Here is a 57,671-nt window from a genome sequence, read left to right on the forward strand (position 1 = left end):
AACCCTCTCCCCAAAGGGGAGAGGGCTTATCCAGGCAAGCTCGACGGATTGCGACATGACATCCTCTCCATTCGACTTCCGCGGTTATCGCGTCGTGGTAGCAGGCGGCAGCAAGGGCATCGGTCGCAGCATGGCGCTGGCTTTTGCGTCATCGGGTGCCGCGGTGTCGGTATGTGCTCGCGGGCAAGCGGCGCTGGCTGAAACTGTAGAAGCCATCGCGGCGCATGGCGTTCCGGCGCATGGGCAATCCTGCGATCTGGGCGATGCGTCAGCCATCGATACGTATATCACCCACGCTGCGCAATCGTTGGGCGGCATCGACGTGTTGATCAACAACGCCACCGGCTACGGCCCCGGCGATAGCGATGAAGCGTGGCTGGCCGATTTCAATGTCGACCTGATGGCGGCCGTGCGTGCGTCGCGAGCGGCATTGCCCTATCTGTCCGCGTCGCAACACGCCAGCATTCTGCACACCAGTTCCATCGCCGGCCTGCATCCGCGTCCCAGCACACCCGCCTATGGCGCAATGAAAGCGGCGCTTTGCCATTACACATCGTCCCAGGCTTTGCTGCTTGCCGCGCAACGCATTCGCGTCAATGCCATCGCACCGGGTTCCATCGAGTTCGAGGGCGGCATGTGGGATCGCTGCAAACGTGAAGATCCGGCGCGCTACGCGACCGTGTTGGCGAAAATTCCCTTCGGCCGTTATGGCGCGCCCGAAGAAGTGGCGCACGCGGCACTGTTTCTGGCCTCTCCCTGGGCCAGTTGGATCACCGGGCAGACGCTTTGCGTCGACGGTGGCCAGCAATTGAACGGATGACTCGCATGGCCAACCTGCACAGCACTGAACGCTTCAGCGACCGCGTCGCCGACTATGTCCGCTATCGCCCGACCTACCCTGTCGCCTTGCTCGACTGGCTGCGCGACGCGCAAGGCGTAACATCCGATTGGCGCGTCGCCGATATCGGCGCAGGCACGGGCATTTCCAGCAAGATGTTCCTCGATGCCGGCCACTCGTTGGTAGCGGTCGAACCGAACGCGGCCATGCGGCAAGCTGCGGTGGAGTGGCTGCACGGCTATCCGCTGTTCCGCGCGGTGGATGGACGCGCCGATGCGACCACGCTCGACGACCGGAGTGTCGATCTCATTTCCGTGGCGCAGGCCTTTCACTGGTTCGATCCCGCCACCACGCACCGGGAATTTCACCGCATTCTGCGTCAGGGTGGATTGGCTGCGATCTACTGGAATTCGCGCCGCCTGGTCGGAACGACGTTTCTGGCGGGATACGAAGCCATCCTGCAGAAGTACGGCACCGACTACACCAGCGTCGCCGAACGTTATGCCGACGAGCCGCGCATGCGCGAATGGTTCGGTGCGGGCTGGAAAGGCACGGCCGAATTCGAGCATAGCCAGTTGCTCGATTTCGAGTCGCTGCGCGGACGGTTGATGTCGTCATCCTATGCCCCTCAACCCGGCCATCCCCAACACACCCCGATGATCGACGCCTTGCGCGAGCTGTTCGACGCATGCGAAGTGGATGGTCGGATAAGCTTCGACTACGACACACGCGTTTATATAGGCGAGGTGCCCTGAGCATGTACGACTGGATTCGTCCGCTGCTATTCAAACTGGACGCCGAGACCGCCCACGGCCTGACCCTCTATGGGCTGGATGTCGCCCATCGCAGCGAGCTGTCCCGCTTTGTCGCCACGCCGCCGCAAAATGTACCGACCGAGGCCTTCGGACTGAATTTTCCCAATCCAGTCGGTCTGGCGGCGGGCCTGGACAAGAACGCAGCGCATCTCGACGCACTGGGAACGCTCGGTTTCGGCTTTATCGAAGTCGGCACCGTCACGCCGCGCCCGCAGATCGGCAACGACCGCCCTCGCCTGTTCCGCCTGCCACGGCACGAAGCCATCATCAATCGCATGGGCTTCAACAACGAAGGCGTCGATGCGCTGGTGCGCAACGTGCTGAAGTCCAACTACCGCGGCGTGCTCGGCATCAACATCGGCAAGAACAAGGACACGCCGAACGAAAAGGCGGTCGACGATTACCTGTTCTGCCTGGAGCGTGTGTACACGCACGCCAGCTACATCACCGTCAATATTTCTTCGCCGAATACCAAGGGCTTGCGCGACCTGCAGGAAGAAGCCACGCTCAAGCGATTCATCGAAACGCTGCGCGAAGCGCAGGAGCGGCTCGGCTCGCAGCAGGGCTCGCGCAAACCGATGTTGTTGAAGATCGCGCCCGATCTCAGCGAGATGGAGCTGGACAGCATTGCCGAAGTATTGCTGGCCGCAGAAGTGGACGGCGTCATCTGCACCAACACCACGATCGATCACACAGCCGTGTCGGATGATCCGCTCGGCAACGAAACAGGCGGCTTATCCGGCAGGCCTTTGCTGGCCAGGTCGACTCAAGTCGTGCGAGGCATGCATCGGAGGCTTCGCGACCGCGTCGCCATTGTCGGCGTGGGCGGCATTCTCGAAGGCGGCGACGCTGTCGAGAAGCTCGAAGCTGGTGCTTCGCTGGTGCAGGTGTATTCCGGCCTTATTTACCGCGGCCCGGCGCTGGTCGCCGAATGCGTGAACGAAATCCGCCGCCGACAGGAACAACGCGATGGTCGTTGAACGCACCGACATGGGCGGCTATACGCTGATCGAAAACGCGCCCCTGGTCGCACGCAATACCATGCGTGTCGCAGCGCGCGCAAAGCTGCTTGCCGAAATACGCGACGCCACGAAGTTGCCGGAGCTGCTGGATTTTCCGGCCATTCGCAACGGTCGCCTCTTTGTCCTTGGCGAAGGCAGCAACATCTTGCTGACCGGTGACGTCGACGGCACGGTACTCGCGATGGAAACGCGCGGTGTGCACGTGGAGCAAGACGGCGATGTCGCACGCATTGCGGTGGCCGCCGGCGAGCGCTGGGACGATTTCGTGCGCTGGACGCTCGGCCAGGGCTTCGCCGGCCTGGAAAACCTGATCCTGATTCCCGGCACGGTCGGTGCCGCACCGATTCAGAACATCGGCGCGTACGGCACCGAAGTGGCCGAGTTCATCGAAAGCGTCGAAGCGTGGGATCTGGTTGAACGCAAGGTCGTCACGCTCGACCACGGCGCGTGCGCATTTGCGTATCGCGATTCGTTGTTCAAGCGCAACCCGAATCGCTTTATCGTTACGGCCGTTCGTTTTGCGTTGCCGCGCAGCCATGCGCTGCGACTGGATTACGCCGGTATCCGCGAGGAACTGGAACGGATGGGCGTGGAAAAACCGGCCCCGTTCCATGTCGCCGAGGCGGTGGTCCATCTGCGCACCCGCAAGCTGCCCGATCCCGCCGTGATCGGCAACGCGGGCAGCTTCTTCAAGAATCCGATCGTTGCTGCCGCCCAGGGCGAAGCGTTGAAGCGCGAACATGCGGAACTCGTCGCATGGCCCGGTGCAAACGCGCGCTGGAAGCTTTCCGCTGCGTGGCTCATCGAGGCTGCAGGCTTCAAGGGCATGCGCGAAGGCGACGCGGGCATTTCCAATCGGCATGCCCTGGTGCTCGTCAACCATGGCAAGGCTAGCGGCCAGGAATTGTGGGCATTCGCACAGCGCGTGATCGAAGGCGTGCAAGCACGGTTCGGCGTACGACTGGAGCCCGAACCCATGATTGTCGGCGGCTAATCTGCGCCGCTTACATGGTTAGCCGATGCCCAATCGACGCGCGAACTTGTCGATCAGTTCCACGCATAGCCTTATGCGCAACAGATACGTCAGGGCGAAATAGGCGACTCCGTACGTCGATAACACAAACAGCGCCAGGATGACGGGGCCTTGATGGCGGATCGCATACTCCACGCCGCATGCGACCAAAGCGGCCACGATGGCCGAGACCCACAGCTTGACCATCAGCGTCCCTGCTACGCCGGTATGCCCAAGCTTTTTGTTCAACTTGCTGCGTAACAGATGAAACTCGATCCAGCCGGCCACGCCCGCTGAAGCCGTCAAGCCCACCGCGCCCCATTGCATGGGAATGCCGAGCATTCTTGGCAGCAGCAATGCACTTGCGAGCCCAAGCACGGCCGTGAACGCAAGACGCACCAGCGCGAAGCGCAGCGGCGTGCGCGTGTCGCGCAATGCGTAGTAAGTGGATGCATAGAGACGCCCGAACGTCGACGCCAGCAAACCCACGCCCGACCCTGCCAGGATCGCCCATACGTAATGGGAATCCTTGCTGGTGAAGGCGCCGGACTGATAAAGCGCGGCCACCACGACATTGCCCAGCGCAAAAAAAGCCATCGCCGAGGGCACGATGAAAAACGCGATGCGTTCCAGGCCGTTGTTCAAGCGCGCCGACAACTTCGCCACCACATCCGCATCGAGTTCGTCCCCCGCCAACCTGGACAGCGTCGGCAACTCGGAGGCTGAAATCGCCATGCCGAAGAGACTCACCGGCAACAGGTTGACCGACGACGCAGTCGTCATGCCTGCAATCGCACCGCTGCCCAACAGCGTGGAAATGGCCTGGTCCACGAAGGCGCTGATCTGCACCACACCGCGCCCGATCGCCACACCGAGAAAGCTGCCGCCAACCTGCTGCACATGCAAACTGCGCAGATCGAAACGCAAACGCATGCCCGGTACCAGTTTCAGCACCGGCCCCAACTGCACGAGAAATTGCAGCAGGCAGCCGAGCACCGTGCCCCACGCCAGGTACACGATCAACCGATCGGCGTCGAGGTGACGGAAGATCAGCATGGTCAGGATCATCGACAGATTCCAGACCACCGGTGCCGCGTAGGAGAGAAAGAACTTGTGGTGACTATTGAGAATGCCCAGGCACCACGCCGACCACACCAGAATGCCCGTGCCGGGAAAAAGGATGCGCACGATCAGAATGGTCAGCTCGCGCTTTTCGCCGGTGTAGCCTGGCGCAATCAGCCAGAGCAAAGACGGTGTCGCCCACACGCCCAACGCAACGATCACCGAAATGAGCAAGGCGAGAATCGCCGCGATCGCGCCCGCGAGGCGATCGGCATCCTCCTGCTTGTTCTGCGCAAGCAGACGCGCGTAGACAGGAATGAAGGACGCCGAAAGAACGCCCTCGCCGAACAGGTTCTGCAGGAAGTTCGGCACGCGCAAGGCGGCGCTGAAAATATCCGCCGCGTCGGAAAGGCCGAAATAATGCGAAAACACCCGCTGGCGAACCAGGCCGAACAGGCGGCTGCAAAGGATGCCCGCCCCTACCAGCAAGGCGTGTCCGCGGCCTGCCTCTTTGGTCATAGCTGCCTGTGTTGGTGAAAAACGGTAAGTGTAACAGTTGCGGCCTTGAGGCTTTTCTTCCCTGTATGGCCGATTGCGCGCCGCACTAGCCAAATCGCTCCTGCTACCTCACCGTCATTCCGGCGCAGGCCGGAATCCAGTTTCAAAATGTTGTGCGAAGCACTCTAAATAGATTTAGTGTCCTTCGGACGCATGTTTAGACTGGATTCCGGCCTGCGCCGGAATGACGGTGAGGCGGATCAGAGGGACGCAAAGAATCACTCAGCGCGGATGCGGATCATCATTCACAACGATGTAATGCCGCTCTCCGAGCTGCGGATCGAAATACACTGCGGTGAGCTGCCCGCTGCCGGGGTCCACGAAGCGCTCCCCCGTATCCTTCCACCTCGGATCAGGCAGCGTGCGCAGCAGCGGCTTGTAGCGCCAGCGCTCGATCGCCAGTCCCACGACCAGCATCAAGCCCCCGACAATCAACTGCGGCAGCAACGCCACCAGCACGCCGGTCAGCGCGGCGATGCCCGCGCCCACCAGCAGCAGGCCACCCAGCACGTAGAGCACGATCGGCAACATCTGCGCAGCCGCTCAGGTCGGCGGATCGAGCACTACGGCGGTGCCGTAGGCCACGATCTCGCTCATGGTCTGACCGATCTCCGCCGAGTCGAAGCGCATCATGAGGACGGCGTTGGCGCCCATCATCTTGGCGTTGGAAACCAGCCGGTCCAGCGCGTGACGACGCGCTTCTTCCAGCATCTGCGTGTATTCGTGGATTTCTCCGCCCACCAGTGAACGGATGCCCGCCATCATGTTGCCGCCAATGCCGCGGCTGCGCACCACCACGCCAAACACCTGCCCTTTCACCTGCACGACCTGGTGGCCGGGAACGTTTTCGGTTGTGACGACCAGCATACCTCTCACTCCTTGTGCTCGAAGAAGCTGCGCTGCCGGACACGATACGCCTCGCCCGATCTCATCGATAGTGGCGACCCGCCAGCTTTCGGCACGTAGGCGGCTGATGGGCACTATGGCACCATCGGGCGGTCTATGGTCGTCCCCTCAGGAATTCGAAACATGATCTCAAGCCCTCTCAAAACATTGGCATGGAGCACGATGTTGGGCGTGGCGCTGATGGCCGGCAGCATGCCCGGTCGCGCCGATACGCCGTCCAAAACAGCCGCAACCGCCATCGACGGCAAGGTATTGCGCGCCACCCTGGACAACGGCCTGCGCGTGGTCATCGTGCGGGAAACACTCTCGCCGATGGTCACCACGCAGATCACCTATCTCGCCGGCGGCTATCAGACACCCGATGGCTTTCCGGGCACCGCGCACGCGCTGGAACACATGATGTTCCGCGACAGCCAGGGCATGACCGGCGCCCAGCTCAATGAAATGACCGGCAAGATGGGCGCCGAAAACAACGCGTTCACTACCAACGATGCGACGCAGTTTTACTTCGTCGCACCGGCGAATTATCTCGACCTCTTGCTGCATATCGAATCGGCACGCATGGAAGGCGCGCTGCTTACCCAGAAAGATTGGGAGCGCGAGCGCGGCGCCATCGAGCAGGAAGTGTCGCGCGATATTTCCGACCCTGGGTACCTGGCGTTTCAAAAAGCCGAGCGCGTGCTCTACGCAGGCACCGGTTATGCGGAAGATCCGCTCGGCACACGCCCCTCCTTCGACAAGACCACGTCGGCCGACCTGCAGGCGTTCTACAAGGACTGGTATGCGCCGAACAATGCGCTGCTGGTCGTCGTCGGCGACGTCGATCCCGAAGCTACGCTCGACAAGATCAAGGATCTGTTCGGCAAGATTCCCCAACGCACGCTGCCGGCCTCGCAGCCACTGCATCTACAGGCTGTAAAACCGCAGACGATCGCCGCTAACACGCCGCAAGGAACCGGTTCGGTGCAGTTCCTCTATCGCATGCCCGGCATGATGATGGCCAAGGACAACGCCGCGGCGCAGGTTCTGTTGGATGTGCTCAACAACGCGCGCAGCTCGCTGTCCGCCCTGGCGGTGGACGGCAAGGTGCTCAGCGCCGACGCGCAACTGCAACCGTTCAGCAACGGCGGCATCGGCGTGATCGAGGTGGGCTTTCCCAAGGGCGGCGACGCGAAGAAAGCGCAGGCCGATCTTGAAGGCGTCATCAGCGATCTGCTGAAAAACGGCATACCTGCCGATCTGGTCGAGGCATCCAAGCGTTCTGAAATCGCCCAGGCCGAATTCAACAAGAACAGCGCGGTGACGCTCGCCAGTGCCTGGTCGCAAGCCATCGCATGGATGGGCCTCGGCTCGCCGGAAGAAGCGGAAGAGCAGATCCGCAACGTGACCGTCGACGACGTCAATCGCATCGCGCGCGAATACCTCAAGCCGGATCAGCGCGTGACCGTGGTGCTTACGTCCGAGAACAACGGACAGCGCCCGCCCGACAGCGCCGGTTTCGGCGGTTCCGAATCGTTTGCGGGCAACGACAAGCTCGACGGACCGCTGCCATCGTGGGCCACCGAGAAATTGAGCAAGCTCGACATGCCGCGCTGGACGCTCGCGCCGACGCAGATGACGCTGGACAACGGCATCCGCCTCATCGTGCAGCCCGAAAACATCAGCAAGACCGTCACGGTACTCGGCCACATCGACAACAACGCGAAACTGCAGGAACCAGCCAAACAGGAAGGTGCCGCTCGCTTGTTGTCGACCTTGTTCGATTACGGCTCCACCACGCTGGATCGCGACGCGTTCCATAAGGCGCTCGACGATATTTCCGCCACCGAAACGGGCGGCACCGATTTTGGCGTGGCAGCGCTCAGCGATCATTTTGACAATGCCATGCAACTGCTGGCGGACAACGAACTGCATCCCGCGCTTCCGCAACAGGGATTCACCGTGCAGCAGGAGACATTGGCGCGCACGCTCGCCGGCGAAATGCAATCGCCGGATTACAAAATGAGAAAGGCGCTGATGAAGGGCTTGCTGCCCAAGGGAGACCCGGACCTTCGCCTTGCGACGCCGGAAGGCATCCAGGCGCTCACCTTGCAGAACGTCAAGGATTACTACGCGAAAACGTATCGCCCCGACCTGACCACCATCGTCGTCGTAGGCGATGTGACGCCTGAAGCGGCCAAGGCCACGGTCGAGCGCTATTTCGGCCAGTGGAAGGCACCAGGACCGAAGCCGAATGTGATCTCGAAGCCGGTGTCGGTGAATCCGGCAGGATTTGCGCTGGTCGAGAATCCCTATGCGTCGCAGGATCAGGTGATGTCGGGCCAGATGCTTGAGCTCAACATGCACAACCCGGATCGTTATGCCCTGCAATTGGGCAACGACGTGCTCGGCGGCAACGGCTTCGCGTCGCGCCTGATGACGGACATCCGCGTGAAGCATGGCTATGCGTACGGCGCCGGCTCGGGCATGCACTTCGACCGTTCGCGTTCGATCTTCTTCGTGCAGTACGGCAGCGATCCCGACAAGGTTGCGGCAGTCGATGGGCTGGTGCACAAGAACATCGTCGATATGCAGAACACGCCGGTGAGCGAATCCGAGCTGACCAACGCGCGCCAGTACGAAATTCGCTCCATTCCCGTGAGCGTAGCCAGCATTAGCAGCATTTCGCGCTCGCTGCTGACGTGGGCGTGGCATGGCGAACCACTCGATCAACCGATGGTGGCCGCCAAGTACTACCTCGATCTGACGCCGGAGCAAGTGCAGGCGGCGTTCAAGAAGTACCTCAAGCCACAAAACCTGACACAAGTGGTGCAAGGACCGCCACCGGCCAAGCACTGAGCGAAAACAAAACGGCCCGCGCAAGCGGGCCGTATGCTTTCTTCCCCCTCCCCTCCGGGGAGAGGGCTAGGGTGAGGGGCCGGACTTGCCGAAGCCTTTATTTCCTCACCGAGTTTTGAATCGGACTCTTTCTCGCGAAGCAACCCTTTTTCGCAAGAGTGTCCCCTCACCCCAACCCTCTCCCCAGTGGGGAGAGGGAGCCAATGCATGTCAGCTTACTTTGCCGCCGCTTTCAAGCGCATCGATTTCTCGATGTCGGGCAGGAAGATGGCCAGCACGCCGATCAAGGGCAAATACGCGCACAGCGAGTACACGTAATCGATGCCACGCGCATCGGCAACCTGACCGAGCACGGCAGCGCCAATGCCGCCCATGCCGAAAGCAAAACCGAAGAACAAACCGGAAATCATGCCCACGCGACCGGGAATCAATTCCTGCGCATAAACCAGGATGGCCGAGAACGCCGACGCGAGAATCAGACCGATCATCACCGACAAGACACTCGTCCAAAACAGATTGGCGTGCGGCAGCGCCAGCGTGAACGGCGCAACGCCGAGGATCGATACCCAGATGACCCACTTGCGCCCTACCCGATCGCCTATCGGTCCGCCGATCAACGAACCGGCGGCCACGGCGAAGAGAAACACGAACAGATGCACCTGCGCGCTCTGCACCGAGATGCCGAACGTGTGAATCAGGTAGAACGTGAAATAGCTGCTGATGCTGGCCAGGTAGAAATACTTGGAGAAGATCAGCAGGCCGAGAATCGACAGCGACATGATGACCTTGTTGCGGCTGAGCGTTTCAACGGTCGCATGACGCACGACCTTGCTGCGACTCACATGATGCAGCCGATACCAGCGACCGACCTGCAACAGCACCACGATCGCCAGCAGCGCGGCCAACGAGAACCATGCCACGCTCCCTTGGCCGTGCGGCACGATGATCCATGCCGCCAGCAAAGGCCCCAGCGACGAACCCGCATTGCCGCCCACCTGGAACAGCGATTGCGCCAGACCGTGTTGCCCGCCCGACGCCAGACGCGCCACGCGCGACGATTCGGGGTGAAACACCGAGGAACCCGTGCCGACCAGCGCCGCGGCCAGCAACAGCACCTCGAAATTCGGCGCGACAGCGAGCAGCAGCAGGCCGCACAGCGTGAAACTCATGCCGACCGGCAACGAATAAGGCATCGGTTTGCGATCGGTGATGGTGCCGACCAGCGGCTGCAGCAAGGACGCCGTCACCTGATACGTCAGCGTGATCAGGCCAATCTGCCCGAACGTCAAATGGAATCCGCTCTTGAGGATCGGATAGATCGCCAGGATCAACGACTGGATCATGTCGTTGAGCAGATGCGAAAAGCTGATCGCACCCAGGATGGCGTAATCCGTGCGGTGCGCAGGGGCGCTCTGCGCAGACGAAGGCAAGGCAACCGATTCGGCGGAGTTCTGCATGGTCTTCTTTGAGAGGGGAAAGTGAGCGGCAGGATTGCCCTGCCGTGGACGCCACCTTAAAGTACCCGTCTTCGGCCTGCATGCACTACCGGGTCAAGTTCTGTCGAAATTGGGCCAATCGTGAGAAATACCCGCGTCATTGCCTATGAAGACACCCCGCGCGACGTGGTCGCCACGGGCAACGACTACCCCAATGGCCTGGTTCTGCCCAGCCATACCCACAAGCGCGGCCAGTGCCTGTACGCCATCGTCGGGGTCATGACCGTGACCACCACCGAGGGCGCCTGGGTCGTTCCTCCGGGCCGCGCGCTGTGGATTCCGGCCGGCGTGGCTCACATGGTGCACATGGGCGGCTCCACCAGCACGCGCAGCGCATACGTCCTTGCCGAAGTCGCGGCGAAAATCGGTTTGCCGGCGCATTGCACCGTGATCGCCGTTTCCCCTCTGCTGGACGCCCTGCTGTCCGAAGCCGTCGATCTTCCGGCTGAATACGCCTTGGGCAGCCGCGACGATCGCCTGATGCGCCTGCTGATCGACGAGATCACCCGGATGCCGTCCCTGCCCTTGAACACCCCTCTGCCCCAGGACCCGCGCCTGGCGCGGCTTTGCGGCGCACTGATCCAGTCGCCGTCGCTGGAAATCGACATCGACACCATGGCGCACAAGGCCGGCATGAGTCGGCGCAGCTTCACGCGCCTGTTTCGCCAACAGACAGGTATGAGTTTCAGCAACTGGCGCCAGCAGGCGTGTCTGCTCGCCGCCTTGGCCAGATTGGGGCGCGGTGAGCCAGTTACGCGCGTCGCGATGGAATTGGGCTACAGCAGCACCAGCGCATTCACCGCAGCATTTCGCCGTACGCTAGGTACCGCGCCAAGCCATTATCTGGTAACGCCAGTCGCAAATGCGGCATGATGGCCCACCGGCAGGTGTCATACCTGTGTCAACGCCCTGCCAGAGGATGTGAACGCTGTGCCCGCCCCTACGGTTGAGGCGTCGACATCCACAAGCCACCCGGATGGTGCACCGATGAACAAACACAACGACCTGGACACGGTGCTTGCTGCCAGTGCAGCAATCGAAACAGCCGAAACCGTGCAGGCGCCCGCGCCGCCGGTTGTCGATCTCAGCGACAAGTCGTATTACATCCATCGCGAGCTGTCCCAGCTGCAGTTCAACAACCGCGTACTGGAACAGGCGCTGGACGAACGCACGCCGTTGCTGGAGCGGTTGAAGTTCCTGCTGATCTTCTCCAGCAACATGGACGAGTTTTTCGAGATCCGCGCTGCCGGCCTCAAGAGCCAGCTCGAATTCGGCCATGAAATCGTGGGGCCGGATGGCATTCCGCCCAAGCAGGCGCTGGCCGAGATCAGCGAAATCGCACATCGCCAGATCGCGCGTCAGTACTCCATCCTCAACGAACGCCTGTTGCCGGAGTTGGACCGGCACGGCATCCGCATCGTGCGGCGCGAAAGCTGGAGCTCGGCGCAGAAGCGCTGGGTGCAACGCTATTTCCGCCAGGAAGTGGCGCCGATGATGACGCCGATCGGACTGGACCCCACGCATCCGTTTCCGTTGCTGGTCAACAAGAGCCTGAACTTCATCGTGGAACTGGAAGGCGTGGACGCCTTCGGACGCGACTCGGGCCTGGCGATTCTGCCGGCGCCGCGCGTGCTCCCGCGCATCATCCGCCTGCCGGAAGAGGTGTGCGAAGGCGGCGAGAACCACGTGCTGCTTTCGTCCATCATTCACGCGCATGCCGAGGAATTGTTCCCGGGCATGGAAGTGCGCGGTTGCTATCAGTTCCGTCTCACGCGCAACGCCGACCTGACCATCGACCCGGAAGAAATGGACGATCTCGCGCGCGCCTTGCGCGGCGAACTGTCCTCGCGCCGCTTCGGCGATGCGGTTCGATTGGAAGTGGCCGACAACTGCCCGAAAACGCTCACCGATTACCTGCTCAAGCAATTCGGGCTCTCCGAAGCGGAACTCTACGAAGTCAACGGCCCCGTGAACCTCACGCGCCTGTTCGGCATCGTCAGCCGCAGCCACAACCCGCAGTTGCTATACCCGCCTTTCGTACCCGCCATCCCCAAGGCGCTCAAGAAAGCCGAGGACATGTTCCAGGTCATCAGCAAGCAGGACGTACTGCTGATGCACCCGTATGAATCCTTCGCGCCCGTGGTGGATCTTGTGCGCCAGGCCGCGAAAGATCCCGCCGTGCTTACCATCGAGCAGACGCTCTATCGTACCGGCGCCACGTCCGAAATCGTCGATGCGCTGGTGGAAGCGGCGCGTGCCGGCAAGGAAGTGATCGCCGTGGTGGAACTGCGCGCGCGCTTCGACGAGGAATCCAACCTGAGCCTTGCCACCCGCCTGCAACAGGCCGGCGCGGTGGTCATCTACGGTGTGGTCGATGTGAAGACCCACGCCAAGCTGATGCTGATCCAGCGCCGCGAAGGCGAGAAGCTGCAACGCTACGCGCACCTGGGCACCGGCAACTACCACAGCGGCAACGCGCGCCTGTACACCGACTACAGCCTGCTGACGTCCGACGCCGCCCTGTGCGAAGACGTACACAAGCTCTTCAGCCAGCTGACCGGCATGGGCAAGCTGCTGAAGATGAAGAAGGTGCTGCATGCGCCCTTCACCCTGAAGAAGTCGCTGCTCGACATGATCGCGCAGGAAACCGCGCACGCCGAAGCGGGCAAGCCTGCATACATGATCATCAAGGTGAATGCGCTTACCGATGCGAAGATGATCCGGGCGTTCTACAAGGCCAGCATCGCGGGCGTGAAAATCGACCTGCTGGTGCGCGGCACGTGCTGCCTGCGTCCGGGCATTCCCGGTGTATCGCAGAACATTCGCGTGCGCTCCATCGTCGGCCGTTTCCTCGAACACAGCCGCGTGTACTGGTTCGCCAACGACGGCGACGAGCGCATGTATCTGGCCAGTGCCGACCTGATGGAACGCAACCTGGATCGTCGCGTGGAAACCGGTTTTCCGATCGAGGACCGCAAACTGCGCCAGCGCATCCGCAAGGAGCTGGACGTGTACCTGTCCGACAACACCACGGCGTGGGAATTGCAGCCGGATGGCAACTACGCGCGCCTGCATCCGACCGACGCGCATTCGCCGCACGATGTGCAGCAGCAACTGCTGGAAAAATATTGTGGCGCAGGAGCGGCTGCCGCGCGTTAATCAAGACCTTACAGTTGCTTGTGCAACCAGGCGACATAGCGATCGACAAAACGCTGCAGAAACTTCTGGGTGCTCTCGACGCTTATGTGGCCTTGTTCATCGATAAGCCCGTCGCTGAACTTGAAAAAAACCTCGGGCTGCGGAAGCACTACCACATCCAGGTAAGCCAGCACATTGCGCAGGTGCTGTTGCGCCATGGCACTGCCGGTTGTACCGACTGAAGTACCGATAACCGCGCCCGGTTTCCCCGCGAATGCATTGCTGCCATACGGGCGCGATGCCACATCCACGGCATTCTTCAGCACACCGGGGATGGATCGGTTGTACTCGGGCGTCACGAACAACAATGCATCGGCCGCCTTGATCTGCTGCTTCAACTGTTGGCAGACAGGCGGGTAGTCATGATCGAACTCCTGGTTGTAGAGCGGCAAGTCATCGATTCGGACGTGCTCAAACGAAAGCTCTGCCGGCGCCAATCGCTCCACGGCATACGCGAGCCGGCGGTTGAACGACTCCTTGCGCAGACTGCCGATCAACACCGCCACCTTGATGGATGCCATAGCCCCTCCCTTGTCATGAATCTGACCCAATCGGTCACACCCGGTCACAGCCAGACAGGACGATGCACTAACCTTGCGTAAATCGGCGTAAAAGAGCTACCCGCGCAATTTTTGCAGTTGGCACGCCCCCTGCTTGAGGTTATGCATATTCATGACCGTGCGTTCCTTTCCTTCCTGCGAAGTCCAAAAATGAAGGTGCCGTCGGTGATCGCAAACCGACGATTACGCAGACGGGTTCAGGGCGAGCGGATTCGGGTCGCGCGCGACGCATAAGCGCACGACCGCTTCAGTAACGAGGGGCTGAGGTGACTGAGGACGTTTTACCGAAGGGATGGCGTGGGCGCAGGTGGCTATTGGCCGCCTTGCCGTTGGTGTGGCTGCTCTGGCTTTCGCTGGTGCACGCAAGCACCGGCGCGAACCTTCGCGGCGCGTGGCGCGAAGCCGCTCGTGGCGACACGCCGGCAGCGATCCTCAAGGCTTTCCACGACGGCGTGCTCAAACCCTTCAATCCATCTCTGCTGCAACGATTTCCACGCGACGCGCTAGGCAGTTGGGTAGTGCTCGAGCCAACCAGTCCCGAGTCGGGCCAGGATCGCGTGCTTTCGATCTACCCTGAGCCCATGGGCTCGATCACGTTGTACGGCGACAACGGGCCAATCCGCACGCTGGCGCTCGACGACTTCACTGCCCCGTTGCATGGACATGGCCGGCTCGCCTTTCGCCTGACCTCCGGCAGCGGCGGAGCAGAGCCCATTCTGCTTAAGTTCGAACATAGCGACATGCTCTCTGCGCCCGAGCGTTTCGAACTGCAGAACCTCGACGATTACCTGCAGCAAGATTCCAACTGGCTGGCATTCGCCACGGCATGCTTCGCCGTGATGGTGGCGATGGCGCTGATGGCGCTGTGTTTCGCGATCATGCTTCGCGACATGACGTTCGCCTGGTACACCGGTTACATGCTCTGCTATGCCGTGGTGCAGAGCATCCAGACAGGTTTCCTGTTCCATCCGTTGGGATTGAGTTGGCTTGCCGGATCGGAATGGCTGGTGGGCAGTTCGGCGGTAGCGCTTTCGGTCTCCTTCGCCGCGCTCTTCATCAACCGCTTCTGCGATCTGCAGCGTCATGCGCCCGCCTTGCGCGTGTCCATCATTGCGCTTGGCTTTGCGATGCCGCTGATCGTGATTCTCCGCTGCAGCCAGGTGCCCGCATTGGTCCTCATGGCGCAGACGCTGGTCAACCCGGTACTGATCATCGGCGCTTTCCTCTTGCTGTTCACGGCATTGGTGGCGGCGGCGCGCGGCTCGCGCCAGGCCTGGTTCTTCCTGGTCGGCTGGACGCCGCTGCTGGTGCTGACGGCGATGACCAGTGCACAGGTTACGGGCGCATTGCCCAGTCTCGACTGGCTCAACGACGCAAGTATCGCCATGGGCGCCTTCGAAGCCATTGTGCTGTCGCTGGGCCTGGCCGACCGCGCATTGACCATGCGCCGCGATCGCGATTCCGTACGCGTGCTGGCCGACCGCGACGCACTCACCAACCTGCTCAACCGTCGTGCATGGACCGAAGCGGCCAACAGCATGCTGGCCGAAGCCATCGATAAAGGACTGCCGATCGCGCTGTTGTTCCTGGACCTGGATCACTTCAAGGTGCTCAACGACCGGCAAGGCCATGCCGCAGGCGATCGCGCGCTGGTGACCGTGTCGGAAGTGCTGAGCACGGAACTTCGTCCCAACGATCTACTGGGGCGTTACGGCGGCGAGGAATTCGTGGCGATGCTTCATGGCGTGAACCAGGAGCAGGCCGTGCAGGTGGCTACCCGCTTGTGCAGGCGCGTGCATCGCTTGGAAATCCCGGTCGATCAGAGCGACCTGTTCCTCAGCGTGAGCATCGGCCTGGCGATGCGCAGCATGGGCGACACGCTGGAAACGCTGGTCGAGCGCGCCGATCAGGCGATGTATTACGTCAAGCTCAACGGCCGCAACCAGGTGCATACGTTCGAGCGGCGCGCGGACATGGTGGGTACATCGTACAAGTCGCGTCCGGCGAACGAGTCCGGACGCTGAAGCCATCCCTCCGCATCACGGCGAGAGAGATGGCTTCAAATCGCTGCACTTATTTGCGCGCAGCAAGCTTGTGCGCGGCAGCGACGACTTCCGCATCACCCGGCAACACGAGGAACGCGGCACCCGCCAGCGGCGTGTAGGTATCCGCACCCACGACGCGCTCCAGCGGCGTGCTGCCAAGACCTGCTTCGACGATCGCGGTGATGACACCCTCGCCCACGCCGGCGCTCTTGCGCCCTTCATCCAGCACGATGATGCGCTTGGCGCTCTTCGCCTGCGCGGCGATGAACGCGTCGTTGAGCGGCGCCAGCCAGCGCAGATCGACCACGCGGGTTTTCCAACCCAGATCCTTCTGGATGGTGCGCGCGGAACGCAACGCCATCGGCACGCCGTTGCCAAAGGTGAAGATCACCAGATCGTCGGCACCGGCCTCGTAGACGCGGCCTTCGCCCAATGGCATCGCTTCGCCCGGCGCGGGATAGGCAAACTGCCACTGTCCGTCGCCGGCTTCGTAGAGATCCTTGGCCATGTACAACGCAATCGGTTCCAGATACGCGCAGACACGACCATCCACCTTGGCCAACGCCATCAGCGTGCGCAGCATGGTGGCTGCATCGTCGCCGCGGCTGGGGCAACCTACGACAAGACCCGGAATGTCGCGAAGTGCGGTAATCGAGTTGTCGTTGTGGAAGTGCCCGCCGAAACCGCGCTGATAGCCCAGCGATGCCATGCGCATCACCAGCGGATTGCGATACTGGTTGTTCGAGAAGAATTGCAGCGATGCCGCTTCGCCGCGGATCTGGTCGCAGGCGTTGTGGAAATACGCCAGGTACTGGATCTCCGGGATCGGCAGCATGCCCATGTTGGCGTAGCCCTGGGCCAGGCCGAGGATCACGGTTTCGTCGAGCAGCGTGTTGAACACGCGGTTGCCCTTGAAGGTTTTGAACAGCCCCTTGGTGACGGTATACACGCCACCCTTCTGCGCGACGTCCTCGCCGAACAGCAGCGTTTCCGGATATTTGGCCATCACATCGTGCAAGGCCTGGTTGATCTGGATCGCGAGGTGGCGTGGCGGCTGCTTCTCCGGAAGCTTGTCTTCGCCGCCGAACACGGCGATGCGCTTGTCGTTGTAATCGGCGCGCTCTGCTTCCGCCTTCACCTTGGCGGGCGTGTACGGTGCCAACGGTGCCATCACGTCGTCCAAGCGTTCGAGCTTGGGACGACGATCCGCTTCCTCGGCCGCGGCAAAGCAGCGCTTGCGAGTGGCTTCGTTGAGCGCCAGCAATGCATCCTTGGTGAAGAGACCGGACTCCAGCGCAATCGCAGCCGAACGCAGCAGGGGATCGGAGGCCTCGACGGCAACGAGTTCTTCGATGCTGCGCCACTCGATTTCGAAATCGGTGCCCGCGTGACCCATGATGCGAGTGGTCTTCAAGTGCAGGAAGGTCGGGCGACGCGTGCTGCGGCAGTGATCCACCGCGCGCTGCACCTGCGCATAACCTTCGGCCAGATCCAGGCCATCGGCAAAGAAGTAGTCGAGATCCGGGCGATGCTGGAAGTTATTGGCGACCCAGCCGCTGGGCGTCTTCACCGAAATGCCAATGCCGTTGTCTTCGCACACGAACAACACCGGTGCCGGCAACTTCTGATAGGCCGTCCAGGAGGCCGCGTTGAACGCCGTCTGCGCTGTGGCGTGATTGCTGGACGCGTCGCCGAAGGAACAGATGGCGATGGAGTCATTCGGAATCGGCAGCGTGTGGCCGATGCGCCGCGCCTGCTCGATGGCGACAGCAGTGCCGAACGCCTTGGGCAGATGCGAAGCGATGGTGGACGTCTGCGGCAACACCCAAAGCGGCTTGCTGCCCCACACCTTGTGGCGTCCGCCGGATGCCGGATCTTCCTTGCTGGCGGCGAAGGACAGCGCCGAATCCATCACCGGGTCCATGCCCGGCAGCTTGCGGAAACGCTCGGCCATGAAACCGCCGGAGCGGTAATGCAGGAAGGCCGGATCGGTGTGCCGCGTGAGACGCGCGACCATCGCATTGCCTTCGTGACCGGAGCTGCCGATGGTGTAGAACACTTTGTTCTGCACGCGCAGCACGCGCGCCATCAGGTCGAGGTGACGCGAGATCAGCTGCGACTCGAGCAGTTCCCGGAATCCCTGCGCGTCGAGCGCGCTGCCCGGCAGGATCGGATCGTGCTCGCGCGGCTTGGCGTGCACGTCGCCATGCCATTGCTGCACGAACTCGACGAAGTTCTGATCGACGATTTCGGCGCGGTTGAAGCCTTTATGACGTGCGGCGATAGGTTGCGTGCTGGACATGATGGTTTCGACGATGAGAGTTGAATTAAGAGTCGGATGAAGGCGGCGCTCAGCGCGATCTGGCCTTCCACTGCTCGCGCGTCTGGCCCCAGATCTGCGCGACGGTACTTTGATAAGGCGGCGGCATTTTTCTGATGTCGCGCAGCCGGGAGCCCAAACGCCTGGCCAGCGCGATCGACGCGAGATTGTCCGCATCGATGGAGTGAATGATGTCGTTCCAGTTCAGGTTCTCGAATGCCCAGTCGATGGCAGCGACGGTACCTTCGTAGGCGTAGCCCCTGCCCCACGCCTCGCGCGCAAGTCCCCAGCCCACTTCAGTGCCGGGCCAGCCTTCGGGGTGCCATGGGCCAAGACGACCGATCCAGCGGCCGCTTGCCTTTTCGATCACCGAAAACATCGCAAAGCCCTGGATGGCCCATGCGCCGGCGAGCGTGAGAAAACCACGCCAAGCGAGTTCGCGCGGCTGCTGGCCGCCGATAAAACGTGCGGCTTCGACGTCGGCCATGTTTTCGGCGTAAGCGTCGAAGTCTTCTGCCATCGGCGGCCGAAGGATGAGGCGTTCGGTTTCAATGCGGATATCGGGGATCGACAAGGCTGGGCTCCTTAAGCTCCCTCTCTCGCAGCCAGATGGAAATCAGAACGCGTTGATGCCCGTCAGCTCGCGGCCTACCACCAGCTGATGCACGGTTTCGGTGCCTTCGTACGTAATGACCGATTCCAGATTCAGCGCGTGACGGATCGCGGAATGCTCGACGGTGATGCCCGCGCCACCGAGGATGTCGCGGCATTCGCGCGCGATATCGATGGCCATGCGGCAGTTGTTCCACTTGGCGAGCGACACCTGAGTGGGCTCCATCTTGCCGGCGTCCTTCAGGCGGCCGAGCTGCAGCGACAGAAGCTGGGCCATGGTGATGCGGCGCGCCATGTCGGCCATCTTGAGCTGGATCGCCTGATTGGCGGCGAGTGGGCGACCGAACAGGATGCGTTCCTGCGTGTAATCCATCACTTCCTTCAGGCACGCCTGCGCGGCACCGATCGGGCCCCACGTAATGCCGTAGCGCGCCTGCGTGAGACAGCCCAGCGGTCCCTTCAGGCCTTTCACGTTCGGCAGGCGATTGGCTTCCGGCACGCGCACGTTGTCGAAGAACAGCGCGGAAGTGACCGACGCGCGCAGGCTCATCTTCTTGTGCACTTCCTGCGCGGTGAAACCCTTGGTGTCGGTGGGCACGATGAAACCCTGGATGCCGTCCTCGGTCTGCGCCCACACGATGGCGATCTGCGCAATATTGCCGTTGGTGATCCACATCTTGGCGCCGTTGATGACCCAGTCGCCGCCGTCTTTCTTGGCGTGGGTCTTCATGTTGGCGGGATCGGAGCCGCCATGCGGTTCGGTCAGACCGAAGCAACCGATGATCTCGCCCGCCGCCATTTTCGGCAGGTAGTGCATCTTCTGCTCTTCATTGCCGTAGGCGTAGATCGGGTACATGCACAGCGAACTCTGCACGGACGCGAAGCTGCGCAGACCCGAATCGCCGCGCTCCAGCTCCTGGCAGATCAGGCCATAGCTGACGCCGTTCATGCCGGCGCAACCGTATTTTTCGGGGATGGTGGCACCCAGCAAGCCCAGGCTGGCGATTTCCGGGATCAATTCCTTCGGAAAACGGCCCTGATCGAAGCAATCGCCGATGATCGGAATGACTTTTTCATCGACAAAACGACCGACGGTGTCCTGCACCATGCGCTCTTCATCGCTGAGCAGGGAGCGGACGTCGTAGAGGTCGAGCGGGTTCAAACGAGCTGCCATGGCGGTTCCGGAAACGGTCGAGGGAGCCCATTATTGTAGCCGGGGCCGCTGCGCTCGGTCATGTCCGAATGCAGCAGCCGTCAGGCTGGGGCCAGCTTGGACCGCCCGTACTCAGGCGAAGGTCAGGGCTGGCCCAAAGTGGCCGAACGGCCGTTTTCGAACGCCCGTCGGGCGCGGGCTGGCTTGACCGCCTGGCCCGCGCCACTCATACCACGCCCTGCAGGATCATCCCTGCGCCCTTCTCGGCCACCATCATCGTCGCCGCGTTGATGTTGCCGGATGTCACGTTGGGGAAAATCGACGCGTCGACGACACGCAGTCCGCGTACGCCGTGGACCTTGAGGCGCCTGTCCACCACGGAGGTCGAGGGGTCGCTGCCCATCGCGCACGTTCCACAAAGGTGATAGATCGATCCGCAGTTTTCCTTGAAATACTCCAGCATCGTCGCGTCGTCGTGCACCGTTGCACCGGGAAGCGTTTCCTCCACGGTGATGGCACGCAGCGCGCGCGTCTGCATGATGCGGCGGATCAGTCGGCTGCCTTGAATCACCTCGTCGATATCTTTTGGGGTGCTTAGATAATTGGGATTTATCAACGGAGCATCGTTGATGTAGCGCGACGCGATGCGAACCCATCCGCGACTGGATGGTCGGCAAGGATTGAAGCAAACAAGGAATCCCGAATAAGGTTCGGGCTGAATGCTAGCCTTGCTGCTCTTTGGAATCTGATAGGAGAGCGGATTGAAATAAAGCTGAAGATTCGGATAAGGCTGCGTATCGGTCCCGCGAAAAAAACCGCCCGATTGGTTGATGCTCATGGACAGAGGACCGCTGCGTGCGAGCATGTATTGCAAGCCAAATTTCATCTTTCCGAAAAGCGACCCCAGCTCGTCATTGAGCGTGCGGACGTTCGCTTTGTAGTAATAGCTCGCGCAAAGATGATCCTGCAAATTGGCGCCGACTGCAGGCAAATGATGTTGCAACGATATGCCATGCTGGTCCAGCAACGCCTTATCGCCGACACCCGAACGCTGCAGAATTTGAGGCGTACCCACGGCGCCCGCGGATAGCACGACTTCACGCCGTGCATAAAAATCGCGTATCGCGCCTTTCTGGTTGACGCGAACACCTGCCGCGCGCCCTTCTTCATCAAACAGCACACGCTCCACCATGGCGTCATGTTCGATCGCGAGGTTCTTGCGCGACGAAGCCGGATGCAGATAGGCAACGTTGCTGGAACAACGCTCGCCGCGCTTCGTGTTGAGATCGTAGATGCCCGCACCCTCGAAGTTCGGCCCATTGAAATCCTGGCTAACGGGATAGCCAAGCTCTTTGCATGCCGAAAGAAACACATCGCAAATAGGGTGTGTCTTTCCACGCATCGGGCTGATCTGGATGGGCCCCTGGCCGCCGTGATACTCGGAATCACCTTCTGGATGGGTTTCGAGCTGGCGAAAGTAAGGCAGGACGTCACGCCACGCCCAACCCTCATTGCCATGGGCGGCCCAATCGTCGAAATCGCGCGCGTGACCACGTACGTAGATCATGGCATTGATGGAACCCGAACCGCCCTGCACCTTTCCGCGCGGCGCATAGAGCTTGCGCCCGTTGAGCACGGGCTGTGCCTCGGTGTAGTTCATCCAATTGTATTGCGGGTTGTAATACAGCTTGACGAAACCCGTGGGCATTTTGATCCAGGGCGAATTGTCCTTGCCGCCCGCTTCCAGCAACAGAACCGAATGGTGGCCCGATTCGCTCAAGCGGCTCGCGAGAATGCTGCCAGCCGAACCCGCCCCGACGACGATGTAATCAAAGGTCATGCTTGATGTCAGCCTTTTGCCGGTGAGTGGTCTTTCACGTCGGCCGGCACTGGTGCCATCTGCAAATGCAGGCGCTCGCCGGTATACGGCGAATGTTTGCGTACGACGTCCATGTTCAGCTCCACGCCGAGGCCGGGCTCTTTCGATGGAATGATGTAGCCGTCCTCCCATTGCAGCGGCTTCTTCAAGACCTCCGCATGAAAGCCGCCCCACGTTCCGATGCTTTCCTGGATCAGGAAATTGGGCGAGCATGCCGCAAGCTGGAAGCTCGCCGCCGCGCCGATAGGACCGTTATAGAGGTGCGGCGCAATCTGCGCGTAGTACACCTCGGCCATGCTCGCGATCTTTTTCGCTTCCAGCAAACCACCACAACGCCCCACATTCATCTGCAGGATCGCCGCGCCGCCCGCTTGGAGCAGTTTGAAATACTCGTACTTGGTGGTGAGGCGCTCGCCGGTGGCGATAGGAATGGAGGTTTTCGCGGCCACCTGGCCCATGGCCTCTTCCTGTCCAGGCGGAACGGGTTCCTCGAACCACAGCGGGTCGTATTTCTCCAACCGTTTGGCAAGACGGATAGCCGATGAAGGCACCATTTGCCCGTGCGTGCCAAACAGCAGATCGCAGCGATTTCCGACAGCTTCGCGAATCTTGCGGCAGAACGTCTCGCAGCGCTCGAGCACATCCAGCGATACCTGATGGCCGGAATACGCGGTGTACGGCCCGGCGGGATCGAACTTCACGGCAGTGAAACCCAACTCCATGTTTTGCAACGCGCATTCGGCTGCAAGATCGGGGTCGCTGTAGTCGTACTCGCCCTTGCTATTCACGGGATAGAGATAGGTATACGAGCGCAAACGCTCGTGCACCAGACCGCCCAACAATTCGTACACAGGCTTGTTGGCGGCTTTGCCGATGATGTCCCAACAGGCCATTTCAAGCCCGCTGACGATACCCATCATGGTGAGATCCGGACGTTGCGTGAAGCCGCTCGAATAGGCTTGGCGGAAAAAGCGCTCGACATGATGCGGATCGTGGTTGAGCAGATAACGCTCGAATGCATCTTCGATGGCCGGCACCATCACCTTGGGGTGGAAGGTGGCGGCGTAGATTTCGCCGACGCCTTCGATGCCGTTGTCGGTCTTCAATGTGACGAACAGCCAATACATGCCGCCGACGTGTGGCGGAGGCACGGCAACAACGTGGGTCTCCAGCGAAACGATCTTCATGCTGCCTTCCTTTTGGCAATGCGCTTGTTGAGGATGAGCGCAGCGATCACGCCAAGCACGCCCATGGTGACGATGTACGAGTAATAGATCTGGTACCCCACCACGCCGGGGAAATGCTGGGTCGTCCAACCGTTGATCAGCGGTAACAAGATGTCTGGGGAATAGGCGATGACGGACACGATGCCGATGGCCAAACCCGTAACGCGAACCGGCACATTGCATACATCAAGGATGGCCCAGTACAGACCGCGTATGGCGTACACCATCAGGCCAATGAACAGCACAAGCCCGGCTGCGAGGACAACGCCATGAAACATCGTCGCAATGATCAAGCCGGCAATGCCCAAGGTGGCCAAGACCAGCGCACAGATAAGTACGCGCAAAGGAGTGAGCCGATCCCCCAGCAAACCGCCACCGATGCCGCCGAAGGGGCGCATCCATAGTTTTGCGGTAGTCACCGTTGCAGCCGCCGCAGCGCTCAAGCCGAGGCCGCCCTGCTCCAGATAAGCGGAAAAACTATAAGTGGCCCAGAACAAGTGATAGCCGCAAAACACGATGGCTGTCATCAGCCACAGCTCGGGAAGCCTGCACAAAAAATTCAGATCGGCTAGCAGATTGCCTTTCTGAACTTGCATGGTTTCCGTTACCGCGGCGGGTTTGCGCGGATCGCGCAACAAGGCAAATAGGATCGCCAGGGCGATGCAGCTGTACGCATAAAGGTGGATAACGAGCTGAAAGCCTTCCGCAAGCGACTGGCCCTGTTTGCTCGTTTGATAGGTAAATAGCGTAAGCGCGATCGTCGCGAGCGATGCCTCGATCACTCCACGACCACCATCGAGCATACCGAAGAAACGCCCCTGCTCCTCCTTCGCCGCCAGGGATTTCAAGCGCTTCAGTAAGGGAGCCCAGAACGTAAGTCCCGTGGTAAGGCCACCCATGAAAAAGATCACAGGCAAATAATCAAAGCCCGGAAGAGTGGCATACCACAGCGCCAGAAGACCGGTGGCAAACAACGAGAAAGTGATCAGCAAGCGTGGCGGCAGACGATCCGCCAGCCAGCCGCTGGGAAGGTAACTGAGTACGAATGCCGTACCCATGCTCGAATACAGATATCCAAGCTGCTGGTTATCGATCCCCATCGCCACCAGCATGCTGCTTTGATACACCTGGCGCAGATAAAAGACGGGATAAATGGTGCCCGCCGCAACGACCAGCAATGCAAGCTGCCCGTAGCGATAAAACTTGCTGCCTTGCTGTGAGGATGCATCCTGCATTGCCTCTGTTGCTTTCATGTCCATACGATTCAGTACCTCATTACGACAAGACGGGTTTGGGTGAACTCGAGCATGCCGTGCTTGCCGTCGTCGCCACCCAGACCGGAGCGTTTCCAGCCCGCGTGAAATCCTTGATAGGGATCCGCCGGCGTGCGATTCACGTAGATCTCGCCTGCCTCGATGCGGTTGGCAACTTTCAGCGCAGTGCGATAGCACTCGGTGTACAGCACGGAAGAGAGGCCGAATTGATGATCGTTGGCCATCTGCAGCGCCTCATCCAGTGAGTCGTAACGAAGTACCGGCAATACGGGCCCGAAGATCTCTTCCTGCACGATCTCCATGTCCTGACGACAGCCGCTCAGCAACGTGGCGGGATAGAAGAAGCCGCTCCCCGCAGGCATCGTTCCGCCGCATTCAAGCATTGCGCCCTCGTTTATCGCGCGCTGCACCTTGGCGTGAATGTCCTGACGCGCACGGTCGTTGACGAGCGGCCCCATCCGACTCGGATCTTCGGCGCGATCGCCGATGCGGACGGCTGCCAGCTTGTCGCGCAGCAAAGTCAGAAATCGGTCATGCACGCTGGCGTGCACATAGACGCGCTCGATCGCCGTGCACAGCTGCCCGCAATGGGTCGTCTTGGAACTCGCAATCGCGCTCGCGGCCTGTTCCAGGTCGACATCGGGCTCGATGATCGCCGGCGTTTTACCGCCCAGCTCTAGCGAAGGCTTGGCTATGTTGGCCTTGCAATACTCAAGCACGGATCGACCGACGCCGACGCTGCCCGTAAGGGTGATCATCCCTACCGCCGGCTGCGTACACAGCTCGCCCGCCTGTTCGTGCCGCATCGCCAGAATGTTCACCAAACCCGGCGGGAAGCCGACCTGCTCGATCGCGCGAGCAATCTCGAAGGCGCTCAGAGGTGTGTTGTTGCTCGGGCGAACGACGACGGCATTACCCGTGATCAATGCAGGCGCGATCTTGCGCAGCAACGTGTAAACGGGATAGTTGAACGGGATCAGGCAAGCAACGACACCAATGGGTTCACGCTGAAGAAGAATGGTCTCGTCAGCGTTGTCGCTGGGAATGACTTCGCCCTCGATACGGCGAGCCCATTCCGCGTGATACCGCGTAATTTCCGCCGCATAAACGGCTTCACTCACTGCATCGGAAAGACTCTTGCCGGACTCCCTGGCAAGCGCCGCCCCAATGGCATTTGCATGGGCCACCAGTGCATCGGCCAATCGGCGCAAATGCTGAGCACGCTCGATCGCCGGCAAGCGTGCCCAGCCACGCTGCGCTCGTGTCGCGGCTGCGACAGCCATTCTTACTTGCGCAGTACTGGCTGCTTCAATTTCCGCTATCCGCTCCCCGGTTGCGGGATTGCTTACGACGATGGTTGACTTATCATCCGCGTCGACAAAAGCACCGTCGATGAAATTTCGCTCCTTGCGCATTCACACTCCTCATTCATTGAACGACATCAACGCCCATCGCATTCCGAAGGCAACACCGCACGGTTGGCTCGACGAAAATTCAACGGCGATGCATGGCGGTCCTGTCGAACCGCCTTAGAAATACCAGGCGACATTCATGAAAAACTGCCCTCTCCAATGGTCGATACCACCGGCTGCAAGGCTTTGGGCGTAGCTGCTACCACCGAGATAAGGGTCGTTGCGACCTTTACGCCATTCGGTGTAAATCGAAAGAAATTTGAGGGAAAACGATGTACCTGCGATCCACCGCTGCGTATTGCGAAATTGCGGATCGGTCTTGTCGTACAAGCTGTAACTGAGATACGGATGCACATCGGTGATCCATCCCCAAAGATAACTGCCCGGGACGGAATAACTCACATTGGCCAGATACAAGTTGCCCCTTGTCGCCATGTTGTACGTGCCGTCGTAACCACCGATGGTGATCGTCTGGTTCGCACCATTCGGATTTTTTGGCGACATGACTTGGCGGGTGTATTGAAGCTTTACTCCCCAAGGGCCATGACTCCCCATGTAGTGCAGCGCAAATTCATCGCGCCGCCCATCGAGGCGGGTGTCGCGGTTGTACAAGGTGGATGTGAGCAGTGAAACACCCACCTCGCCTTTCCATTCCCCAGCCTGTACCTTTTTCGCAAGACGCCCCACAAACATGTCCCGCTCGATGTTGTCGGTACCACCTGCGACATAGGGATCGGCGGGTGTCACCACGGTCGAGTAGGTGCTGCCACGACTCGTGCCATTACCGGGCCACGCGGGGCGCGCGTAATAACCGGCCTGGATGTTCCAGTCGCCGATGTCCTTGATGTATTTCGCGCCGATCTCATCGAGATCTTCCAGGCCCATCGTGAAGGCCAGGGTTTCCAGGAAGGTGTCGCTGTAAAGCCGCTGGAGACCGAACGGCACCTGATTCAGGCCGACTTGTACCTGTTGCGTCGGGTCGAACCGGTAGCCGATCCAGGCGTACTCGGCGAAGTTGATGTCGCCGAAGTGACGGGTGTACTGATACGGATAGTCCTTGCCGTAGAAGCGATATCGCGCAGCGCCGATCCAGCTATCGGAGGTGTATTTGGCGCTCAGCATCAGCGTATCGATGCCGAACTTGTGGATACCGCGCGTGGAGTCTTCATCCACGCGAGCACGTATCGCGCCGCCCAGGTCCAGGTTATCCGTGACTTCCACGGCCGAAACGGGTGTGCTGCAAACCATCAGAACAGAGAACAATGCGCCGGCGATGCATGCCGACAATCGCTTGTAAACTTGCACAGTTGCATCCTTGCATGAGCTCAATCATGGCGACCATCGATACACCGCAAGGTCGCCTCCACCGCTGTACGACTCCACTGGCGCTGCTTGCAGTCAACCTGTGCAGGCCGGCGCGGATGAGTGCAGGTACTTGTACTTGAGAACAGTACCTCGTCGAACACTCGACTCATGTCAGAGGCGTCCCCACAAGACACAGGACAAACGACTACAATTTCGTCATCCTGATACCTAGTACGACCCTCGGCTCGCACCTCTCTGTCAATGAGTGACTTGCTGCAGGGCGATTCCATCGAGTGGCATGACGACAGCCACGCGTTCATCGCGCCGCCACCCACCAAGCCCCATACCGCTCCTCGGAACCCGCATGATCAAAGGTGTACTTCTTGGCTTTGCCAGCTTTGCGGCCTACGCAATCAGCGACGCCTTTGTGAAATCCCTGCATGGCTCCGTACCGCCTTATGAGTCGGTTTTTTTTGGCGCGGTGTTCGGACTCGCGGCGCTGCCCTTCATGATGTCGCCTGGCGACAAATGGCGAGACGTGGTTACGGCGCGCCGTCCATCGCTATGGTGGGTCCGAGCCGTGGCCGGCGCAGTCGGCAATATCGCCTCGGTAACGGCTTTTACCTTGTTGCCGATGGCCGAGGTGTTCACGCTGATCTTCCTGATGCCGATATTTGTAACGCTGCTGTCGGTACTCTTTCTCAAGGAGCACGTCGGTTGGCGGCGATGGTCCGCCGTATTCGTCGGCTTTGCCGGCGTGCTGGTGGTATTGCGCCCGGGCTTCCGCTCGCTTGGCGCGGGCCATTTGGCGGCACTCATCTGCGGCCTTTTTGCCGCGGCCTCGGTGATCGCACTACGCATGGCAGGCCCCCACGAGAAACGCATCAGCCTCTACGGCGCGGGAGTTGTGGGGCCACTCATTGCCGGCGGGATGCTGATGATCCCCCGTTTCATCTGGCCGAATTGGCATGAATGGGGACTGCTTGCGGGATACGGCCTGCTTGCCGCGCTGGCAGGCGTGCTGTTGATGTACGCGACGCTGATTGCCCATGCCAATCGCGTGGCTCCCACGCAATACAGCCAGATGCTGTGGGCCATCGGCTTCGGCTACTGGCTGTTCGGCGACCACCTCGACTGGCCGATGCTGATCGGCATCGTGATGATTCTCGGCGCGGGTCTATTCACGCTGGTGCGTGAAGAGAAGGTGACCCCTTGGTGGAAGCGGGCCAAAATGGTGTGATGGCCACGTGTTGCCACCCTGTTGTCCGGGTAGGCCAGGTGCATCGGCGCGTCAACGTACTAGTACGAAATGCGTTTACATGACTCCTGCACCACGCCCGACCCCGGCGAGATCCTTAACATGCAGCGTCCATGCACCGAAAAATCCCCTTAAGGCATCGATAAGCGTGATACGGCAAGATCAGTGCCGTTGTTTGCCAAGAGCCTGAAATTCCCCGGGTTCACATCGCACCTCCCCCGGTGCTCCCGAATCCACAGACCGCTCGCCTGCGCACTGCCAGACTGTGCACCTGCGAGCGAAGCCATGTGAACGCAAAACGTGAGTCATTCCTCTACGAAAATCTGATCGACGGACTGGCAACGGCCACTTGGCGGCCGCCTATCTCCACCGCCTTCAAAGTGCCTTTTAGACAGCCATTTGTGCCGCCCAATCAGCGTTTTTTCGAGATGAAGGCGCTCTTGATAAACTGAAGGATGAACAGCCGGAGATGGTTATGAGTGCCAATACCCCGCGAGCAACAGCAAATGTTCGCAAGAAGCGCGGCAAGGTGATCGCCGCCGTGGTCATCGTGGCGGCCATCGTCCTTATCGTGGTTCATCTCTTCAATGCCAAGCCCGCCAAGATGGGCAACCCGCCGCAGGTGGTGAGCACCGGGGCCGCGACCTTGGGCAGCATGCCGGAAATCTTGAACGAACTGGGCACCGTAAGCCCCATCGCCACCGTCACCGTGCTGCCACAATTGAGCGGCTATCTCACGGAAGTGGGCTATCAGGAAGGCCAGGACGTGAAGAAGGGCCAGTTCCTCGCCCAGATCGATCCGCGCCAATACGAGATCAGCAAAGAACAGGCAGAGGCCCAACTGGCCAAGGATCAGGCCAGCCTCGACCTGGCACGCGCCGACCTCGCCCGCTACACGCAATTGCACGAACAGAAGTCGATCGCCGAACAGACCTATGTCGACCAGAAATTCACCGTGGAGCAGGACGAGGCTGCGGTAAAGGCCGACAAGGCGAACATCGCGCAATTCGAACTCGACCTGGCGTATTGCCACATCACGGCACCGGTGGACGGTCGCGTGGGCCTGCGCCTGGTCGATCCGGGCAACTACGTCACGCAGTCGAGCTCGCCGGGCATTGTGGTGATCACCACCATGAAGCCGACCACGGTGCAGTTCACCGTGCCGCAAAATTCGCTCGGCCAGGTACTGCAGCGCTTCAATTCCGGGGCGAAGCTGGCCGTCACGGTCTACAACAGCGACAACACCAAGCAGCTCGCCACGGGCGCGCTGTACGCCATCAGCAACCAGATGGCCACCAGCACGGGCACCGTCACGCTGCGTGCCACCTTCCCCAACGACGACGAAGCCCTGTATCCGAACGAATTCGTCAACGTCCGCCTGCTCGTGGATACGCTTCAACAAGCCGTGCTGGTGCCCACGCCGGCCGTGCAAACGGGCGCGCCGGGCAATTACGTCTATCTGGTGAATGCCGACGACACCGTCTCGGTGCACAAGGTGACGCCGGGGCCGAGCGACGGCAAGAACACCGTCATCCTCTCGGGGCTTTCGGCCGGTCAGGTCGTGGTGACCGACGGCATGGACCGCTTGAGCGACGGCGCGAAGATCAAGATGGCGCAGGCCAAATCGGCGGATGCGGAAGGTGCTCCTGCATCGGCGTCGTCCGCGGCAGACACGCCACGCAAGGGTGGGAAGCGGAATCACGCTGCCTCCACCTCGCAGTCGTGAGTAGCGGACGCACGATCCGATGAATATTTCCCGCCTGTTCGTACTCAGGCCGGTGGCTACATCGCTGCTGATGATCGCCCTTGTGCTGGTGGGCCTGGTCGCGATGCGTTTCCTGCCGGTGTCGTCCCTGCCCGACGTCGACTATCCGACGATCCAGATCCGCACGTTCTATCCGGGCGCGAGCCCCACGGTGATGGCCACCACCGTCACCGCGCCGCTGGAAGTACAGCTGGGTGAAATTCCCGGCCTGCAGCAGATGACGTCCAGCAGCTCCGCGGGCGCATCCATCATCACGCTGCAATTCGATCTGTCGCTGAATCTCGACGTGGCCGAGCAGAACGTCCAGGAGGCGATCAATGCCGCCAACAGCCTGCTGCCCAGCGGCCTTCCCGCGCCGCCCACTTACGCGAAGGTGAATCCGGCCGACCAGCCAATCCTGACGCTGGCGGTGACATCCAAGTCCATGTCGCTGCCCCAGTTGCAGGACGTGGCCAACAACCGCCTGGGCACCAAGATTTCGGAAGTGCCGGGCGTGGGCCTGGTCACGCCGGCTGGCGGCAACGTGCCGGCAGTGCGCGTCGAAGCCGACCCGCAGAAGCTCGCGTCTTACGGACTCAACATCGACGACCTGCGTTCGTTGATCAACAACGTCAACGTGAGCCAGCCCAAGGGCAACTTCGACGGTCCTGAGCTCGATTACACCATCAACGGCAACGACCAGATCCAGGATCCGCAGGATTACCTCAACACGGTGATCTCGTATCAAAACGGCGCGCCGGTGTACTTGCGCGACGTAGCGCGCGTCACGCAGGCCGCCGAGGATACCGAACAAGGCGCGTGGTACGACAAGACGCCGTCCATCGTGCTGAACGTGCAGCGCCAGCCCGGCGCGAACGTGATCGCCACGGTCGACCAGATCAAGAAAGAACTGCCGCAACTCGAATCGACGCTGCCTGCCGGCATGCAGGTAGAGATCGTCTCCGACAGCACTGGCGTCATCCGCTCCTCGGTCTATGACGCCGCGTTCGAGTTGGTGCTTGCCGTCGTGCTGGTGGTGCTGGTGATCTTCGTGTTCCTGCGCAACCTGCCGGCCACGATCATTCCGAGCATTTCCGTGCCGGTGTCGTTGATCGGCACGCTGGCCATGATGTACCAGCTCAACTACTCGATCGACAACCTCTCGCTGATGGCCTTGATCATCGCCACCGGCTTCGTGGTCGACGACTCGATCGTGATGATCGAGAACATCGTGCGCTATCTGGAGGAAGGCGAAACGCCGCTGAATGCCGCGCTGATCGGCGCCGGCCAGATCGGCTTCACCATTCTGTCGCTGACGGTGTCGCTGATCGCGGTGCTGATCCCGCTGTTGTTCATGGGCGGCGTGATCGGGCGGCTGTTCAGTGAGTTCGCGGTGACGCTCGCCATCACCATCGTGATCTCCGGTGTGGTGTCCCTGACCCTGGTGCCGATGCTTTGCGCACGCATTCTGCGTGCCCAGGCGCAACGGCACCCGAGCCGCTTCGAACAGATCAGCGAACACCTGTTCAACAAGACGCTGGGGGCGTACGAACGCGGCCTTCGTTTCGTGATGAATCACCAGTTGGCGACCTTGGTGACCTTCGGCGTGACGTTGATCATCACCATTGCGCTTTACATCACGATTCCCAAGGGACTGTTCCCGGTGCAGGACGTCGGTGTGATCCAGGGCATCAGCATCGCCGACAACTCGGTCTCCTACACCACGATGGTGGATCGGCAAGCGGCTTTGGCCGATGCCGTTCTCAAGGACCCCGACGTGGTCAATCTGACGTCCTACGTCGGCATTGACGGCACCAACACCACACTCAACAACGGCCGGTTCCTGATCAACCTCAAGGCACGCGACGACCGCTCGGAAACGGCGGCGGAAATCGCCCGCCGCATTCAGACCGAAGTGTCCAGCGTGCCCGGCATCAAGCTGTTCCTGCAGCCGGAACAGGACCTCACCCTCGACACCACCGTGTCGCCGAACCAGTACCAGTTCGTGCTGCGTGGGCCAAGCCAGGAAGAGTTCCAGAAGTACGTGCCCGCGCTGATCGATCGCATGAAGCAGGTCAAGTCGATCATCGATGTCACCAGCGATCTGAACAACGACGGCCTGAGCGTCAACGTCGAGGTCAACCGGCAACTTGCCGCGCGCTTCGGCATTACGGCGGCGACCATCGACAATGCGCTTTACGATGCGCTGGGACAACGTATCGTTTCGACGATTTTCGATCAGTCCAGCCAGTACCGCGTGATTCTGGTGGCCAAACCGGAAAAACTGCCGACGCTGCAATCGCTGGGCGAACTGTATCTGCCCAGCCAGACGAGCAGCAGCGGCCAGGTACCGCTGAGTGCGATCGCCAAGATCCAGGTCACCAAGTCGCCGTTGGTCATCAGTCACCTGGCGCAGTTCCCGTCGGTGACCATCTCGTTCAACCTCGCGCAGGATGCTTCGCTGAGCAAGGCGGTGGATGAGATCAATCAGGCGGAGAAGGCCGTGCAGCTTCCGCCCTCGATCACATCCTCATTCCAGGGTGCCGCGCAGGCATTCCAGGATTCGCTGTCCAGCGAAGTCTATTTGCTGATTGCCGCGCTGGTCGCTGTCTACATCGTGCTTGGCGTGCTGTACGAGAGCTTCATCCATCCCGTCACCATTCTTTCGACGTTGCCCTCGGCCGGTATCGGCGCGCTAGTTGCGCTGATGGTCGCGGGCAGCGACCTGGACGTGATCGGCATCATCGGCATCGTGCTGCTGATCGGTATCGTGAAGAAGAACGCGATCATGATCGTGGACTTTGCGCTGGAAGCCGAACGCGATCACGGCAAGCCGGCTGCGGAGGCGATTTTCGAAGCATCGCTGTTGCGTTTCCGCCCCATCCTGATGACCACGCTGGCGGCCATGCTCGGCGCCTTGCCGATGCTGCTGGGCACCGGCACCGGTTCGGAACTGCGTCGCCCGCTGGGCCTGGCGATCATCGGCGGCCTCACCTTGAGCCAGTTGCTGACGTTGTTCACGACACCGGTGATCTACCTCTACTTCGATCGCCTGGCGCAGCGCTTCCAGCGCAAGCCATCGCTGGCGGCGGGAGATAGTGCGCCGTGAGTACGTTGCTGATTCACGCGCTGTATCACTCCTCCCCCTGCTTGCAGGGGGAGGCTGGGAGGGGGTTGCTCACACTTGCCTCAACGCAAGATTGCATAACCCCACCCCAACCCTCCCCTGCTCGCAGGGGAGGGAGCCACTTCACGGCTAGCGGTAACGCACGATGAACATCTCGGCGCTCTTCATCAGGCGACCGGTGGCGACCACTTTGTTGGCCATCGCCATCCTGCTGTCGGGTGCGCTGGCGTATTTTCATTTGCCGGTCGCACCGCTGCCGAACGTCACCTACCCGGTCATCGTCGTGCAAGCGAACATGGCGGGCGCGAGCCCGGACATCATGGCGTCCACCGTCGCCGAGCCGCTTGAAAAGCGTTTGGGCGCCATCGCCAACGTGACCGAACTGACGTCGACGAGCTACGTCGGCTCGGCGCAGATCGTGGTGCAGTTCGGCCTCAACCGCGACATCAACGGCGCTGCGCGCGACGTGCAGGCCGCCATCCAGGCCGCCCGCGCCGACCTGCCGAGCACGCTGCGCAACAACCCGAGCTATCGCGAATACAACCCGGCCGATTCGCCGATCATGGTGCTCGCGCTCACCTCGCACACGCTGACGCGCGCCCAGCTTTACGACTCCGCCGATTCGGTGATCCAGCAGCAGCTGTCGCAAGTCGACGGCGTCGGCCAGATCACACTGGGCGGCAGCGCCCTGCCGTCCGTGCGCGTCGAATTGGAGCCGGATCAGCTCAACAGCTATGGCATCGGCCTGGAAGATGTGCGCGCGGCCATCAGCGCCGCCAATGCCAACAGCGCCAAGGGCCATATCGATCAGGACGGACAGCGCTACGAAGTGATGTCCAACGACCAGATCAACAAGGCCGCGCCTTATCGCGACCTGATCGTGGCGTACCGCAACGGCTCTCCGGTACTGCTGCGCGATGTCGCCGATGTGGAAGACTCCGCGGAAAACCTCCGCAACATGGGTCTCTACAACGGTCAGCCCGCGGTGCTGGTGATCGTGTTCCCGCTGCCGGGTGGCAACATCGTCAAGACCGTCGCGCAGATCCGTAAAGTGCTGCCCTCGATCGAAGCGACCTTGCCCCGAAACGTGCACATCGGTATCGCCGTCGATCGCTCGCAATCTGTGAACGCCGCCGTCGGCGATACCGAGCGGTCGCTGTTCATGGCCGTGCTGCTGGTGATCGGCGTCGTCTTCATCTTCCTGCAGTCGCCGCGTGCCATTCTGGTGCCTGCGGTGGCACTGCCGTTGTCCATCGTCGGCACCTTCGGGCCGATGTACCTGATGGGCTACAGCCTGGACAACCTATCCCTGATGGCGTTGACCATTGGCACCGGGTTCGTCGTCGACGACGCGGTGGTCGTGCTGGAGAACATCGTGCGCCATGTCGAAGCCGGCATGGATCCGCGCGAAGCCGCCTTGCGCGGCAGCGGCGAGGTCTGCTTTACGGTGATCTCGATGAGCCTCTCGTTGATCGCCGTGTTTCTGCCGATTCTGCTGATGCCCGGCATCATCGGTCTGCTGTTCCACGAATTCGCCGTCACGCTGTCCGTCGCGATCCTGCTCTCGCTGCTGATCTCGCTGACCGTCACGCCGACCATGGCGGCTTATGTGCTCAGCCGGGGCAAAGCCCTGCACTCCAAGGCACGCTGGGCGGTGTGGTACGAGAAACAGTTCGATCGCTTCAAGAACGCCTACTCCCGTTCGCTCACCGCCGTGCTCGACAACGCCTTGATGGTGGGGCTGGTGCTGGTCGGCCTGATTGCGCTCAATGTGTTTCTGATCAAGCTGGTGCCTACGACATTCTTCCCCGAGCAGGACAATGGAATCCTGATAGGCCAGATCATCGCCGACCAGAGCATCTCCTTCCAGGCAATGGAAAAGAAACTCGCCCAGCTGCAGTCGATCGCGCAGAAAGATCCGGCCGTGGCTTCGGTCGCCGGCTTTACCGGCGGCAGAGCGCTCAATACCGCCAACGTGTACATCGAACTGAAACCGCTTGCCGAGCGCAAGCTTTCGGCGGCACAGGTCGTCGATCGCCTTCGTCCCAAGCTCAACGTCGTTTCGGGTGCGAAGCTGTTCTTGCAGGCTGCGCAAGATCTGCATATCGGTGGCCGGCAATCGGCCGGCGAGTACCAGTACACGCTGACCAGCGACGACCCCAATGCGCTGTTCACCTGGGCGCCGAAGCTGGTGACCGCACTTGGCAAATATCGAAGTCAGTTGCAGGACATAAACTCCGACCTGCAGCAGAATGGCCTGCAGACCTTCATCAATTTCGACCGTGGAACGGAAGCGCGTTACGGATTTGCGCCGAACCAGATCGACAACGTGCTTTATGACGCGTTCGGTCAGCGCACCGTGTCCACCGTCTACAACCAGCTCAACCAGTACTACGTGGTGATGGAAGTGACACCCAAGTACTGGCAGTACCCGCAAATGCTGGATCGTATGCGTTTCAGCAGCGCCGCCGGCAATGCGTCGGGAACGCAGCAGACGCAGATGCCGGGCGGCACCGTTAAAGGCGTTACGGCGGCATCCGCCGTGACGGCTGCACAAGGCGCAGCGACCGCCACCAATGCCTTGAATTCCGATGCCGAGGCCAATCAGCTCACCAACGCCATTTCCAATTCCAAAGGCGGCAGCTCCAGCGGCAGCGCGGACAGCACATCGGCGGAAAACCTGGTGCCGTTCCCGGCCATGACGTCGTACATCACCAATCACACCGCCACCCAGGTCAGCCATCAGGGCGGCCTGGTCGCCGTCACGCTTTCTTTCAACCTGCCTCCCGGCGGTTCCCTGGGCGACGCACTGACGGCCATCAACCAGGCATCTCAGGAAATAGGCATGCCTGCGTCCATCCATGGCGCCACGGCGGGCGCCGCGCAGGTGTATTCGCAATCGATGTCGACCATGCCGCTGCTGATTCTGGCTGCGCTGGCCGCGGTCTACATCGTGCTCGGCGTGCTCTACGAGAACACCGTGCATCCGCTCACCATTCTCTCCACCCTGCCCTCGGCGGGTATCGGCGCCACGTTGGCGCTGCTGATCTTCGGTACGCCGTTTTCGGTGATCGCGATGATCGGCATCATCCTGCTGATCGGTATCGTGAAGAAGAACGCGATCATGATGATCGACGTGGCCATTCACCTGCAGCGCGACGAAGGTTACGAACCGCAGAACGCGATCCACGATGCAGCGGTCATCCGTCTGCGACCGATCATGATGACCACGGCGGCCGCCGTATTGGGCGCCGTGCCGCTGGCCATCGGTATCGGCCAGGGCGCATCGCTGCGCCAGCCGCTGGGTATTACCGTGATGGGCGGCCTCATCCTCAGTCAGGTCTTTACGTTGTACACGACACCGGTGATCTACCTTTATCTCGACCGCCTGCGCGCGCGACTCGCCAGGTGGTCCGCCACGTTGCCGTGGAACCGATCGGACGCACGCGCATGAACATGAAGATTTCCCACACCGCATTGGCTGCGACGCTGGCACTCTTGCTCGGCGGCTGCATGGTCGGCCCCGACTACCACCGGCCGCAGGTGCCTGTTTCCACGCAATACAAACCCTTGCCCGGCTGGAGCGAAGCAGCGCCGGCGGCCGAAGCGCCCAAGGGCGACTGGTGGACGGTTTTCAACGATCCGCTGCTCAACCAGCTTGAGCCGATGGTGGCCGTTTCAAACCAGACGGTACGGCAGAGCTACGCCAACTACCAGGAAGCCTTGGCTGAAGTACAAGTCGCACGCAGCGCGTTGTTCCCGACCATCGGCGTTACCGGATCGGCCACCAAGCAACGCACCGCGAAGAGCAGTAGCACCAGCGGAAATTTCCGGCCCATCAGCACCAGCGGTTCGCTGGAGGGCAACGTGAGCTGGGCGCCCGATCTGTGGGGCAAGGTTCGCCGCACGCTCGAAGAAAACAAGGCTACCGCGCAAGCCAGCCAGGCAACGCTCGCCAACGCAACACTGTCCGAGCAGGTCGCTCTCGCTACCGCCGTCATCGAGCTGCGCGTGAACGATGCCGACACCGATCTGTTGCAAAAAACGGTCGACGAATACAAAGAATATCTGCGCGTCGTATCTAATCAGGGCGTGGCGGGCACGACACCGCCCTCCGATGTCATTCTGGCTCGCACGCAGTTGGAAAGCGCACAGTCGAGCCTGATCGCGCTCGGTGTCGCGCGCGCGCAGTACGTTCACGCGATAGCCGTGCTGGTCGGCAAGAATCCGGAAGATCTCGATATCGCGCATAGCACCGGCTTGCCCGCGCTGCCGACAGTACCCGTCGGCGTGCCTTCAAGCCTGCTGCAGCGTCGCCCCGACATTGCCGTGGCCGAGCGCCAGATGGCCGCGCAGAACGCGGCGATCGGCGTTGCCGTAGCCGCGTACTATCCGAACATTACGCTCTCCGCGGCGGACGGCTTCTCGCAATCGCCGCTGGCGGGATTGCTGCATCTGGCCAACCATGTCTGGTCGCTGGGCGCGAACGTCGATGAAACCGTCTTCGATTTCGGTCAACGCCATGGGGAAGTGGCCGCGGCGAAAGCTGCATACGACGCCTCTGTCGCCAACTATCGCAACTCGGTGCTGACCGGATTCCAGAATGTGGAAGACGATCTTTCCGGGCTGAGCATTCTGTCCCAACAGGCACAGGTACAGGACGCCCTGGTCCACGACGCCACGCAAGGCGCGCAAATCGCCTTCAACGAATACCAGGCCGGCACCGTCGACTACACCACTGCGGCAACCGCGCAAGCCACGCAACTCAGCGCCCAGCAGAGCGCGCTGAGCGTGCAACAACAACGTTTGCTGGACACCGTCTCGTTGATCGGCGACCTGGGCGGCGGCTGGTCGGCCGACGAACTCGACGATTCGAAGAAGACAGCCTCCGCACGCTAAGGACACTCGTTCATACGCCATGTCAGACCTAACAGCCGCTCATCATCTCGAACTCTCGCCCATCGTCGCCGGCCTCTGGCGCATTGCCGACTGGAATTTCAGCGTGCAGGAGCGCGCGCGCTGGATCGAGCAGGCGCTGGAACTTGGCATCACATCGTTCGACCTCGCGGATATCTACGGCAGCTATCGCGCGGAGGGCCTGTTCGGCGATGCGCTGAAAACCGTGCCAAGCCTGCGCGATCGCATGCAGCTGGTGACGAAGTGCGGCATTCGCCTTCGCGCTGCGGAAAAGCCTTATCGCCTCAACCACTACGACACTAGCGCGACCTACGTTCGCGCGCAGGTCGAACAATCGCTGCGAAACCTGCACGCCGACCAGTTGGACCTTGTACTGATCCATCGCCCCGATTACCTGATGGATGCTGCCGCGCTCGCCGATACGTTCGCCACGTTGACTCGCGAAGGAAAAGTCGCGCATTGGGGCGTGTCCAACCACAGCACCACTCAATTCGCGCTGCTCCATCAGCATCACCCGCTTCTGACCAACCAGCTGGAGCTGTCGCCGCTGCAGATGAACGCGCTGGACGATGGCACGCTGGATCAAGCGCAACAACTTGGATTGCGCCCGATGATCTGGTCGCCGCTTGCCGGCGGCCGTCTATTTACCGGTGCCGACGAACACGCGCAGCGTGTGCGTGCGGAAATGTCCGCGATCGCTGCGCGCTACGATGTCAGTCTCACCACGCTCGCTTTCGCCTGGGTGCTGCGCCACCCTTCCCGTCCGTATCCGATCACCGGCAGTGGACGCATTGAAAGCGTGCGTGAAGCGGTACTCGCACTCGACATCAAACTCGAAGCCGAAGATTGGTATGCGATCTGGGTGGCCAGCAAAGGGCACGGCGTGCCCTGATCCGTCCGGGATTTACTTGTTGCTTACGCCGTGCGGGACATGTCCCGTCGCGACGTGCTTGCGGGCGGATTCCACATTGGCCGGCGAGTCGTCAAAAAAGATATCTGCCCCGAAGGCGTCAAGGAACGGCCCCTTGTCTCGCCCGCCGAGGAACAATGCCTCATCGATACGAACACCCCAACGCCGCAGCGTCAGAATCACGCGCTTATGCGCCGGCGCGGAGCGGGCGGTGACAAGCGCTGTGCGAATGGGAGAGTTCTCCGCCGGAAATGCCGCCTGCAAGCGATGCACGGCCGAGAGAAATCCGCGAAACGGCCCGACCGACAACGGTTCCTCGGCCAGTTCGGTTTCGCTGCGATGAAAGGCTTCCAGGCCTTCCTCGCGCGAGACGCGTTCGCCTTCGTCGCCGAAAATCACCGCGTCGCCGTCGAAGGCGATACGCAGTTGCTCGCTTGCACGCGGTGGCGCGTTGGAAGGAAGGATGGTCGCCGCAGCCACGCCAGCCTTGAGCGCGCGCCCCACGTCTTCCGCATTCGCCGACAGAAATAGATCCGTTTTGAAGGGCGCGACGTAATCCGACGTGGGCGCGCCACTGGTGAAGGCCGCTCGGCTGATTTCCAGGCCGTAGTGCTGAATGGCGTTGAAGATGCGCAGCCCCGTGTCGCCGGAGTTGCGCGAGAGCAGAATCACCTCGACCGGCGGTACATCACCCGCCAGCTTGTTCAGACCCAGCAATTTCTGCACAAGCGGAAAGGCCACCCCTGGCTTCAGGATCTCGTCTTCGTGCTCGATCTGAAACTCGCGGTATGCATCCAGCCCCTTGCGTTCGAACAAATCGTGACTGTCGCCAAGGTCGAACAACGCGCGAGACGAGATGGCAACCACTAACCGATTGTCGGTGGCGGCGCTGGGGTCGTGGGCGGTGTTGCTGGGGCGGGTCATGGGATGGCGGTACGGTTACCTGGTTGAATCAAGCAAAGAGCAACGCGGAGCGCTTGCCGAAGGAATGCGGCGGCGCTCGGTGACGCGATCAGTCCGCAGCAAACTGCTCGTCCAGAATACGCTGTTCCAGATTGTGCTCCGGATCGAACAGCAAGCGCACACCTTGTTCGCGCGCCTGGCGAATGTCGACCGTGCGCACGTTGCGCACCTCAAGGAAATCGGCCGTGGCGCTGATGGGACGTTTGCCCGGATCGAGCACGCGCAGGCTCACGCGCGTGCGATGCGGAAGGATCGCGCCGCGCCAGCGGCGCGGGCGGAACGGGCTGATCGGCGTCAGCGCCAGCACATTGGCGTCGAGCGGGAGAATCGGCCCGTGCGCGGACAAGTTGTACGCGGTGGAACCCGCCGGCGTGGATACCAGGATGCCGTCGCAAACCAGCGTCGCCAGCTTCACGATATCGTTGAGCTTCACTTCCAGGTGCGCAGCCTGATTGGTCTGCCTGAGCAACGATACTTCGTTGAAAGCCAGTGCGCTGCGCGTCTGGCCGTCCGCGTCCGTCGCGATCATTTCCAGCGGAAACAGTTCGGCCGTGTGCGCGCGCTCGATGCGCTCGGGCAGCTCGTCGAGCCGATACTTGTTCATCAGAAAACCCACGCGGCCGAGTTTCATGCCGTACACGGGCGCTGCGATATCGCGATGCGCATGCAGCGTACGCAGCATGAAGCCGTCACCACCGAGCGCCACGATCACTTCCGCTTCGCCGGGCGACACGTCGCCGTAACGCTCGGTGAGCTTGCGACGCGCTTGCTGGGCTACGTTGGTTTCGCTGGCGACGAAGGCGAGGCGCATGAGATCCGTTTCAGGTGGGTCTTGTCCCTTTGAGCTTACGACACGATGAGGGGCAAGGCCATTCAAACACGGCTCTTTGCGTTCGCCTCCTCTCCCCATTGGGGAGAGGATTGAGGTGAGGGGCCAGTCTCGCGGTAAAAGTTATTCGAAGCAGGGTTTGATGAAACCCCATCGCGAGATTGTCCCCTCACCCTGCCCTCTCCCCACAGGGGAGAGGGAAAAACGCTGTCAGGTCGCCGGCACCTGCGCGAGCTGCGCCAGGCGGCGGACGGCAACCGATGCGATCGGATAGTCCGCGTTCTGGGTGAGAATCTCCGCCAGCATGCTGCGCGTGTACTTGAGCGTGGCGTCGTCACGATCAAGCCACGCCTGCACCGGCGACACTTCCTTGCTGCTGCCGGACAGTGCAAGCACCTGTGTGGCCAGCGCGCGATGCTGGTGGTTCAGCTCGTCCAGCAGCGAGCCACGGGCCTGCGCATGCCAGTGACCGTCTACCGGCAGCGCCTCGATCTGGCCACGCAACCATTCCAGATCCAATGCCTGGCCCAGTTCGTAGAATACGTTGGCGACCTTGGCGATCGGCTCGCCGGTCTGCTGCGCCACCTCGACCATGTCGAGCATGGCGCGCAGCTCGGGGAGCTTGGCCAGACGGAACGCGAGATCGGCCGGCAGACCCAGGCCTTCCCATTTCTCCTGGCTGGTACCGAAGTCGGCCTTGCCGGCCGGCGTCAGCGCATCCGGCACGGTCGCGCTGAGCTGGGCCACCGCCGCCTGGTAGCGCTCCACGTTCGCCGCGATTTCCAGCGTGCCGCCCGGACGATTGAGCAACCAGCGCGTGATGTGCCGCAGCAGCGACCAGATCTGCATGATCGCGTCGACCTGCGTGTTCTCGGCAACCTTGCTGTCCTCGGCCTCGATCTGCGCCCACAGGTCGCGTGCCCCGAGAATCTCGCGCGCGGCCGTATAAGCCTTGGCGATGGCGGCCGGACCCTGCCCGGTGTCTTCCTGCATGCGCATCATGAAAGTGGCGCCCATGCGGTTGATGGTGGAGTTGGTGACCGCCGTGGCGATGATTTCGCGCTTCAGGCGATGGCGCTGCATGTGCGCGGCGTACTTGTCGTGCAGCGGCGCGGGGAAGTAACGCACCAGTTCCTTGGACAGGTGCGGATCTTCCGGCACGTCCGAATCCAGCAGTTGCTGGTACAGACGAATCTTGTCGTACGACAACAGCACCGACAGTTCCGGACGGGTCAGCCCCTGGCCGCGCGTCTTGCGCTCGGTCAGTTCGGCCTCGCTCGGCAGATTCTCGACCTGGCGATCGAGCAAACCTTCGCCTTCCAGCGTGCGGATGAAGTGCGCCATCGAACCGATGCGCTTGGCAGACTGATGTTCCATCAGCGTGATGGCCTGGTTCTGGCGATAGTTGTCCCACAGCACCAGCTGGCCGACTTCGTCGGTCATCGCAGCCAGCTGCTGGTTGCGGCCATCGACCGTGATCTCGCTGCGCTGCACGGCGTCGTCGAGCAGGATCTTGATGTTCACTTCGTGGTCCGACGTATCCACGCCGGCCGAGTTGTCGATGAAGTCGGTGTTGAGCAGCACGCCGTGCTGCGCGGCTTCGATGCGTCCCTTCTGGGTAAAGCCGAGGTTACCGCCCTCGCCCACCACCTTGCAGCGCAGCTCCGCGCCGTTGAGGCGCAGTGCGTTGTTGGCGCGATCGCCGACATCGGCGTGCGTCTCGCTGGTCGCCTTCACGTACGTACCGATACCGCCGTTCCACAGCAGATCCACCGGCGCTTTGAGAATCGCATTGAGCAGATCCGTCGGCGACAGATGCTGCACGTCGGCCTTCAGGCCCAGCACCGCGCGCACTTCCGGAGAGATGGGAATCGACTTCACGCTGCGCGGCCACACGCCGCCACCCGCGGAGATCAGCGACTTGTCGTAGTCCTCCCAGCTCGAACGGGGAAGCTTGAACATGCGCTCGCGCTCGATGAACGAACGCTCCGTATCCGGATTCGGATCGAGGAACACGTGGCGGTGATCGAACGCGGCAAACAGGCGAATGTGACGCGACAGCAGCATGCCGTTGCCGAACACGTCGCCCGACATGTCGCCGATACCGACGCAGGTGAAATCTTCGGTCTGCGTATCGCGGCCCAGTGCGCGGAAGTGACGCTTCACCGACTCCCACCCACCCTTGGCGGTAATACCCATGCCCTTGTGGTCGTAACCGTTCGAACCGCCGGACGCAAACGCATCGCCCAGCCAAAAACCGTGCTCAATCGAAATCGCATTGGCGATATCGGAGAAGGTTGCCGTGCCCTTGTCCGCCGCGACAACCAGATAGGGATCGTCGTTGTCGTGACGCACCACATCGTGCGGCGGCACCACCTTGCCCTCGACAAGGTTGTCGGTGATGTCGAGCAGGCCGTTGATGAAGAGGCGATAGCACGCAATGCCCTCGGCAAGCTGCGCGTCGCGATCGCCACCCACCGGCGGATGCTTCACGAAGAAGCCGCCCTTCGAACCTACCGGCACGATCACCGTGTTCTTCACCATCTGCGCCTTCACCAGGCCCAGCACTTCCGTGCGGAAGTCTTCGCGGCGATCCGACCAGCGCAGACCGCCACGCGCCACCGGACCAAAGCGCAGGTGGATGCCTTCCACACGCGGCGCGTACACGAAGATTTCGCGATACGGCACCGGCTTGGGCGCATCCGGCACCTGCTTGGAGTCGAACTTGAAGCTGACGTAGTGACGCGGCTTGCCATCCCACAGCTGGAAGAAGCTGGTGCGCAGCGTGGCCTTGATGGTGTTCATGAAGCTCAACAGGATGCGCTCGTCGTCGAGGCTGGCGACGTCGTCGAGCAGGGATTTAAGTGCTTCCCACAGCACACGCACCTGCTGTTCGCGCGAATCCTTCAGCACGCCGACGATGCCGTCGATCAGCTCGGGCTTCGCCTTCTGCGTCTCGGAGGAAATCAGCGCCTGCATCTCGCGACGCAAATCGTTCTGCGCCTTTTCAATCTCTGCAGCGGAAAGCTGCTCGCGGCGCGGATCGAACTTGGCGTTGAACAACTCGATCATCAGACCTGCAATGGCCGGGTAGCGATTGAGCGTCTCTTCCATGTAGCTCTGCGAGAACGCGATCCCCATCTGCTGCAGGTACTTGCAGTAACCGCGCAGCACCGCCACCTGGCGCCAGTCGGCCTGTGCCGACAGTACGAGATTGTTGAAGCCGTCGCTCTCGGCCTCGCCACGCCACAGCGCCTCGAAGCTGCGCTCGAAACGTTCGCGCAGGTGCGGCAGGTCGAACGCCAGCGGAAGCTTGGTCTTCAGCTCGAAGTCGTGGATGGTCAGCATGCGTCCGTCGCTTTCCAGCGTGTAGACGTGCTCGGCCAACATGCGTACACCCATGTTTTCGAGCATCGGCAAGGCTTCGGAAAGCGAGATCGGCGCCCCTACGTGAATCACCTTGAAACGCAGGCTCTTGTCACGCGGGTCGTTGTACAGATTGAGGTGAATCGAATCGTCGCTCTTGAGCGTGGCCAGTGCGATGACGTCGTGCGCCGCCACCTCCGGCGCAACATCTTCGATATAACCCGCCGGCAGCACCTTGCCGAAGCGGTTGAGCAGCGTCACGCCCTGCGCTTCGCCGACATGGGCGACCAGGCTGTCACGCAATCCGTCGTGCCAGTTGCGCACGATGTGCGCCAGGCGCGTTTCCAGTTCCTGCGGATCGAACTTCGGATGGTCGCCCGGATGCGGACGTACCGTCACATGCAAGCGTGCCAGGGCCGATTCGCCCATCAGCACGTTGGAATCCAGGCTCTCGCCATGGAAGACCTCGCGCAGCATGTTTTCGATGCGCTCGCGCACCGTGGTATTGAAACGGTCCCTCGGCACGAAGACCAGACAGGTGAAGAAGCGGCCGTAACGGTCGCGGCGCACGAACATGCGCGCGTGGGCGCGTTGCTGCAGTTCGAGGATGCCGGTGGCCGTGTTGAACAGTTCGTCTTCGGTGCTCTGGAACAGCTCTTCCTGCGGCAGCGTCTCGAGGATGTGACGCAGCGATTTGCCTGAATACGAGTCGCGCTTGAGACCCGAGCGAGCCAGCACGGCCTCGACGCGCTGGCGAACCAGCGGCACGTCCTGCGGGCGCGTCATGTACGCGTTGGAGGTGAACAGGCCGAGGAAGCGCTGTTCGGAAACCGGCTTGCCGTTCGCATCGAACTTCAACACGCCGACGTAGTCCATGTTGCCCGCGCGATGTACGTGCGAACGGGCGTTGGTCTTGGTGAGAATGATCGCGTCGGTCGAGCCCGACTGCGGCAACTCACTGGCGGCCAGCGAGCGCAGCGAGCGCGGCGCCACCGAGCGTTCGCTCTTGTGCAGGATGCCCAGGCCCGAACCTTCGAGCGAGCGCAGCACTTCATCGCCATCGGCCTGCGCCACTTCGTATTCGCGATAGCCGAGGAAGGTGAAATTGTCGCCTGCCAGCCAGTGCATGAACTCGCAGGCTTCCTGGATCGAGGCCGCGTCGATCGGCATCTTGCGATTCGGCAGGTCCTGCGCAACGGCGAGGGCCTTGTCGCGCATCGCGGCCCAGTCGCGCACCGAAGCCCGGACATCTTCCAAGGCCGCTTCGATCTGCGATACGAGCTTGGTCTTGATCGCATCGTCCTGCGAGTTGTCCAACTCGAAGTGCATCACCGACTCGGACAGGCCATGGTCGTCGCCGATGCGCTGCAATTGGCCGTTCGCGTCGCGACTGACTTTCACCACCGGATGGATCACGGCGTGAATCGGCGAATACGACGAAAGCACGATGCTGACGGTATCGACCAGGAACGGCATGTCATCGGTGACGATTTCCACCGCGCTGCGCGCTGCATGGCCGGCACCCGTGACGCGCACCGAGGCGCGTCCCGGCTGGCGCTGCTGCATGAAATCGATCAATCCGGCGATCACCGTCGCCCATTCGGCCGGCGTGTGCAGCTCTACGTCGCTGCTGGCTATGCGCGAGAAAAAGGCGCTGATAAAAAATTGCGCCTCATCAAGGCGCTTGGTCGGGAAACCGCTTTTTTTCAACTCTTCGAGCACGACAGATACGAGAGAGATGTCGTTGGCCGCACGGATCGCATTCATAGCTTCAACTTGAGAAGTGGAGACGGGTGGGAATGGAGCGGAAAGCCTTAAAAGCATACGCTTCGACATTGACCGAATCCATCGGCACCGCAACAACAAGCGCATCTTGCACACACTGCGATCAGCGCGTAGTCATGCAGCGTGTTGCATGCACTGGATGCGATACGTGGGCGTATACGACATGTGCACAGCATGGACTTCGTTTGTGACCCCGGTTTTATGCCCCACACGGACGGGCCACTGCTCGCTTGCATCCATGCCGATCAGCCTCGCCCGTGCCGCCAGTCACAACGGCCGGGGGCTGGATTCCGTCCCGAAATAAATTGTAAACTGATCGGTATAGTCTTGCCTGCGCTATGTCGTTTGGGGACAAACGACACAGGACAAAATGCCCGCAATCCGATAAACGTAAGATTTTCCGCCACGTTGCAGCCGGCAGGAGACATGCCGTGGCTCTCCCCTACCCCCGTTCACGCAAGTCATGGAGTTCTCATGAAGTCGACGTCAATGCGCACACCGGTGTTGTGCCTGAGCCTGCTGGTGCTCGCCGCCTGCAGCGGCAAGGAGCAAGGCCCGCCCCAGATGCCACCGCCGACGGTGGGGGTCGTGGAGGTGCAGCCGCAAAAGGTACCGCTGACCAAGGACCTGGTGGGCCGACTGTCGGCCTACCGCAGCGCCGACGTGCGCGCCCGCGTGTCGGGTGTGGTACTCAAGCGCGTCTATACCGAAGGTACGGACGTGAAACAGGGGCAGTCGCTGTTCCAGATCGATCCGGCCCCCTATAAGGCCGCCCTCGCCAACGCCGAGGCGGCGCTGGCTGCATCCCAGGCCAACTACACCAATGCCCACGTGATCGCCAACCGCGATCGCCAGCTGGTGCCGCAGGGCTATATCTCGCGCCAGCAGCTGGATACCGACGAGGCCAACGAGCGCTCTTCGCTGGCGGCGGTGAAGCAGGCCGAAGCGAACGTGCAGACCGCGCGCGTCAACCTGGGCTATACCAATGTGACCTCGCCCATCGACGGCCGTGCCGGCGAGCAGCAGGTGACCGAGGGCGCGGTCGTCGGCAACAGCACCGCCGATACAGGCGCCAGCGCCACCTTGCTGACCACGGTGGACCAGCTCGACCCGCTGTATGTGAACTTCACCCTCAGCGCGGCGGATCTGGACAGGCTGCGCCACGCGCAGGCCACCGGCAACGTGCAGCTGGCGGAACAGAACAACACCACCGTGCAGATCACGCTGCCCAGCGGCGCCAAGTACGACCACACGGGCACGCTGGACTTCTCCGACACCACGGTCGACCCGAACACCGGCGCGATCAACCTGCGTGCGGTGGTGCCCAATGCCGAGCGCCGCCTGCTGCCGGGCCTGTACGTCACCCTCACCGTCAACATGGGCGACCTCAACAAGGTGTTCCTGGTCCCGCAGACCGGGATTCAGCGCGATCCCGTCGGTGCCTACGCATTGGTCGTCGGCAAGGACGGGAACGTCGCCCAGAAGCGCGTGATGGCCGACAACATGCGCGGCAACGACTGGATCGTCACCAGCGGTCTCGACGCAGGGGACCAGGTGATCGTGTCCGGCGTCCAGGTCGTCAAGCCGGGGGCGCCCGCCAAGGCGACCCCATGGAAGCCCGACCAGGCGCCGGCCGGCCCCGGCCAGGGCGCTGCCCCTGCCGCTGGTCATCAGTAAGGAGAACACTGATGCCGAGTTTCTTTATCGACCGTCCCATTTTTGCTTGGGTGGTCGCCATCCTCATCACCCTTGTCGGCACCATCTCGGTGCTCGGCATGGGTGTGGAATCGTATCCCAACATCGCACCGCCGCAGGTCACGGTAACGGCCACCTTCCCGGGCGCCAGCGCCCAGACCATGGAAGACACCGTCACCAAGGTGATCGAACAGCAGCTCACGGGCGTCGACAACCTGCTGTACTTCAGCTCGGCGTCGAACTCGAACGGCACGTCCACGATCACCCTGAGCTTTGCGACCGGCACCGATCCCGACATCGCGCAGGTGCAGGTCCAGAACAAGGTTTCGCTGGCAGAGCCGCAACTGCCGTCCGAAGTGAACCTGCAGGGCGTGGTGGTGGCCAAGGCCAACCCGGACTTCCTGATGTTCGTGGGCCTGATCTCCAAGAATCCGGAGATCGATTCCAACCGCCTCAGCGACATTGTCGGTTCGCAGGTGATCAACCAGATCGGCCGCATTCCCGGCGTGGGCAGCACCTTCCAGGTGGGCTCCGAATACGCCATGCGCGTCTGGCTGAACCCCGACAAGATGCAGGGTTACGGCCTTTCCGCCACTCAGGTGGAGAATGCGATCTCCGCCCAGAACGTGCAGTTCGCGGCCGGTTCGCTGGGTTCCGATCCTGCCAGCAACGGCCAGAGCTTCACGGCCACCGTGTCGGCTGAAGGTCTGTTCTCCTCGCCCGAGCAGTTCGGCAACATCATCCTGCGTGCCAACGCCAACGGCACCGTGGTGCGGTTGAAAGACATCGCACGCATCGAATTCGGCCCGCAAACGTATGGCTTCACCTCCACCTGGACCGGCCAGCCGGTCGGCGGCTTCGGCGTCCAGCTGCTGCCGGGTGCGAATGCGCTGAACGTGGCCGAGTCCGTGCGCGCCAAGATGGACGAACTGCAGAAGGATTTCCCGCAGGGCGTCACCTGGTTCGCACCGTACGACAGCACGCCCTTCGTGCGCGTGTCGATCCAGGAAGTGGTGCACACGCTGATTGAGGCCATCGCCCTCGTGTTCGTGGTGATGCTGATCTTCCTGCAGAACTTCCGCGCCACGATCATTCCCACCCTGGTGATTCCGGTCGCCCTGCTCGGCACGTTCATCGGCCTGGCGCCGATGGGCTTCACCATCAACCAGCTGACTCTGTTCGGCATGGTGCTGGCGATCGGTATCGTGGTGGACGACGCGATCGTGGTGATCGAAAACGTCGAACGCATCATGACGGAGGAAAACCTGCCGCCGAAGGAAGCCACGCGCAAAGCGATGAGCCAGATCACCGGCGCGATCGTAGCCATCACCGTGGTGTTGGCGGCGGTGTTCGTGCCGTCTGCGCTGCAGCCGGGCGCCACGGGCGTGATCTACAAGCAGTTCGCGCTCACCATCGCCGTGTCGATGGGCTTCTCGGCGTTCCTCGCGTTGTCGTTCACGCCGGCGTTGTGCGCCACCATCCTCAAGCCCATGCATGAGGAAAAGAAGAACTTTTTCTACCGTTGGTTCAACAACACCTTCGACTGGGTCACGCACACGTATCAAGGCCACATTCGCGGCGCGATCCGCCATGCACCGCGCTGGATGTTTGTATTCGCGCTGGTCGCCATGCTGGCAGGCTTTCTCTACACCAAGCTGCCCACCAGTTTCGTGCCCAATGAAGACCAGGGCTTCGCACTGGCGATCGTCAGCTTGCCGCCTGGCGCAACCATGCAGCGTTCCCAGGGAGTGATGGAGGAAGTCCGCCAGACGCTGGCCAAGAGTCCGCTGAAAGACGACTACGTGGGCATGTATCAGATCAGCGGCTTCAGCTTCGTCGGCCGCAGCGAAAACGCCGGCATGGTCTTCATCAAGCTCAAGGACTGGAGCGAGCGTTCGATCACGGCCGACGATTTCATCCGTCAGGCCAACGGCGTGTTGCATAGCATTCGCGATGCGCAGATCTTCGTGGTGAACCTGCCGACCATCCGCGGCCTCAGCCAGTTCGGCGGCCTGGATATGTACCTGCAGGCGCGTAGCGGCCAGCCGCGCAGCGAGCTTGCGCAGGCGATGGGCATGTTGCTGGGCAAGGCCCAGCAAAGCCCCACGCTGTTCGGCACCCGCCCGAACCTGCTGCCGGATGCGCCGCAATACAACCTCAACGTCGATCGCGTGCAGGCGTCGGCACTGGGCCTTTCGGTGAGCGACGTGTACACCGCCATCCAGCTCATGCTGGCACCGGTATACATCAACAACTTCATCTACGAGGACCGCGTGAAGCGCGTGATGGTGCAGGCCGATGCACCCTATCGCATGGACACGGATTCGCTGAGCCACATCTACACGCCGAGTTCGCTGACCACGACATCCACGTCGTCGAACAGCACCAACTCGCCGTACGGTCCGTTCGACATGATTCCGCTGTCCAGCGTGGTGCATACCACCTGGAGCATGGCCGCGCCGTCGCTCACGCGCTACAACGGCTATCCCGCCATCGAAATCGTGGGCGACGCCAACAAGGGTTACTCCACCGGCCAGGCGATGGGAACGCTACAGGACATCGTCAACAACGACCTGCCCAAGGGCTTCGGTGCGGACTGGACCGGTCAGTCGTATCAGGAAGTGCTGGCGGGCAACTCGGCCACGCTGCTGATGCTTCTGTCCATCGTCATCGTGTTCCTGTGCTTGTCGGCGCTGTACGAAAGCTGGTCGATTCCGGTGGCCGTACTGCTGGTGGTACCACTGGGCCTGCTCGGCATGACGGTGCTCTGCATGTTGCGCGGCTTCCCCAACGACATGTACTTCAAGATCGGCATGGTGACGGTGATCGGCCTGGCGGCGAAAAACGCCATTCTGATCGTGGAGTTCGCCGTGGAGCAGCAGGCCGACGGCAAGACGCTGTTCGAGGCGGTCGTCACCGCGGCTCGCCTGCGACTGCGCCCGATCCTGATGACGTCGATGGCGTTCATCCTCGGCGTGCTGCCGCTGGTTACCTCCACCGGCGCCGGCGCCAACTCGCGTCACGAGATCGGCACCGGCGTGATCGGCGGCATGTTGTTCGCCACCTTCCTGGGCCTGCTGATGATTCCGATCTTCTACGTGAGCGTACGTCGCCTGCTCGGCGACAAGATGGACGAGACGACGCACAAGCTGGCGCGTCACGAACATCACCACTGACAGGTTGTGGTGCATGCAACGAAAAAGCCCCGGTGATTCACCGGGGCTTTTTTATGGATCTGCCGAACTACGTGGGAACGCAGACGATCAACGCAACCCGGTTTCCGCGCGTGCAATCACCATGCGCTGAATTTCGCTGGTGCCTTCGTAGATCTCGGTGATCTTCGCATCGCGGAAGTAACGTTCCAGCGGCATTTCCTTCGAGTAACCCATGCCGCCGTGAATCTGCACGGCCTGATGCGCGATCCACATCGCCGCTTCGGAAGCCACCAGCTTGGCCACCGACGCCTCGGTACCGAAACGGCCGCCGTTCTTCTCGGCCTGGCCTTTCGTCCAGGCCGCGCGCAGCGTCAGCAGCGTCGCCGCGTCGAGCTTGCACTTCATGTCGGCGATTTTGGCCTGCGTCATCTGGAACGTGCCGATCGGCTGACCGAAAGCCTTGCGGTCGCGCGACCACTGCAGCGTCGCCTCATACGCCGCGCGGGCGATACCCACCGCCTGCGACGCAATACCGATACGACCGGCATCGAGCACGCCCATCGCAATGGAAAAGCCCTTGCCTTCCTCGCCCAGCAGATCGTCCTTCGAGCACACGTATTCGTTGAATTCGATCTCGCAGGTGGCCGATGCGCGGATACCGAGCTTGGGTTCGGTCTTGCCCGCGTGGAACCCGGGCTTCTGCGTATCGATGATGAAAGCGGAGACGCCCTTCGCGCCGATACCCGGCGTGGTGATGGCGAACAGCACGATGTAACGCGCCACCGGGCCGGAGGTGATCCAGCTCTTCTTGCCGTTGATCACCCAATCGCCGTCGTCGTTCCTGGAAGCACGCGTGTGCATGGCCGATGCATCGGAGCCGGACTGCGGCTCGGTCAGCGCGTAGGCGCCGATGGCGTCGCCCTGCGCGATGGCGCGCACGTACTTCTGTTTCTGCGCCTCGGTACCGTGCTTGAGGATGCCGTTGCAGAACAGCGAATTGTTCACCGACATGATGGTCGAGGTAGCCGCATCCGCCGCAGCGATCTCGATCATCGCCAGCACATAGCCGATGGGGTCCATGCCTGCGCCGCCGTATTCATGCGGCACTTCAATGCCCATGAGACCCAACTGGCCCATCTCGCGGATGTTGTCCAGCGGAAACTCACCCTTGGCATCGAGTTCCGCCGCCACCGGCACGATGCGCTTCTGCGCAAAGTCGCGGGCAATGGCCTGAAGGGACAGCTGGTCTTCGGTAAAACTGAAATCCATGGGGGACTCCGAGCAAATGGAAACGGGGAAGCCGCCCATTTTAGCCGGGGTGGCACCGAGGCTTTGTGCGGATGCAGCACGGCGCGTTACAACGGCGAAGCCGGTCAATGACAGTTCCGCTACTTGACGCCTTGCCCAACCCCTCCTACCCTTGACATCTCTCTATCGCGATATAAGGATGCACGATGGATCTGGCGACAGCCTCCAGCGTGTTGCGCCTGCTGGCAGACCCTACACGCGTCCGCCTGCTGGCCCTGCTCGAACGCGAGGAGCTGACCGTGGCCGAGCTGGCCTCGGTGCTTCACCTGGCGCAACCGCGTGTTTCCACCCATCTGGCCAAGCTCAAGGAAGCCGAGCTCGTCCGCGACCGCCGCGCTGGCGTTTCCGCGTATTACCGCGCCAACAGCGAGGGCGACGAGCATCAACACGCGCTGATCCGCTCCTTGCGCGAAAGCATCGACGATGCCCTGCTGCGCGAAGACGCCGCGCGCCTGCCAGCCGTCCTGGCCGAGCGTGCGCGCGAAGAAGGCTGGGCCGACACCGTGGCCGGCGACATGGAACGCCACTACTCGCCCGGCCGCACCTGGGAAACGCTCAGCCGTTCGCTGCTGCAGTTGCTCGAAACCGGCGACGTGCTGGATATCGCCTCCGGCGATGGCGTCACCGCCGAATTGCTGGCGCCGCATGCGCGCTCCATCGTCTGCGTGGATGCCGGCGAGCGCGTTGTCGAAGCTGCCGCCAAGCGCCTCGCCAGCTTCGACAATGTCAAAGTGCTCCACGGCGACATGCACGCGCTGACGCTCGATGCCAATCGGTTCGATCTGGTGTTGATGCTGCATGCGCTTACCTACTCCGAACATCCCTCCAAGGCGGTTGCCGAAGCGGCACGCGTGCTTCGCAAGGGCGGACGCCTGCTGGCCGTGACGCTCGACAGGCACGATCACCGTGCCGTCGTCGAACCCTTCGATCACCGCAATCTCGGTTTCACACAGCAAGAGCTCAGCGACCTGGCCCGGCAGGCGGGCCTGGATGTCATCAGCTGCAACCGCCTCAGCCGCGAGCGCAAGGCGCCGCATTTCGAAGTCATCAACGTACTCGCGCGCAAGCCGTAAGGAGATCGTCATGAGCGCCCTGCCCTGGTTGCATCCCGATCGTGTCGCATTGCTGGAAAAAGCATTGCACGAACGTATTTTGATTCTCGACGGCGGCATGGGCACCATGCTGCAAGGACATAGCCTGGACGAAGCCGCTTTTCGCGGCGAGCGTTTCGTCGACGGACACGACGGCAACCACACCCATACGCACGATCATCCGGGCAGTTGCGATCTCAAAGGCAACAACGACCTGCTTACGCTGACCAAGCCCGACATCATCCGCGGTGTGCACGAAGCGTATCTGGAGGCCGGCGCCGACCTGGTCGAAACCAACACGTTCAACTCCACGCGCATCAGCCAGGCCGACTATCACCTCGACCACCTCGCCTATGAACTGAACCGCGAAGGTGCCAGGCTGGCCCGCGCGGCATGCGATACATACACCGCCAAGAATCCGGCCAAGCCACGTTTCGTCATCGGCGTACTCGGTCCGACCAGCCGCACCGCGTCGCTGTCGCCGGACGTCAACGACCCCGGTTTCCGCAACGTCACCTTCCAGGAACTTTGCGACAACTACAGCGAATCAGCCGGCGGCCTGATCGATGGCGGTGCGGATATGATCATGGTGGAAACCATCTTCGATACGCTCAACGCCAAGGCCGCGCTGTTCGCACTGAGCGAATTGTTCCGCACCCGCGGCGCGCGTCTGCCGGTGATGATCTCCGGCACCATTACCGACCGCTCCGGCCGTACCCTGTCTGGCCAGACCGCCGAGGCGTTCTACTATTCGATCAAACACATCCGCCCGCTGTCGGTCGGATTGAATTGCGCGCTCGGCGCGGCGGACCTGCGTCCGCACGTGCAAACGCTGTCCAACATTGCCGAATGCTTCGTCAGCACGCATCCGAACGCGGGCTTGCCCAATGCCTTCGGCGAATACGACGAAACACCGGCGCAGATGGCTGCCGTCGTCGGCGGCTTTGCCCGCGACGGGCTGTTGAACATGGTCGGCGGCTGCTGCGGCACCACGCCGGCGCATATCAAGGCCATCGCCGAAGCGGTACGCGACTGCGCGCCGCGCGCCCTCCCCTCCGAAACCGCCCAGGCAGCATGAGCGACACGATGTCTCGTTACACCCGGCTTTCCGGCCTCGAACCCCTGGTCATCACGCCAGACTTGCTGTTCGTCAACGTCGGCGAGCGCACCAATGTCACCGGTTCGGCGCAGTTCAAGAAACTGATCAAGGAAGATCGCTACGAAGAAGCGGTCGACGTCGCGCGCCAGCAGGTCGCCAGCGGCGCGCAGATCATCGACGTCAACATGGACGAAGGCCTGATCGATTCCGAGGCGGCCATGACGCGCTTCCTCAATCTGATTGCCGCCGAGCCCGACATCGCGCGCGTGCCGGTGATGGTCGACTCCTCCAAGTGGACGGTGATCGAAGCCGGCCTGCGCTGCCTGCAAGGCAAGGGCGTGGTCAATTCGATTTCGATGAAGGAAGGCGAGGACGTTTTCCTCGAGCATGCGCGCAAAGTGCAGCAGTACGGCGCGGCCGTGGTCGTGATGGCCTTCGACGAGCAAGGCCAGGCCGACACGTGCGAACGCAAGGTCGAGATCTGCTCGCGCGCCTACAAGGTGCTCACCGAAGAGCTGGATTTTCCGCCCGAAGACATCATCTTCGACCCCAATATCTTCGCCATCGCCACCGGCATCGAAGAACACAACAACTACGCGGTGGATTTCATCGAAGCCACGCGCGAGCTGAAGAAGCGCTTCCCGTTGAGCCATATCTCCGGCGGCGTGTCCAATGTGTCGTTCTCGTTCCGCGGCAACAACACCGTGCGCGAGGCGATCCATTCGGTGTTCCTGTACCACGCCATCAAGGCGGGCATGGACATGGGCATCGTCAATGCCGGCGCGCTGACGATCTACGACGACGTGCCGGAGGAATTGCGCGAGCGCGTCGAAGACGTGGTACTCAACCGTCGCTCCGACGCTACCGAGCGCTTGCTGGAAATCGCCGACAACTTCAAAGCGAAGAAAGGCGAAGCGGTCGTCGAGAACCTCGCGTGGCGCGATAAACCCGTACAGGAACGCCTCGCCCACGCGCTGGTCCACGGCATCGACCAGTTCGTCGATGGCGATACGGAGGAAGCGCGCCAGCTGTCGTCGCGCCCGCTCGATGTCATCGAGGGCCCGCTGATGGCCGGCATGAACATCGTCGGCGACCTGTTCGGTGCCGGCAAAATGTTCCTGCCGCAGGTCGTGAAATCGGCGCGCGTGATGAAAAAGGCGGTCGCCTACCTGCTCCCTTATATCGAGGCCGAGAAGCTACGCACCGGCGATGCCGGCAAGAACAACGGCACCATCGTCATGGCCACGGTGAAGGGCGACGTGCACGACATCGGCAAGAACATCGTCGGCGTGGTGCTTCGTTGCAACAACTTCGAAGTCATCGATCTCGGCGTGATGGTGCCGGCGCAGAAAATTCTCGACACCGCGCGCGAACACAACGCCGACCTGATCGGCCTCTCCGGCCTCATCACGCCGTCGCTGGAAGAAATGAGCCAAGTCGCGCGCGAAATGCAGCGCCAGGAATTCCATATTCCGCTGCTGATCGGCGGTGCCACTACGTCGCGCGCACACACTGCGCTGAAAATCGAGCCGCATTACAAATCGCCCACGGTGTGGGTGAAAGACGCCTCGCGTGCGGTCGGCGTGGCGCAGTCGCTGGTGAGCAAGGAACTCGTCGACAACTTCATGGAGAAAATCCGCGCGGAATACGCGGACATCCGCGAGCGTCACAAGAACCGTGGCGCCGCCAAGACGCTGGTGCCGCTGGAGCACGCCCGTGCGCAGCGCTTCAACGGCGATTGGGCTAACTACATGCCGCCTGCGCCGAATAAACCGGGCATCACTGTTTTCGACAACTACGATCTCGCCGAGCTGCGCCAGTACATAGACTGGACGCCTTTCTTCCAGGCTTGGGAACTGGCCGGCCATTACCCCGCCATTCTCAAGGATGACGTCGTCGGCAAGCAGGCCACCGAGCTGTTCGCCGATGCACAGGCCATGCTCGACAAGATCATCCATGAGCGCTGGCTTACCGCGCGCGCCGTGATCGGATTCTGGCCCGCCCGTGGCGTGGGCGACGACATTGAGCTCCTTCTCCCCTCCGGAGAGAAGGCCGGGGTGACCCTCCACCACCTTCGCCAACAAGCCGAAAAGCCGGTCGAACGCCCGGACTTCTGCCTTTCCGACTTCATCGCCCCCAAGGACGCGAACAAGCAGGATTGGCTGGGCGGCTTCGCCGTGACCGCCGGTATCGGCATCGAAGAACACGTTGCGCGCTTCGAAGCCGGGCACGACGACTACTCCGCGATCCTGCTCAAGGCCCTGGCCGATCGCCTCGCCGAGGCCTTCGCCGAACGGATGCACGAGCGCGTGCGCCGCGAATTCTGGGGTTACCAGCCGGAAGAATCGCTCGATAACGAAGCACTGATCGACGAGAAATACGCCGGCGTCCGCCCTGCTCCAGGCTATCCGGCCTGTCCTGATCACACCGAAAAGGCCACCTTGTTCGAGTTGCTCGACGCCACGCACAACGCCGGCATCCAGCTCACCGACGGCTTTGCGATGTATCCCACGGCCGCCGTTTCAGGATGGTATTTCTCGCATCCCAATAGCCAGTATTTCGTGGTGGGCCGCGTCACCCGCGAACAGGTGGACGATTACGCCAAGCGCAAGGGATGGACGCGCCAGGAAGCCGAACGCTGGCTCGCCCCGAACCTCGACTACGATCCGGAATAGACAAGCCTGGATGCATCAGGCGGTTTCGTCGCCCGTGATGTTGTTCTTGTGATGCCGCAGGTGCACGACCAGGTTGTAGACCGATACGAACACCGGGAAAAAGTTGGAGAGGATGCCCACTGAATCGTTCTTGCCGAAGATGAAGTAGGCAAGCAGCAAGGCGCTGCCGGTGACCGACATCCACCAGAACGACAGCGGCATCACCACCCGCTTGAATT

37 protein-coding genes (1 of these 37 running past the window's edge) are annotated in these 57,671 nt (G+C 61.6%); 19 read left to right on the forward strand and 18 right to left on the reverse strand.

The features are described 5' to 3' along the window. Positions 1-55 precede the first annotated feature (55 nt). Genes DWU99_RS17840 through murB form a run of 4 tightly spaced genes read left to right on the forward strand, consistent with a single transcriptional unit; the run spans position 56 to position 3,669 of the window. Positions 56-820, forward strand: a complete 765-nt coding sequence (locus DWU99_RS17840; RefSeq protein WP_115479448.1) for an SDR family NAD(P)-dependent oxidoreductase — start codon at positions 56-58, stop codon at positions 818-820. A gap of 5 nt (positions 821-825) precedes the next feature. Then, complete coding sequence (locus tag DWU99_RS17845; protein WP_115479449.1) at positions 826-1,593, forward strand: class I SAM-dependent methyltransferase; 768 nt, start codon at positions 826-828, stop codon at positions 1,591-1,593. Between the two features lie 2 nt (positions 1,594-1,595). Continuing rightward, a complete protein-coding gene (locus DWU99_RS17850) occupies positions 1,596-2,633 on the forward strand; it encodes a quinone-dependent dihydroorotate dehydrogenase (protein ID WP_115479450.1) in 1,038 nt (345 codons plus the stop codon). A gap of 10 nt (positions 2,634-2,643) precedes the next feature. Then, positions 2,644-3,669 carry a UDP-N-acetylmuramate dehydrogenase gene (gene murB, locus DWU99_RS17855; RefSeq protein WP_115479591.1) on the forward strand — a complete coding sequence of 342 codons (1,026 nt, stop codon included), beginning with the start codon at positions 2,644-2,646 and terminating at the stop codon, positions 3,667-3,669. A gap of 18 nt (positions 3,670-3,687) precedes the next feature. Here murB and murJ read toward each other — a convergent pair whose 3' ends face one another. From murJ to DWU99_RS17870, 3 genes are all read right to left on the reverse strand, one after another. Next, positions 3,688-5,268, reverse strand: a complete 1,581-nt coding sequence (murJ, locus tag DWU99_RS17860) for a murein biosynthesis integral membrane protein MurJ (RefSeq protein ID WP_199535854.1) — start codon at positions 5,266-5,268, stop codon at positions 3,688-3,690. 261 nt (positions 5,269-5,529) lie between these two features. After that, the gene (locus DWU99_RS17865) at positions 5,530-5,838 is read right to left on the reverse strand and encodes a hypothetical protein (RefSeq protein WP_115479451.1); all 309 of its coding nucleotides are present in this window, start codon (positions 5,836-5,838) and stop codon (positions 5,530-5,532) included. A gap of 12 nt (positions 5,839-5,850) precedes the next feature. Then, complete coding sequence (locus DWU99_RS17870) at positions 5,851-6,174, reverse strand: YbjQ family protein (protein WP_115479452.1); 324 nt, start codon at positions 6,172-6,174, stop codon at positions 5,851-5,853. A 162-nt stretch (positions 6,175-6,336) separates the two neighbouring features. On the opposite strand from DWU99_RS17870, the gene DWU99_RS17875 reads away from it, so the two are divergent. Continuing rightward, positions 6,337-9,051 carry a M16 family metallopeptidase gene (locus tag DWU99_RS17875; RefSeq protein WP_115479453.1) on the forward strand — a complete coding sequence of 905 codons (2,715 nt, stop codon included), beginning with the start codon at positions 6,337-6,339 and terminating at the stop codon, positions 9,049-9,051. A 215-nt stretch (positions 9,052-9,266) separates the two neighbouring features. Here the strand turns inward: DWU99_RS17875 and DWU99_RS17880 are convergent, their stop codons facing one another. After that, entirely contained in the window at positions 9,267-10,508 is a 1,242-nt protein-coding gene (locus DWU99_RS17880; protein WP_115479454.1) for an MFS transporter, read from the reverse strand. A gap of 120 nt (positions 10,509-10,628) precedes the next feature. Between DWU99_RS17880 and DWU99_RS17885 the strand changes: the two genes are divergently transcribed. Next, positions 10,629-11,420, forward strand: a complete 792-nt coding sequence (locus tag DWU99_RS17885; RefSeq protein WP_115479455.1) for an AraC family transcriptional regulator — start codon at positions 10,629-10,631, stop codon at positions 11,418-11,420. A gap of 114 nt (positions 11,421-11,534) precedes the next feature. Beyond that, positions 11,535-13,706, forward strand: coding sequence for a polyphosphate kinase 1 (gene ppk1 / locus DWU99_RS17890; RefSeq protein ID WP_115479456.1), 2,172 nt, complete (start codon positions 11,535-11,537; stop codon positions 13,704-13,706). Between the two features lie 8 nt (positions 13,707-13,714). On the opposite strand, the gene DWU99_RS17895 is transcribed toward ppk1, so the two are convergent. Beyond that, complete coding sequence (locus tag DWU99_RS17895) at positions 13,715-14,266, reverse strand: NADPH-dependent FMN reductase (RefSeq protein WP_115479457.1); 552 nt, start codon at positions 14,264-14,266, stop codon at positions 13,715-13,717. A 305-nt stretch (positions 14,267-14,571) separates the two neighbouring features. Between DWU99_RS17895 and DWU99_RS17900 the strand changes: the two genes are divergently transcribed. Beyond that, positions 14,572-16,329, forward strand: coding sequence for a sensor domain-containing diguanylate cyclase (locus tag DWU99_RS17900; RefSeq protein ID WP_233511207.1), 1,758 nt, complete (start codon positions 14,572-14,574; stop codon positions 16,327-16,329). A gap of 49 nt (positions 16,330-16,378) precedes the next feature. Here DWU99_RS17900 and DWU99_RS17905 read toward each other — a convergent pair whose 3' ends face one another. The 8 genes from DWU99_RS17905 to DWU99_RS17940 all read right to left on the reverse strand — a co-directional run bounded on the left by DWU99_RS17905 (position 16,379) and on the right by DWU99_RS17940 (position 27,531). Further along, entirely contained in the window at positions 16,379-18,652 is a 2,274-nt protein-coding gene (locus DWU99_RS17905; RefSeq protein WP_115479458.1) for a thiamine pyrophosphate-dependent enzyme, read from the reverse strand. Positions 18,653-18,701: 49 nt separating this feature from the next. Continuing rightward, a complete protein-coding gene (locus DWU99_RS17910) occupies positions 18,702-19,244 on the reverse strand; it encodes a GNAT family N-acetyltransferase (protein ID WP_115479459.1) in 543 nt (180 codons plus the stop codon). Between the two features lie 42 nt (positions 19,245-19,286). Next, the gene (locus tag DWU99_RS17915; protein WP_115479460.1) at positions 19,287-20,456 is read right to left on the reverse strand and encodes an acyl-CoA dehydrogenase family protein; all 1,170 of its coding nucleotides are present in this window, start codon (positions 20,454-20,456) and stop codon (positions 19,287-19,289) included. Positions 20,457-20,661: 205 nt separating this feature from the next. Next, positions 20,662-22,275, reverse strand: coding sequence for a GMC family oxidoreductase (locus DWU99_RS17920; protein WP_115479461.1), 1,614 nt, complete (start codon positions 22,273-22,275; stop codon positions 20,662-20,664). A gap of 8 nt (positions 22,276-22,283) precedes the next feature. Further along, a complete protein-coding gene (locus DWU99_RS17925; RefSeq protein ID WP_115479462.1) occupies positions 22,284-23,501 on the reverse strand; it encodes a mandelate racemase/muconate lactonizing enzyme family protein in 1,218 nt (405 codons plus the stop codon). Beyond that, the gene (locus DWU99_RS17930; RefSeq protein WP_199535855.1) at positions 23,498-24,793 is read right to left on the reverse strand and encodes an MFS transporter; all 1,296 of its coding nucleotides are present in this window, start codon (positions 24,791-24,793) and stop codon (positions 23,498-23,500) included. The genes DWU99_RS17925 and DWU99_RS17930 overlap by 4 nt, the downstream gene beginning before the upstream one ends. Before the next feature lie 11 nt (positions 24,794-24,804). After that, positions 24,805-26,229 carry an aldehyde dehydrogenase gene (gene aldA, locus DWU99_RS17935; protein WP_115479464.1) on the reverse strand — a complete coding sequence of 475 codons (1,425 nt, stop codon included), beginning with the start codon at positions 26,227-26,229 and terminating at the stop codon, positions 24,805-24,807. Between the two features lie 114 nt (positions 26,230-26,343). Continuing rightward, positions 26,344-27,531, reverse strand: coding sequence for a porin (locus tag DWU99_RS17940; RefSeq protein WP_199535856.1), 1,188 nt, complete (start codon positions 27,529-27,531; stop codon positions 26,344-26,346). Between the two features lie 364 nt (positions 27,532-27,895). Between DWU99_RS17940 and DWU99_RS17945 the strand changes: the two genes are divergently transcribed. The 6 genes from DWU99_RS17945 (at position 27,896) to DWU99_RS17970 (ending at position 39,469) form a co-directional block, all read left to right on the forward strand. After that, positions 27,896-28,771 (forward strand): DMT family transporter, encoded by an 876-nt coding sequence (locus tag DWU99_RS17945; RefSeq protein WP_115479465.1) that lies wholly within the window; start codon positions 27,896-27,898, stop codon positions 28,769-28,771. A 493-nt stretch (positions 28,772-29,264) separates the two neighbouring features. Further along, the gene (locus DWU99_RS17950) at positions 29,265-30,515 is read left to right on the forward strand and encodes an efflux RND transporter periplasmic adaptor subunit (protein ID WP_115479466.1); all 1,251 of its coding nucleotides are present in this window, start codon (positions 29,265-29,267) and stop codon (positions 30,513-30,515) included. A gap of 19 nt (positions 30,516-30,534) precedes the next feature. Continuing rightward, on the forward strand, positions 30,535-33,642 hold the full coding sequence (locus DWU99_RS17955) for an efflux RND transporter permease subunit (RefSeq protein WP_115479467.1): 3,108 nt from the start codon (positions 30,535-30,537) through the stop codon (positions 33,640-33,642). A gap of 163 nt (positions 33,643-33,805) precedes the next feature. Then, positions 33,806-37,114 carry an efflux RND transporter permease subunit gene (locus tag DWU99_RS17960; protein WP_115479468.1) on the forward strand — a complete coding sequence of 1,103 codons (3,309 nt, stop codon included), beginning with the start codon at positions 33,806-33,808 and terminating at the stop codon, positions 37,112-37,114. Then, the gene (locus DWU99_RS17965) at positions 37,111-38,559 is read left to right on the forward strand and encodes an efflux transporter outer membrane subunit (protein WP_115479595.1); all 1,449 of its coding nucleotides are present in this window, start codon (positions 37,111-37,113) and stop codon (positions 38,557-38,559) included. Before DWU99_RS17960 ends, DWU99_RS17965 begins: the two co-directional genes overlap by 4 nt. 19 nt (positions 38,560-38,578) lie before the next feature. Beyond that, positions 38,579-39,469: an aldo/keto reductase gene (locus DWU99_RS17970; RefSeq protein ID WP_115479469.1), complete on the forward strand. Its 891-nt coding sequence runs from the start codon at positions 38,579-38,581 to the stop codon at positions 39,467-39,469. Between the two features lie 12 nt (positions 39,470-39,481). Here the strand turns inward: DWU99_RS17970 and DWU99_RS17975 are convergent, their stop codons facing one another. From DWU99_RS17975 to DWU99_RS17985, 3 genes are all read right to left on the reverse strand, one after another. Then, positions 39,482-40,411 (reverse strand): 5'-nucleotidase, encoded by a 930-nt coding sequence (locus tag DWU99_RS17975; RefSeq protein ID WP_115479470.1) that lies wholly within the window; start codon positions 40,409-40,411, stop codon positions 39,482-39,484. 88 nt (positions 40,412-40,499) lie between these two features. Further along, positions 40,500-41,261, reverse strand: a complete 762-nt coding sequence (locus tag DWU99_RS17980; protein ID WP_115479471.1) for an NAD kinase — start codon at positions 41,259-41,261, stop codon at positions 40,500-40,502. Positions 41,262-41,489: 228 nt separating this feature from the next. Then, a complete protein-coding gene (locus DWU99_RS17985; RefSeq protein WP_115479472.1) occupies positions 41,490-46,412 on the reverse strand; it encodes an NAD-glutamate dehydrogenase in 4,923 nt (1,640 codons plus the stop codon). A gap of 492 nt (positions 46,413-46,904) precedes the next feature. Between DWU99_RS17985 and DWU99_RS17990 the strand changes: the two genes are divergently transcribed. Both DWU99_RS17990 and DWU99_RS17995 read left to right on the forward strand, forming a co-directional pair. Further along, positions 46,905-48,107 carry an efflux RND transporter periplasmic adaptor subunit gene (locus DWU99_RS17990; protein ID WP_115479473.1) on the forward strand — a complete coding sequence of 401 codons (1,203 nt, stop codon included), beginning with the start codon at positions 46,905-46,907 and terminating at the stop codon, positions 48,105-48,107. Positions 48,108-48,118: 11 nt separating this feature from the next. Then, positions 48,119-51,301 carry a multidrug efflux RND transporter permease subunit gene (locus DWU99_RS17995; protein WP_115479474.1) on the forward strand — a complete coding sequence of 1,061 codons (3,183 nt, stop codon included), beginning with the start codon at positions 48,119-48,121 and terminating at the stop codon, positions 51,299-51,301. An 87-nt stretch (positions 51,302-51,388) separates the two neighbouring features. Here the strand turns inward: DWU99_RS17995 and DWU99_RS18000 are convergent, their stop codons facing one another. Further along, positions 51,389-52,549, reverse strand: coding sequence for an acyl-CoA dehydrogenase family protein (locus tag DWU99_RS18000; protein WP_115479475.1), 1,161 nt, complete (start codon positions 52,547-52,549; stop codon positions 51,389-51,391). A gap of 185 nt (positions 52,550-52,734) precedes the next feature. Between DWU99_RS18000 and DWU99_RS18005 the strand changes: the two genes are divergently transcribed. Genes DWU99_RS18005 through metH form a run of 3 tightly spaced genes read left to right on the forward strand, consistent with a single transcriptional unit; the run spans position 52,735 to position 57,453 of the window. After that, a complete protein-coding gene (locus DWU99_RS18005) occupies positions 52,735-53,661 on the forward strand; it encodes an ArsR/SmtB family transcription factor (protein ID WP_115479476.1) in 927 nt (308 codons plus the stop codon). A gap of 10 nt (positions 53,662-53,671) precedes the next feature. After that, positions 53,672-54,757, forward strand: a complete 1,086-nt coding sequence (locus tag DWU99_RS18010) for a homocysteine S-methyltransferase family protein (RefSeq protein WP_115479477.1) — start codon at positions 53,672-53,674, stop codon at positions 54,755-54,757. Positions 54,758-54,765: 8 nt separating this feature from the next. Next, the gene (gene metH / locus DWU99_RS18015) at positions 54,766-57,453 is read left to right on the forward strand and encodes a methionine synthase (protein WP_115479596.1); all 2,688 of its coding nucleotides are present in this window, start codon (positions 54,766-54,768) and stop codon (positions 57,451-57,453) included. A 15-nt stretch (positions 57,454-57,468) separates the two neighbouring features. Here the strand turns inward: metH and DWU99_RS18020 are convergent, their stop codons facing one another. After that, on the reverse strand, positions 57,469-57,671 hold the 3' portion of the coding sequence (locus DWU99_RS18020) for a lipid-A-disaccharide synthase N-terminal domain-containing protein (RefSeq protein ID WP_115479478.1). 130 nt of this gene lie beyond the right edge of the window; 203 of the gene's 333 nt are visible here — the last part of the coding sequence; its start codon lies off the right edge, out of view — the gene reads right to left on this strand; the stop codon is at positions 57,469-57,471.

This window comes from Dyella psychrodurans (genome assembly GCF_003363265.1).
Lineage (GTDB): Bacteria > Pseudomonadota > Gammaproteobacteria > Xanthomonadales > Rhodanobacteraceae > Dyella_B > Dyella_B psychrodurans.

Excerpts from the sequence above, each read along its gene's own strand:
- ppk1 (WP_115479456.1), top strand. The coding sequence starts at position 11,535 with ATGAACAAACACAACGACCTGGACACGGTGCTTGCTGCCAGTGCAGCA.
- DWU99_RS18000 (WP_115479475.1), bottom strand. The coding sequence starts at position 52,549 with ATGGATTTCAGTTTTACCGAAGACCAGCTGTCCCTTCAGGCCATTGCC.
- DWU99_RS17930 (WP_199535855.1), bottom strand. The coding sequence starts at position 24,793 with ATGAAAGCAACAGAGGCAATGCAGGATGCATCCTCACAGCAAGGCAGC.
- DWU99_RS17865 (WP_115479451.1), bottom strand. The coding sequence starts at position 5,838 with ATGTTGCCGATCGTGCTCTACGTGCTGGGTGGCCTGCTGCTGGTGGGC.
- DWU99_RS17925 (WP_115479462.1), bottom strand. The coding sequence starts at position 23,501 with ATGAAGATCGTTTCGCTGGAGACCCACGTTGTTGCCGTGCCTCCGCCA.
- DWU99_RS17985 (WP_115479472.1), bottom strand. The coding sequence starts at position 46,412 with ATGAATGCGATCCGTGCGGCCAACGACATCTCTCTCGTATCTGTCGTG.
- DWU99_RS17965 (WP_115479595.1), top strand. The coding sequence starts at position 37,111 with ATGAACATGAAGATTTCCCACACCGCATTGGCTGCGACGCTGGCACTC.
- DWU99_RS18005 (WP_115479476.1), top strand. The coding sequence starts at position 52,735 with ATGGATCTGGCGACAGCCTCCAGCGTGTTGCGCCTGCTGGCAGACCCT.
- murJ (WP_199535854.1), bottom strand. The coding sequence starts at position 5,268 with ATGACCAAAGAGGCAGGCCGCGGACACGCCTTGCTGGTAGGGGCGGGC.
- murB (WP_115479591.1), top strand. The coding sequence starts at position 2,644 with ATGGGCGGCTATACGCTGATCGAAAACGCGCCCCTGGTCGCACGCAAT.
- DWU99_RS17915 (WP_115479460.1), bottom strand. The coding sequence starts at position 20,456 with ATGGCAGCTCGTTTGAACCCGCTCGACCTCTACGACGTCCGCTCCCTG.
- DWU99_RS17875 (WP_115479453.1), top strand. The coding sequence starts at position 6,337 with ATGATCTCAAGCCCTCTCAAAACATTGGCATGGAGCACGATGTTGGGC.
- DWU99_RS17950 (WP_115479466.1), top strand. The coding sequence starts at position 29,265 with ATGAGTGCCAATACCCCGCGAGCAACAGCAAATGTTCGCAAGAAGCGC.
- DWU99_RS17850 (WP_115479450.1), top strand. The coding sequence starts at position 1,596 with ATGTACGACTGGATTCGTCCGCTGCTATTCAAACTGGACGCCGAGACC.
- DWU99_RS17970 (WP_115479469.1), top strand. The coding sequence starts at position 38,579 with ATGTCAGACCTAACAGCCGCTCATCATCTCGAACTCTCGCCCATCGTC.
- DWU99_RS17880 (WP_115479454.1), bottom strand. The coding sequence starts at position 10,508 with ATGCAGAACTCCGCCGAATCGGTTGCCTTGCCTTCGTCTGCGCAGAGC.
- DWU99_RS17945 (WP_115479465.1), top strand. The coding sequence starts at position 27,896 with ATGATCAAAGGTGTACTTCTTGGCTTTGCCAGCTTTGCGGCCTACGCA.
- DWU99_RS18010 (WP_115479477.1), top strand. The coding sequence starts at position 53,672 with ATGAGCGCCCTGCCCTGGTTGCATCCCGATCGTGTCGCATTGCTGGAA.
- DWU99_RS17990 (WP_115479473.1), top strand. The coding sequence starts at position 46,905 with ATGAAGTCGACGTCAATGCGCACACCGGTGTTGTGCCTGAGCCTGCTG.
- DWU99_RS17870 (WP_115479452.1), bottom strand. The coding sequence starts at position 6,174 with ATGCTGGTCGTCACAACCGAAAACGTTCCCGGCCACCAGGTCGTGCAG.
- DWU99_RS17845 (WP_115479449.1), top strand. The coding sequence starts at position 826 with ATGGCCAACCTGCACAGCACTGAACGCTTCAGCGACCGCGTCGCCGAC.
- DWU99_RS17960 (WP_115479468.1), top strand. The coding sequence starts at position 33,806 with ATGAACATCTCGGCGCTCTTCATCAGGCGACCGGTGGCGACCACTTTG.
- DWU99_RS17975 (WP_115479470.1), bottom strand. The coding sequence starts at position 40,411 with ATGACCCGCCCCAGCAACACCGCCCACGACCCCAGCGCCGCCACCGAC.
- DWU99_RS17840 (WP_115479448.1), top strand. The coding sequence starts at position 56 with ATGACATCCTCTCCATTCGACTTCCGCGGTTATCGCGTCGTGGTAGCA.
- DWU99_RS17920 (WP_115479461.1), bottom strand. The coding sequence starts at position 22,275 with ATGACCTTTGATTACATCGTCGTCGGGGCGGGTTCGGCTGGCAGCATT.
- DWU99_RS17980 (WP_115479471.1), bottom strand. The coding sequence starts at position 41,261 with ATGCGCCTCGCCTTCGTCGCCAGCGAAACCAACGTAGCCCAGCAAGCG.
- DWU99_RS17905 (WP_115479458.1), bottom strand. The coding sequence starts at position 18,652 with ATGTCCAGCACGCAACCTATCGCCGCACGTCATAAAGGCTTCAACCGC.
- DWU99_RS17895 (WP_115479457.1), bottom strand. The coding sequence starts at position 14,266 with ATGGCATCCATCAAGGTGGCGGTGTTGATCGGCAGTCTGCGCAAGGAG.
- aldA (WP_115479464.1), bottom strand. The coding sequence starts at position 26,229 with ATGCGCAAGGAGCGAAATTTCATCGACGGTGCTTTTGTCGACGCGGAT.
- metH (WP_115479596.1), top strand. The coding sequence starts at position 54,766 with ATGTCTCGTTACACCCGGCTTTCCGGCCTCGAACCCCTGGTCATCACG.
- DWU99_RS17955 (WP_115479467.1), top strand. The coding sequence starts at position 30,535 with ATGAATATTTCCCGCCTGTTCGTACTCAGGCCGGTGGCTACATCGCTG.
- DWU99_RS17995 (WP_115479474.1), top strand. The coding sequence starts at position 48,119 with ATGCCGAGTTTCTTTATCGACCGTCCCATTTTTGCTTGGGTGGTCGCC.